General features: G+C 69.9%; 38 protein-coding genes. 10 read left to right on the top strand and 28 right to left on the bottom strand.

Features of this window, described 5'->3' with window-relative positions; all coding sequences use genetic code 11:
• Window positions 1–138: 138 nt before the first annotated feature.
• Entirely contained in the window at window positions 139–867 is a 729-nt protein-coding gene (locus tag D7X99_RS30175; protein ID WP_233597415.1) for an AraC family transcriptional regulator, read from the bottom strand.
• A 163-nt stretch (window positions 868–1,030) separates the two neighbouring features.
• Between D7X99_RS30175 and D7X99_RS30170 the strand changes: the two genes are divergently transcribed.
• Window positions 1,031–1,792 carry an SDR family oxidoreductase gene (locus tag D7X99_RS30170; RefSeq protein WP_121780799.1) on the top strand — a complete coding sequence of 254 codons (762 nt, stop codon included), beginning with the start codon at window positions 1,031–1,033 and terminating at the stop codon, window positions 1,790–1,792.
• 33 nt (window positions 1,793–1,825) lie between these two features.
• Here the strand turns inward: D7X99_RS30170 and D7X99_RS30165 are convergent, their stop codons facing one another.
• From D7X99_RS30165 to D7X99_RS30135, 7 genes are all read right to left on the bottom strand, one after another.
• Window positions 1,826–2,272 (bottom strand): hypothetical protein, encoded by a 447-nt coding sequence (locus D7X99_RS30165; RefSeq protein WP_121780798.1) that lies wholly within the window; start codon window positions 2,270–2,272, stop codon window positions 1,826–1,828.
• An 11-nt stretch (window positions 2,273–2,283) separates the two neighbouring features.
• Window positions 2,284–2,778 carry a hypothetical protein gene (locus D7X99_RS30160; protein ID WP_120580554.1) on the bottom strand — a complete coding sequence of 165 codons (495 nt, stop codon included), beginning with the start codon at window positions 2,776–2,778 and terminating at the stop codon, window positions 2,284–2,286.
• Between the two features lie 51 nt (window positions 2,779–2,829).
• Window positions 2,830–3,261 carry a DUF1801 domain-containing protein gene (locus D7X99_RS30155; protein ID WP_121752476.1) on the bottom strand — a complete coding sequence of 144 codons (432 nt, stop codon included), beginning with the start codon at window positions 3,259–3,261 and terminating at the stop codon, window positions 2,830–2,832.
• Window positions 3,258–3,674: a DoxX family protein gene (locus tag D7X99_RS30150; protein ID WP_121780804.1), complete on the bottom strand. Its 417-nt coding sequence runs from the start codon at window positions 3,672–3,674 to the stop codon at window positions 3,258–3,260. Before D7X99_RS30150 ends, D7X99_RS30155 begins: the two co-directional genes overlap by 4 nt.
• 11 nt (window positions 3,675–3,685) lie before the next feature.
• Window positions 3,686–4,252, bottom strand: a complete 567-nt coding sequence (locus tag D7X99_RS30145; RefSeq protein WP_121780797.1) for an SRPBCC family protein — start codon at window positions 4,250–4,252, stop codon at window positions 3,686–3,688.
• Window positions 4,249–4,587 carry a helix-turn-helix transcriptional regulator gene (locus D7X99_RS30140; RefSeq protein WP_121780796.1) on the bottom strand — a complete coding sequence of 113 codons (339 nt, stop codon included), beginning with the start codon at window positions 4,585–4,587 and terminating at the stop codon, window positions 4,249–4,251. Before D7X99_RS30140 ends, D7X99_RS30145 begins: the two co-directional genes overlap by 4 nt.
• 186 nt (window positions 4,588–4,773) lie before the next feature.
• Window positions 4,774–5,379 carry a glutathione S-transferase family protein gene (locus tag D7X99_RS30135; protein ID WP_121780795.1) on the bottom strand — a complete coding sequence of 202 codons (606 nt, stop codon included), beginning with the start codon at window positions 5,377–5,379 and terminating at the stop codon, window positions 4,774–4,776.
• A gap of 104 nt (window positions 5,380–5,483) precedes the next feature.
• Here D7X99_RS30135 and D7X99_RS30130 point away from each other — a divergent pair, with 104 nt between their 5' ends.
• Entirely contained in the window at window positions 5,484–6,377 is an 894-nt protein-coding gene (locus tag D7X99_RS30130; RefSeq protein ID WP_169824472.1) for a LysR family transcriptional regulator, read from the top strand.
• A 3-nt stretch (window positions 6,378–6,380) separates the two neighbouring features.
• Here D7X99_RS30130 and D7X99_RS30125 read toward each other — a convergent pair whose 3' ends face one another.
• From D7X99_RS30125 to D7X99_RS30115, 3 genes are all read right to left on the bottom strand, one after another.
• Window positions 6,381–7,541, bottom strand: a complete 1,161-nt coding sequence (locus D7X99_RS30125; RefSeq protein WP_121780793.1) for a serine hydrolase — start codon at window positions 7,539–7,541, stop codon at window positions 6,381–6,383.
• Between the two features lie 132 nt (window positions 7,542–7,673).
• A complete protein-coding gene (locus D7X99_RS30120) occupies window positions 7,674–8,468 on the bottom strand; it encodes a LytTR family DNA-binding domain-containing protein (RefSeq protein ID WP_121780792.1) in 795 nt (264 codons plus the stop codon).
• Window positions 8,465–9,598 carry a sensor histidine kinase gene (locus tag D7X99_RS30115; RefSeq protein WP_121780791.1) on the bottom strand — a complete coding sequence of 378 codons (1,134 nt, stop codon included), beginning with the start codon at window positions 9,596–9,598 and terminating at the stop codon, window positions 8,465–8,467. Before D7X99_RS30115 ends, D7X99_RS30120 begins: the two co-directional genes overlap by 4 nt.
• A 129-nt stretch (window positions 9,599–9,727) precedes the next feature.
• Between D7X99_RS30115 and D7X99_RS30110 the strand changes: the two genes are divergently transcribed.
• Window positions 9,728–10,972, top strand: coding sequence for a hypothetical protein (locus D7X99_RS30110; protein WP_121780790.1), 1,245 nt, complete (start codon window positions 9,728–9,730; stop codon window positions 10,970–10,972).
• Here the strand turns inward: D7X99_RS30110 and D7X99_RS30105 are convergent.
• From D7X99_RS30105 to D7X99_RS30075, 7 genes are all read right to left on the bottom strand, one after another.
• Window positions 10,969–13,104, bottom strand: coding sequence for a WD40 repeat domain-containing protein (locus tag D7X99_RS30105; RefSeq protein WP_171805264.1), 2,136 nt, complete (start codon window positions 13,102–13,104; stop codon window positions 10,969–10,971). The two genes, D7X99_RS30110 and D7X99_RS30105, sit on opposite strands and share 4 nt — an antisense overlap.
• 42 nt (window positions 13,105–13,146) lie before the next feature.
• Window positions 13,147–13,302, bottom strand: a complete 156-nt coding sequence (locus D7X99_RS42940) for a hypothetical protein (RefSeq protein ID WP_158624398.1) — start codon at window positions 13,300–13,302, stop codon at window positions 13,147–13,149.
• 354 nt (window positions 13,303–13,656) lie between these two features.
• Window positions 13,657–15,024 (bottom strand): TolC family protein, encoded by a 1,368-nt coding sequence (locus D7X99_RS30095; protein ID WP_121780787.1) that lies wholly within the window; start codon window positions 15,022–15,024, stop codon window positions 13,657–13,659.
• A 39-nt stretch (window positions 15,025–15,063) separates the two neighbouring features.
• A complete protein-coding gene (locus tag D7X99_RS30090) occupies window positions 15,064–18,156 on the bottom strand; it encodes an efflux RND transporter permease subunit (RefSeq protein WP_121780786.1) in 3,093 nt (1,030 codons plus the stop codon).
• Window positions 18,157–18,201: 45 nt separating this feature from the next.
• Window positions 18,202–19,317, bottom strand: coding sequence for an efflux RND transporter periplasmic adaptor subunit (locus tag D7X99_RS30085; protein WP_121780785.1), 1,116 nt, complete (start codon window positions 19,315–19,317; stop codon window positions 18,202–18,204).
• Window positions 19,318–19,443: 126 nt separating this feature from the next.
• The gene (locus tag D7X99_RS30080) at window positions 19,444–20,028 is read right to left on the bottom strand and encodes a TetR/AcrR family transcriptional regulator (RefSeq protein WP_120576732.1); all 585 of its coding nucleotides are present in this window, start codon (window positions 20,026–20,028) and stop codon (window positions 19,444–19,446) included.
• Between the two features lie 57 nt (window positions 20,029–20,085).
• Window positions 20,086–22,569: an RCC1 domain-containing protein gene (locus tag D7X99_RS30075; RefSeq protein WP_216671888.1), complete on the bottom strand. Its 2,484-nt coding sequence runs from the start codon at window positions 22,567–22,569 to the stop codon at window positions 20,086–20,088.
• Between the two features lie 200 nt (window positions 22,570–22,769).
• Here D7X99_RS30075 and D7X99_RS30070 point away from each other — a divergent pair, with 200 nt between their 5' ends.
• The 3 genes from D7X99_RS30070 (at window position 22,770) to D7X99_RS30060 (ending at window position 26,510) form a co-directional block, all read left to right on the top strand.
• Entirely contained in the window at window positions 22,770–23,861 is a 1,092-nt protein-coding gene (locus D7X99_RS30070) for an SGNH/GDSL hydrolase family protein (protein ID WP_121780784.1), read from the top strand.
• A gap of 203 nt (window positions 23,862–24,064) precedes the next feature.
• Entirely contained in the window at window positions 24,065–24,895 is an 831-nt protein-coding gene (locus D7X99_RS30065; RefSeq protein ID WP_121780783.1) for a YdiY family protein, read from the top strand.
• A gap of 25 nt (window positions 24,896–24,920) precedes the next feature.
• Window positions 24,921–26,510 carry an AbgT family transporter gene (locus D7X99_RS30060; RefSeq protein ID WP_121780782.1) on the top strand — a complete coding sequence of 530 codons (1,590 nt, stop codon included), beginning with the start codon at window positions 24,921–24,923 and terminating at the stop codon, window positions 26,508–26,510.
• A 25-nt stretch (window positions 26,511–26,535) separates the two neighbouring features.
• Here D7X99_RS30060 and D7X99_RS30055 read toward each other — a convergent pair whose 3' ends face one another.
• Window positions 26,536–27,096, bottom strand: coding sequence for a hypothetical protein (locus D7X99_RS30055; protein WP_121780781.1), 561 nt, complete (start codon window positions 27,094–27,096; stop codon window positions 26,536–26,538).
• Window positions 27,097–27,240: 144 nt separating this feature from the next.
• Between D7X99_RS30055 and D7X99_RS30050 the strand changes: the two genes are divergently transcribed.
• The gene (locus tag D7X99_RS30050; protein WP_121780780.1) at window positions 27,241–28,797 is read left to right on the top strand and encodes a leucyl aminopeptidase; all 1,557 of its coding nucleotides are present in this window, start codon (window positions 27,241–27,243) and stop codon (window positions 28,795–28,797) included.
• A 10-nt stretch (window positions 28,798–28,807) separates the two neighbouring features.
• Here the strand turns inward: D7X99_RS30050 and D7X99_RS30045 are convergent, their stop codons facing one another.
• The 5 genes from D7X99_RS30045 to D7X99_RS30025 form a co-directional block, all read right to left on the bottom strand.
• On the bottom strand, window positions 28,808–30,151 hold the full coding sequence (locus D7X99_RS30045; RefSeq protein WP_121780779.1) for a DUF2254 domain-containing protein: 1,344 nt from the start codon (window positions 30,149–30,151) through the stop codon (window positions 28,808–28,810).
• Window positions 30,152–30,184: 33 nt separating this feature from the next.
• Window positions 30,185–31,672: an aspartate ammonia-lyase gene (locus tag D7X99_RS30040; protein ID WP_199756383.1), complete on the bottom strand. Its 1,488-nt coding sequence runs from the start codon at window positions 31,670–31,672 to the stop codon at window positions 30,185–30,187.
• 88 nt (window positions 31,673–31,760) lie between these two features.
• On the bottom strand, window positions 31,761–33,638 hold the full coding sequence (locus D7X99_RS30035) for a bifunctional UDP-sugar hydrolase/5'-nucleotidase (RefSeq protein ID WP_121780778.1): 1,878 nt from the start codon (window positions 33,636–33,638) through the stop codon (window positions 31,761–31,763).
• 69 nt (window positions 33,639–33,707) lie between these two features.
• Window positions 33,708–34,166: a MarR family winged helix-turn-helix transcriptional regulator gene (locus tag D7X99_RS30030; protein WP_121780777.1), complete on the bottom strand. Its 459-nt coding sequence runs from the start codon at window positions 34,164–34,166 to the stop codon at window positions 33,708–33,710.
• Window positions 34,163–34,594: a hypothetical protein gene (locus D7X99_RS30025; RefSeq protein ID WP_121780776.1), complete on the bottom strand. Its 432-nt coding sequence runs from the start codon at window positions 34,592–34,594 to the stop codon at window positions 34,163–34,165. The genes D7X99_RS30030 and D7X99_RS30025 overlap by 4 nt, the downstream gene beginning before the upstream one ends.
• 212 nt (window positions 34,595–34,806) lie before the next feature.
• Between D7X99_RS30025 and D7X99_RS30020 the strand changes: the two genes are divergently transcribed.
• On the top strand, window positions 34,807–36,231 hold the full coding sequence (locus D7X99_RS30020; RefSeq protein ID WP_121780775.1) for an RtcB family protein: 1,425 nt from the start codon (window positions 34,807–34,809) through the stop codon (window positions 36,229–36,231).
• A 100-nt stretch (window positions 36,232–36,331) separates the two neighbouring features.
• Window positions 36,332–36,838 (top strand): DUF1993 family protein, encoded by a 507-nt coding sequence (locus D7X99_RS30015; protein ID WP_121780774.1) that lies wholly within the window; start codon window positions 36,332–36,334, stop codon window positions 36,836–36,838.
• Here D7X99_RS30015 and D7X99_RS30010 read toward each other — a convergent pair.
• Together D7X99_RS30010 and D7X99_RS30005 are read right to left on the bottom strand one after the other, a co-directional pair.
• A complete protein-coding gene (locus tag D7X99_RS30010; protein WP_121780773.1) occupies window positions 36,786–38,747 on the bottom strand; it encodes a 2,3-oxidosqualene cyclase in 1,962 nt (653 codons plus the stop codon). The genes D7X99_RS30015 and D7X99_RS30010 overlap by 53 nt on opposite strands.
• Window positions 38,747–39,793 (bottom strand): phytoene/squalene synthase family protein, encoded by a 1,047-nt coding sequence (locus D7X99_RS30005; protein WP_121780772.1) that lies wholly within the window; start codon window positions 39,791–39,793, stop codon window positions 38,747–38,749. Before D7X99_RS30005 ends, D7X99_RS30010 begins: the two co-directional genes overlap by 1 nt.
• 86 nt (window positions 39,794–39,879) lie before the next feature.
• Between D7X99_RS30005 and D7X99_RS30000 the strand changes: the two genes are divergently transcribed.
• The gene (locus D7X99_RS30000; RefSeq protein ID WP_121780771.1) at window positions 39,880–41,289 is read left to right on the top strand and encodes an NAD(P)/FAD-dependent oxidoreductase; all 1,410 of its coding nucleotides are present in this window, start codon (window positions 39,880–39,882) and stop codon (window positions 41,287–41,289) included.
• On the opposite strand, the gene D7X99_RS29995 is transcribed toward D7X99_RS30000, so the two are convergent.
• Both D7X99_RS29995 and D7X99_RS29990 read right to left on the bottom strand, forming a co-directional pair.
• Window positions 41,229–42,419, bottom strand: a complete 1,191-nt coding sequence (locus D7X99_RS29995; protein ID WP_147476299.1) for a glycosyltransferase family 2 protein — start codon at window positions 42,417–42,419, stop codon at window positions 41,229–41,231. The two genes, D7X99_RS30000 and D7X99_RS29995, sit on opposite strands and share 61 nt — an antisense overlap.
• On the bottom strand, window positions 42,416–44,682 hold a 2,267-nt coding region (locus D7X99_RS29990; protein WP_233613840.1), incomplete at its 5' end, for an MMPL family transporter. The genes D7X99_RS29995 and D7X99_RS29990, both read right to left, overlap by 4 nt.

Genomic DNA, 44,682 nt, shown 5'->3' with positions numbered 1-44,682 from the left:
CATGTCGGTGCACTCACCAGGGGTGCTCAGCTCTTCCTTTCCCTGCAAGCTCAACCCTGCCCACGGGGCTGGCGGCCGCTCGGCCTCCAGCACCTTTCTTCAGATAATTAGGGACACCCCCTAGGGCTCATCGAGCGGCTACGCCTGGATGCGCCACTCCGGCCTCGTGCTCGCGTATCGCGCTGGAGTCGTTCCGACGATGCGCCGGAAGTGGCGGTTCAGCTGACTCTGGTCGTAGAAGCCGACGCGCGTCGCGACCTCCGACGCCCGGAGGCCGCTTTCGAGCAACACCTTCGCCCATGCGATGCGCAGGTGCGTGAGGTACGCGTGCGGCGGCATCCCGACCTGGGCGCGGAACGCGCGGCAGAGATGGAACTTGTCGTAGCCAGCATGGTCCGCGAGGTCATCCAGCGTGATGGCGTCCCCCACGCGCTCGCGGAGGTACTCCATCGCCCGTCGCACCGGCCGCGTGTGGTCCGGCGTGGCGCCCCTCAAGACCGTGAACGCCTCCACGGCTTCGACCACCGCGACCTCCAGCGTAAGGCGATCCGCGCCCGCGGCGACCGCGTCGTGGAGACGCTGGAAGGCAAGGCCCCGCTCGTCGCCGGGCTTGAAGTGGGGATGCGCGACGACCTTCCCCTCATGGCGGATGCGCTCGATGTCGCGCTCGGGCAGCACGACGGCCTGGTAGGTCATCGTCCCGTCGTGCGCGACGTCTCGGTGCACGTCGCCCGGCTGCTTCAGGTGGATCTCACCGGGCCCGCCAGTCCAGACCCGGCCACGCCCCCACCACTCGCTGCGCCCGCGCTCAATGCGCATGGACGCGTGGAATTCCTTCATGCCGACGCGAAGCAGGTCGGTCGTCATGCGCACGGCCCGCAGGCCAGGGACCGAGACCGGGATCGCGTCGAGGGTGAACATCCCCTCAGTGTAAGGAGCTCCGGCGGCCCTGGCTTGGCGTTTCTTGGCACGAAATCTCCGCCAAGAAGCGCCAAGCGCGCGTGGCACCTGCCCCCGTATCTCCCCGGGCATGAACGACAAACAAGTCGCCCTCGTCACCGGGGCAAACAAGGGCATCGGATTGCAGATCGCCAAGGACCTCGTCGCGCACGGCTTCACGGTGCTCGTCGGCTCACGTGACCTCGCCCGTGGCGAGGCGGCGGCGAAGACCGTCGCCGGTGATGCCCGTGCGCTCGCGCTCGACGTCACGGACGCGAAGTCGATCTCGGCCGCGGCGGAGCGCATCCGCCAGGAGCTGGGTCGCCTGGACGTGCTCGTGAACAACGCGGGCATCGCCCGTTCGGGCAGGCAGGCGCCCAAGCCGGGCCAGCCGCTGGCGGAGCGCGCGAAGGCGGGCCGTGCGGCCGTCGCGCCGCTCGACGAGTTCCGCACCGTGTTCGAGACGAACGTGTTCGGCGTGATCGCCGTCACGCAAGCGATGCTCCCGCTCCTTCGGGAAGCGCCGGCGGGGCGCATCGTCAACGTCTCGAGCGGGGTCGGCTCGCTCACGAACAACTCGGACCCGGCGAACCCGTACCGCGCGATGTACGGGGTCTACTCGTCGTCGAAGTCAGCCCTCAACGCCATCACGCTCGCCTTCGCCCTGGACCTGGAGTCGACCCGCATCAAGGTGAACGCGGTGTGCCCGGGCTTCACTGCCACGGACCTCAACAACTTCCAGGGTACCCGCACCGTCGAGCAGGCCGCGCGCGCGCCCGTGCGCATGGCGCTCCTCGGACCGGACGGCCCCACGGGCACCTACTCGGACGACCAGGGCGTCATCCCCTGGTGACGCGGGCTCACCAACCCGGTCCACCCGCGCCCACTACAGGGGGCGCAGGGAGGCCCGGTCGATATCGACGGAGTCCTCGTCGTCCTCGTCATGACCGGAAGAGGCTTCACTGGCCCGGAAGCGCTTGCCTTCGGGCGTGACGAGGAACCAGGAGGTGGCGACCGCCGGGTCGTCCGCGGGAGGAGAGACAAGGAGCTCCTCGCCAAGCAGTTCGGCGACCCGGGTGGCCACCTCCACCGACGTGAGCCCCGAGGACTCCCGAGTGCGGGAGACATCGACGTAGAGGGTCACATCCGTGCGGAAGCCTTTGGACCGGAGCGCGGTCTCGACGAGCACCGCCGCATCCGAGGGGCCGTCCACGTCGAAGCGCGCCACACCTTCGGGAGGGAGACCGAGCGCGCGGCCGATGCTGTCGAAGAGGCGTCCTTCCTCCACGGCGCCCCGCGCGATGAATCCGACAACCTGTCTTTCCGGCTGCATGGCTCTCCCTCTCAACCCGCTTTGTGCGCCTTGAGCGCGGCGTTCCTGTCGCCCTGGGACGTGCCCATCTTGTCCAGGATCTCCTTGGCGCGCGGGGTGTCGTCAAACTTGTTGTAGACCCCCAATGCCTTGAAGGCCGAGCGGTTCAGCTCATGGAACCCGGTGCCACGGATGGGATACAGCGTACCATTGTCGTGGGCCCCATAGGTCCGCCCGCCAAGCGTCCAGGTCACGGTCCCCGAATCGCTGCCCTTCTTGGCCTTGCCGTCGTTGATGTCCTTCACATCCCGGCTGACATCGACCCGCGACTCGATGACGGTGTTCTTGTCCTTGGCGACGGAGGACTGGTCGACCTTGCGGATGTAGTGCCGGTCCGCGGGCCGGGACGTGGGCTTCGCGGGCTTCTCCGCCCAGGCGGGCGGCGCGATGAGCAGGACACCGAGCGCCATCAGCACGGTGGCCAGGGTCAACGGGATGAAAGGCTTCCGGACAGCGGGACGAAGCATCGGAGGCTCTCCTGCGGAGGGGGATGCGGCCGTCCGGTAAGCCTCTCACAGTTACTTCGGAGTTGGCTTGCGCTTCGCGCGCGAGGCCTTCGGCTTGCTCTTGCCTTCGAGGTTGAGCACCACCGCGGCGCGGATGAGCGCCTTGAAGGCTGCTTCGTTGATCTTGTCGCCTTCGTGGATGTCGATGGCGCGCCGGACGTTCCCGTCGAGGCTGGAGTTGAAGAGCCCTGAAGCGTCATTCAACGCGGCCCCCTTGATGAACGTCAGCTTGACGGCGGCCTTGTACGACTCGCCCGTGCAGATGATGCCGTCGTGGGACCAGACAGGGGTCCCCATCCACTTCCACTCCTCGACGACCTCGGGGTCCGCTGCGTGGATGAGCGCGCGCACCTTCGCGAGCGTCTTCCCACGCCAGTCCCCCAGGTCCTGGATCCGCTGGTCGATCAACTTGGACGCGGACTCCGTCGCGACGGCCTTCTTCATGCCCGCCCCGCCTGCAAGCTGCGCCAGGAGCCGTACGAGAGCACCCAGAGCACGCCGGTGACCGCAGCGAAGGCCCACGCCTCCGGGCCATCTCCCATCGCGAAGTGGGCGATGAGCGCCGAGACCAGATTGATGGCGAAGCCGGCGTAGGCCCACTCCTTGAGGCGCGTCGGCACCGGTGCGAGCAGCACCAGGATTCCGAGCAACTTGGCCCACGCCAGCTCCACCCGGAAGTAGCTGGGGAAGCCGAGCCGGGTGAACCCTTCCGCCGCGTCCCGCAGGTTCAACTGCGCGTAGGCGGTGAAGCCCATCTCCAGGCAGAAGAGCGCGGTGGCGATCCAGAAGGTGATGGTCACGGCTTTGGGGGACGTCCTGGCGGCGACGAGCGCCGGCTTCGGCAGGGTCGATTCCATGGTGTGTTCCTTCACTCCTTCGAGTTGCTGGCCTTCCAGGTGGGACTCTGGACCCCGAACTGCGCCGCGTACTCGGAATTCAAGCGCTGCCAGTCGTACTGCATCGCATCGGGCCCCACGATGCGGCCCATCGGGTCGCCCGAGAGGAGCTGATCGAGCACGTCGAAGCAGATGTGCCAGCCCGCGGCGCCCCACGAGATGAAGCCCCTGTCGATGTTGTGCCAGAGCGTGAGCCGGGTACCGCCGACGCCCGTCGCCTCCAGCTCCCAGCGCAGGTCCTGCTGCCCCCAGCTGTACTCGAGCAGCTTCGGCTCTTCCGCCCGCCTCACGGTGGTCTCGGCGACCATGGGCGTCGGCGCACCGACCGTGGAGAGCTTCACCGGCCCCACGCTGGACATGTTCCGGTCCGCGTCGAACGGCGCCCATTCAGACAGGTGCGCGGGGTCGGTCAGCGCCTTCCACACCTTCGCCGGGGGATGACGCAGGTCCCGGACGAGGACGAGCGTCCACTTGTCGCCTGCCTTCTGGACACTGGCTCCGGCCGCGGGGCCGGGCGTGTACTTCGCACGGTGGCTCATCGTTTCTTTCCCTTCTTGGGTTCGGGTTCCTGGTCCATCCGGTCGAGATGGCGTTCGAGCGCGTCCACGTGGGCCGCCCAGAAGCGCCGGAATGGCGCGAGCCACTCATCGACCTCCATGAGCGGCTCCGGCCGGATGCGATAGACGCGCCGCTGGGCATCGATGCGCGACTCCACGAAGCCGGCATCGCGCAGCACGCGCAGGTGCTTGGACACCGACGTCTGGGGCATCCGCAGCTGGTGCTCGATTTCGCCGACGGAGTGCTCCGACGCCGCCAGCAGGCTGAGGATGGCCCGGCGGTTCGGCTCCGCGATGATCGCGAACGTTGAATCCATGGGTCGTATATACCCATCAAGTCATATGCCTGTCAATTCATACGACACCGCCTGGGAAGCAGGCGTGCGGTCGTGGCCCCACCGCTCACCGCGCCTCGCCACCGCTCACCAACTGGCTCGCGGTGATGCGGGTCAACGGCCTGGACTTCAACGAGGCGCTCGCCGCGGCGAAGACCTGGTAGCGGATCACCCAGAGACCGCCCTGCGCACCGCCGGGCGTTGAGAGTGGCGCCTGACGTACGCCACCAGTTCCGGATACCCGTCGAGCAGCATCAGCGTGTTCGCCAGGTGGAGGATGGAAGCCATCACCACATCGGCGGCGGTGAAGGCCTCACCCACGAGGAACTCACGGCCGCCGAGTCCCCCTTGGATGAGGTCGAGGGCGGCCGTGAGCCGGGTCCTGAGCTTCGCGGCCTCCCCCTCTGGGACTTCGCGCGCCACCGGCGACTGCGCGTCCCGGTAGAACTCCATCACCAGGGGGTCGAGGCTCAGCTCGGCGAAGGCCATCCAGCCGTAATATGGACCGCGCTCCGCGCTCCCCACCGGCGGCGCCAGATGCTTCTCCGGGAACCGGTCGGCCAGGTGCAGACAGATGGACAGGGACTCGAGCAGCGTGACGTCCCCATCCACCAGGGCGGGGAGGTCTCCCAGCGGATGCACCGCCAGGTATTCAGGAGTGGTGTTCTCCTGCCGGGCCAGGTCGAGCCTGACCAACTCATAGGGCACGCCGAGTTCCTCCAACAGCCAGCGGGGACGGACCGCTCGGGTCCTGAGGGCGAAGTAGAGCTTCATGGGTGGCACTCCTGTGGGTTGCGTGAGGCCACACCATGCGTCCGCCGGAGTGCCCGGACAATGCAGCCCCAGACGAACTCATTGTCAGGTTAATCTTGACGACCATGATTCCACCGGCCGACATGCTCCTCTTCGCGACAGTCGTCCGCGAGGAGAGCTTCACCCGCGCGGCGCTCAAGCTCGGCATCACCAAGCAGACCGTCAGCGAGCGCATCCGCCACCTGGAGGAGCGGCTGGGCGTGCGGCTCCTGGAGCGGACCACGCGGCGACTGCGCGTGACGGGGGCAGGTGTGACGTACTCCGAGCGCTGCGCCGCCATCGCCGCGCTCATCGAGGAAGCGAACAGCGAGGTGCAGCAGGGCAAGGCGGATCCCACCGGCCTGATCCGGGTCTCCTCGCCGGTGCTCTACGGCCGGCGCTACCTCACGCCTGTCATCTCGAAGTTCCTCGGTCGCTATCCCCAGGCGCGGGTGGAGCTGGTGCTGGCGGACCGCCGTGTCCACCTCATCGAAGAGGGGTTCGACGTCGCCATCCACATCGGCCCGCTCAATGATTCGTCGCTCGTGGCGCGAAAGCTGGGAGAGGGCGCGGTCCGCTTCGTGGCGAGCCCCCGCTTCCTGTCGAAGCACGGCATCCCGGCCGCCAGGGAGCTTGGGGCCGCGCGCTGCATTGGATTCAGTGCGTTCGAGACCTGGGAGGCCGAGGGCGTGAAGTCCCGGATCGATCCGGTCCTGATGGTGAACGACAGCGAGCTCGCGTGCGACGCGGCCATCGCCGGGGTCGGCATCGCGCGGGTGCCGGACATCCTCTGCCAGGAGGCCATCCGGGACGGCCGGCTGAAGGTCCTCTTCGGCCCCCGGCCCGCGTCGATGCGGCCCATCCACGTCGTCTATCCCAGCCGGCTGAACCTTCCCCCCAAGGTCCGGCTCTTCGTGGATGCCCTGGCCACGCTGGCCGAGCCGGCGCCGTCGAAATCTCGTGGCCGGAAGCGGAAGTGAGGCTCACCGGGGCGCGGTCATGAAGATCTCCCCCAGCTGCGCGGCCTGCTCCTCCGCGAAGTCCGCGTAGGTGTTGCCCAGCAGGGCCACGACGAGCTGGGAGTCCGGGAAGAGCATCAGCATCGCGCGGCCGCCTTCAATAGCGCCCCGGTGGTGGAGGATGCGCCGTCCCTGCGCGGAGACACCGATGCGCCAGCCGAGGCCCACGCCTGTCTCCTTGCCTGACTTGAGCTTCTGCGAGGTGAAGAGGAGGGCCAGCGTCTCCTTGCGCAGGAAGCCGGGCTGGAGGTGCGCGGAGCCGAAGACGACGAGGTCCTCGGCGGTGGAGAGGAAGCCGCCGCCGGGCCACTTGTAGCTGTTGTCCACGTGGGCGGCGTGCTGGTGGCTGCCCTCCGGGCCGTTCGCATAGAAGCGCGTACGGTGGGGAATCAGCTGGTGGGGATGATCCGCCCCGGTGTGGCGCATGCCCAGCGGCTCGAAGACGGCGCGCTGCATGTAGCGGAGGAACTCCTCGTGCGCGGCGCCCTCCACCACGGCGCCCACCAGGTTGAAGCCATAGCTGGAATACGCATAGGCCGTTCCGGGCTCGGACAGCAGCGCGTCGTCCTGGAAGAGGCCCAGTGCCTGGGTGAGGCTGCTGAAGTGCCTCGCCTCCTGGAAGATGGCTTCATCCCGGTCCAGGTAGTGACGGATGCCCGCCAGGTGCCCGGTGAGCTGGCGCGGGGTGATGGGCCATGGCTTCACGGGAAAGGCCGGCACGTACTTCTGGATGGGGGCATCCAGGTTCAAGCTCCCCTCCTCCACCAGACGGGCCACGGCGGCGGCGGTGAGCACCTTGGACACGCTGCCCACGCGGAAGCGGGTCAGCGGGGTGACGGGGATGCACTGCTCCAGGTCCGCGTAGCCAAAGCCTTCGGACCAGAGGACCTGACCGCGATGCGCGACGGCCACGGAGAGTCCCGGCAATTGAAAGTCCTTGAGCAGCTTCTGGGCGAAGGCCCGCGCCTGCGGGACCTGTGCTTCATGGCGCGAGGAAGCAGGCGGGAGCGGATACGACGCGTTCGGCGCGGCGCTCGCGGGTGCCACCGCGAGCAGCGTGCACACGACGAGGGCGGACAACCTCAGGGCGCGCTGGCGCGGGGCCAGGGCGGATGACGCGGGCATGGAAGTGCCTCCGTGGGGAGTGAGCGGACGGCACCGTGCCCGCGCTAATGGCTCGCGGGGAAAGTGTTCAGCCGGTGGGGACTGCCTCGCGGCGAGCCGGTCCGCCCGTGCGGCGAACGGGGCGCGCGACGTTCAGCGCAGGTGCTGGAACTTCTCGCGGTGGCTGCGGGCGACTCGCAGCTCCGCGCCGGAGGTGAGCACCACGACCAGGTCCCTGCGGCCCTCGCTGCGCAGCTCGCGGATTCGGCGCGCGTTCACGATGGCCGACCGGTGGATGCGCATGAAGCGCTCCGGCTCCAGGCGCTCCTCCAGGCTCTGCATCGTCTCGCGGTGGAGGTAGGCCTTCCCGCCCGCGTGGATCTGCACGTAGTAGTCAGCGGCCTCGATGTATTCGATTTCGTCCACGTCGAGGAACACCACCCGGCCCGCGTCGCGGATGGCCAGCCGGCGCATCCACGGCTCGGGCGGCGCCGGAGCGGGCGTGCTGTCTCGCTCGCCGTAGGTGGAGAGCACGGACATCAACCGCTGGCTGAGGTCGGACATCCGCGCCATGCGGACCTGCGCCTTGGCACGGCCGATGGCGTCGTGGAAGCGGTCGTCGCGGAAGGGCTTGAGCAGGTAGTCGAGCGCGTGGATGTCGAAAGCGCGCAGCGCGTACTGGTCATACGCGGTGACGAAGATGACGGCGGGCACTTCGCCAGGTCCCAGCCGCGCAAGCACCTCGAAGCCGTTGAGCTCCGGCATCTGCACGTCCAGCAGGACCAGGTCCGGCCGATGCTCGCGGATGAGGCGCACCGCCTCCGGTCCATTGCCGGCCTCGCCCACCACGCGGACCTCCGGATCCGCGGCCAGCAGCAGGCGCAGGCCCTCGCGAGCCAGGGGCTCGTCATCCACGACGAGCGTGCGGATGGCTGCGGCCGCGTTCATGCCCCGAGCGCCTCCGGCACAGCGGACTGGAAGGGCAGCTCCAGGCGGGCGCGCACGCCGCCCCCGGCGCGGTTCTCCAGCGTGAAGACGTGGCGGTCGCCGTAGAGCTGTCGCAGGCGGTCGCGCACGTTGGCCACGCCAATGCGTCCGTCCTGGCGGTCCCAGCCGGGTGCGAGCCCGGGGCCATCGTCGAGCACCTCCAGCACCAGCCGGGCTCCTTCGCGCGCGGCGCGCAGCTCCACGCGTCCCGGACCGGAGCGGGTGGCGATGCCGTGCTTGATGGCGTTCTCCACCAGGGGCTGGAGGATGAGGCTGGGCACGAGCGCGCCCAGCGTTGCCGGGTCGATGGCGCGCACCACCTGGAGCCGGTCCTGGAAGCGGGTCTGCTCGATGTCGAGGTAGCGCTCCAGGAAGTCCACGTCTTCGTGGAAGGGGACCTGCTGGCGGCCCGTGGTGTGGAGGGCCATGCGCAGGAGCTCGCTGACGCCGGTGAGCATGCGGATGGAGCCGGCGGTGTCCTGCTTGCGCACGAGCACGGAGATGGCGTTGAGCGTGTTGAAGAGGAAGTGCGGGTGGAGCTGCGCGCGCAGGGCGTCCAGCTGCGCGTGCGCGAGGCGCGTCTCCAGGTGGGCCTGGGCCAGCTCTCCCTCGCGGAAGCGGCGGTGGTAGTCCACGGCGTAACCGATGGCGAGGATGCCGCCGTAGATGAGCAGGGACAGGACGCTGTACTTGGCCATCATCAAGGGCAGCATCCGCGCCCAGGTGCTCTCCAGCAGCCACGTCTCTCCCGTGGCCCGAGCGGCGAAGTAGATGATGCTCACGTAGGGGACCATGACCGCGACGAGCGCGGCCAGGAGGACCGCGAGGCTCCGGGGCCAGACGCCGCGCTCCAGGCGGAAGCGCTGTCCGAGCGCGAGGATGAAGGGCGTGGCGAACGCCCAGTACTGCCATTGCGGCACCTGCACCAGCAGCGCCCGGCTGAGCGGGTAGCCCGGCTCCCGGGCCTGGGCATAGACCCAGGTGTGGAGCGCGGTGACGACGCCCGGCACCGCGCAGACGAGCATCAGCAGCGGCACGCGGCGCAGCAGTGGCAGCAGCACGGACGGCGCGGCGGGAGAGGTGGATTCCACGGCCGGTGGAGTCTACGCCCGAAGCGGGTCCACTTCCGGACGGGTGCAGCCAAAGGGCTCCGGGTTGCAGCGAACGGGACGACGGCGCCTCGCCAGGGGCCATGTATTCTCGCGGGAGCTCGCTCCGCCATGGCCTCGCCCCGTCCCTCCTCCCTCGCCCGGCTCGCGGCCGTGGCCGTCCTGCTCTCCAGCAGTGTGGCGCTCGCGGACAACCCGCCGCTCACCAGCTCGAACTACGCCATCGACGTGTACCAGGGCCCGGTGCTGGCGCCGGTGCGGGTGTCCGGCCTTGCCGGCGCGTATGCCCCCATCGCCGAGGGCGTCGAGGGCATCAGCGTCAACACGGCGGCTCCGGCCGTGCGCTCGCTCTATTCGTCCAAGCACGTCGACTACGACCTGTCGCTGGCCTTCACGTTTCCCAGCTCGCTGCGCGACAGCGACTTCGACAACAACGGCTCGGTGGGCTTCGCCAATGACGACTTCATCTTCACCCAGATTGGCGGACTGATTCAGTGGGGCCCCTGGGGACTGGGCGGCGCCGCGTCACTGCAGACCTATGCCTTGGGACAGGACGCGAACGGACGGCTCCTCAACCTGAGCATGACCCGCTTCCAGTTCCAGCTCGCACGCGGCTTCCTGGATGGCGAACTGACGGTGGGCGTGGGGCTGCGCGCGGTCACCCTGGAGATCAACACCGCCGAGGACGCGAACAACAAGCTCGCCAGCATGTTCGGCGGCAACGTGGAGGCCGGTGCCCTGTGGACGCCCATGGGGCTGCCGCTGCGTGCCGCGCTGACCCTCCGGGCTCCCGTCCAGGGAGGGCTCACCCCAGGCGGTCCGACCACCGCGGACGAGGCCGGCAACGTGAAGGTCGCCGGCCTCTACCTGCCCGCCTCCGTCCGGCTCCCCTGGGAGATTGAAGCGGGCGTCGCCTGGCAGTTCGGTGACCGCCCGCTCCAGATGCCGTGGGGCCCGGACCGCGCGGAACGCTACAGGGCCCTGCCACGCTCGAAGCTGCTGCTGACCGGATCCGTGCTCATCAGCGGCTCCGTGCCGAATGCCATCGGCTTCGACTCCTTCCTGTCGCAGCAGTTGGAGCGCTCCGGGCGGCACCTCTCGATTTCACCCCGCGTCGGCGCCGAGCTGGAGCCCCTCGAGAACCGGCTGCAGCTGCGCGCGGGCAGCTACCTGGAACCCAGCCGCTTCGACACCGTCGGGCCTCGTCTGCATGGCACCGCCAGCGCGGAGTTGCGGCTTTTCCAATGGTCCGTCTTCGGCTTGTTCTCGCCCGACACCTCGTGGCGCATCAGCGGCTTCGCCGACGTGTCCCGCCGCTACTTCGGCTGGGGCTTCGGCGTGGGCACCTGGCACTAACCCTCCGGCGTGTCGAGCGGCACCGCCGGTCCAATCCAGAGGATGTCCCGGAAGGACAGGAGCCGCTCGCGATACGAGCCGATGGGAGCGCGCGGGTGGAGGAGGATTCCCTCGTCGGAGACCTCGAGCAGGGCCCCGAGGGCGTACCACGTCCCATATTGCGTCTGGCGCAGCATCACCCCCTTGCCGAGATACGGCGTGAGGTTGGCGCGGCTGATGGCGGGACCGTGCGTGAACACCGGGTCGGCCCTGTAATGATCCAAGGGCCGCGTGGGGGCCTCGTATTGCTTCAGGAATCCCCACGTCCCGTGCCGGGCGTCTCTCGCTGCCAGCGTCTCGCCTTCGGGCACGGGGACGCGCCGCTCCTCGAACGCGGCCTCCGCCTGGGGCTCGACGAGCGAAAGTGCCCCGGAATCCCAGCGCGCATGCGGGGTCCCCTCGGCCCAGCGCCAGGGCCAGGCATGGCGTCCCCCCACCGAGAACATCAGCCGGGGCTCGAGCTTCTCCCGCGAACCCGGAGGACACTCCACGGTGCCGTCCGGCTGCGCTCGCGTGAAGTCCCAGCCGCGCTCGGTCGGAATGAACCGTGCGACCTCGTCCGGCCAGGGGTTCCAGTCGCTCGGGGGCGGCACGCGGCCCGGCTCCAACTCCAACGAGGAGCGGGAGCGCTGCTCTCCGGTGTTCACGTCCCAGAAGGCGATGGCATGGGGCCCCGCTCCCACGAGCATGCCGTCCGCGCCCCAGGCCAGTCCGTCGATGCCGTTGGCGCCCTCGAGCCGCCGGAGCATCTTGGGCGAGGACCCCACCTTCCATAGCTCGACCTTGAGTCCTTCACGCTTCCACAGCTCGGCCATGCCTCCCTCGCGCAGCAGGCATGCGCCCATGGAGCCATCCGGCGACCAGGCCCAACGGCCCAGGTCGCCGCTCTTCATGGACAGCCCGAACGAACGGCGCTTCAGGTCCAGCTGGCACAGGAACTTGCCGTTCTCGAAGATGAGGACCTGCGGGAACTCGTAACCGTTGAGGAGCACGGCCAGACGCCGGCCGTCGCGGGACCAGACGTATTCCGCGACCGAGAGAATGCGCGCGCCGAAGTCCTTGCTCAGGTCGGACACCGTGCGGCCGGTGTGTCCGTTGGCGAGCCGGGACGGCTCTTCACCGTAGGCCAGGCGGGCGCCGTCCGGCGAGAACGCCACCGGCAGCTTCAGCTCATCGAAGCGGTACTGGAGGTCGCCGCTCCCCACGTCGATGACGGAGGCGGACGGATGGGCGTCCTGGCCCGAGTCGGGGTGCGGCTCGGACACGTACTCGTATTTGCAATAGCCATGGATGCGGGAGCCATCCGGGCTCCACCGCACCCAGGCATGCGGCTGCGATTTCGAAGGCCGTCCGTCCAACCGGGCCGGGCACCAGCGAAGCCCTTCACCGTCCTCGTTGACCCGGGCCCCCTCCCTGAACGGGATGATGCAGCCCAGCGCGCCGTCCGGGCCGGGGGTGGAGAGGAACAGCTGGGTTTCATCCGGAGACCAGCACCATGCGGGCAGGTGCCCCTTGTTCTCCACGGTCTTGGGATTGATGACAGCCGCCCCCGGCGGCGAGCCCCAGCGCCGGGTGACGTCGGCGGTGAACGAAGGCGGGGTTCCGGCGAAGGCCCTCAGCACGCCCACGACGACATCGTCCAGGTTGACGCCGAGCCACTCCCCTGACGGCGACCACTGGAGGCAGGAGGGATCCCCCGTGGAGCCGACCTGCGTCGTCTCGAACCCGACGGCGTCGACCACGCGCCCCGTCGCCAGCTCCCAGATGCGTACGTCTCCGCCGGGCAATTTGTCGAGGCGGCCGCTCGCGATGGCGAGATGGCGCCCATCCGGACTGAGCGCGAAGCTGTGTTGCACGCCGATGTAGCGCGGGGTCTCCACGAGCCGTGCCCCCGCGGCCAGGACCTTTTCGGAGACGCGCCGGTGGACCTCCGTGAGGCCGCGCTCGCGCTCCAGCCGGAGCAGCCGTTCGCGCAGCGGCGGAAGGTCCCGGCCGGGCTCGAAGTTTCCGAAGTCGGCCTGCTCCAGCAGCGCTTCGAGCTCGGCGTCGGAGCATTGGCCCAGCTGGGTGAGGTTCACGAGGGGTCCTGGCATAGGGATGGAATCACTCCTTCCCGCGAGGATACCGCACGTCGCTCATGGACGGATGAGCGCTCCCGGGGGCAGGCCGACGCGCAGCAGCGTGCACTCGACGTGCTGGAACCCCAGCGCCAGCGCTCGTGCGGCAGCCCGGGTGTCGCGGACCTCGAAGGTGCCCTGTTCCCTGCCCTCCTCGAAGATGGCCGTCAGCATCGCGACCTCGCGAGCCCGGGGGACGCGCGAGCCGCGGTTCCACGAGCGGCATGAGCTCCCGCAGCGCCCGGGGCGTCACGCGCAGCTGCTGGACCAGCCGCTCCGACAGCCGCGCGCGGTACGCGATGTCTCCCAGGGAGACCTCCAGGAAGCTTCTGCGTGCGAAGATTTCGCGCGCTGCCTCGATGACGGCCGCCTGCTGCCTGGGGATGAGTGACAAGACCGTCATCTTGAAAGCCCGTGCCCCGAAGGGCAGCTAGAAACCGAACCCCACCGGGGAGGATTGCGCCAGGGCCAGGTCAGGAAGCCCCACGACGTGCAGCATGGACAGCAGGAGGAACCTGTCCGCCATGGCTACGGCTGAACCAGGGAGTGGCCCGTGGGGTCGAAGAGGCCCATGGCCCGCATCAGTGCCAGGCGGGACAGCCGCACGTTGAGCGACTCGGCCACGGCCGACAGCTGGGCGTTCGCGAGCGCCGCGTTGACGTCCGTCACCTGGAGGTACGTCGTGGCCCCGGCGTCGAAGTTCTGCTTCGCCAGCCGCGCGCTCTCCCAAGCCAGCTTCACCCGCTCATCGGCCGTGCTGAGGTTGACCTCCGCGCTCTCCAGCTCGCTGCGGGACTTGCGCACCTCATCGCGAATCTTCTCTTCCAGGCCGCGCAGGTTGGCGTTCGCCTCGGCGATCTTCCCGGAGGACTCGCGCAGGTTGGCCTCGCGCAGGCCGCCGTCGAACAGCGTCCACGACAGGGACAGCCCCGCCGTCCAGGTGGTGCTCTGGCCGGTGAGCCCGGCGGTGTTCGCCGCCGAGTAGTTGCCGTTGGCGTACAGGTTGGGCAGGTACTCGAAGAGGATCTGCTTCCGGCCGCCGCGCGCGACGTCCACGTTGAGGCGCGCCGCCGCCGCGTCCGGCCGCCGGTCCAGCGCGGTCTTCTCCGCGCCCGCCGCGTCACCGGCCTCGGTGGGGACGGTGACCGCATTGCCCTGCGGTGGCGCCACGTCGAAGTCCACCGGCCGCGCGAGCAGTGCGGCCAGGGCGCTCCTCGCGATGGCGTAGGCGTTGCGGCTGCGCACCACCGCCTGCTCCGCCTCCTTGCGGTCCAGCGTCGCGCGCAGGACGGCCAGCTTCTCCGCGTCGCCGGCCTGGAAGCGCGCCTCGGCATCGCGCTCGAAGCCCCGGCGGACGTCGAGGAGCTGCTCATTCACCGCCAGGGCCTCCCGCAGGCTCGCGGCGCCGAGGTAGGACTGGGCCACCGCGAAGAGGATCTCCCGCCGGGTGTTCTCCGCCGTCAGCGCCGCCGCCTTCTCGCCCAGGTAGGCGTTCTGGATGGCGGGCCACAGCGTGGGGACGATCAACGCCTGCCGCGCGGTGAGCTGTCCGCCCAGCTGATCCTTCTTCTGCAAGGTGATGGGGTCCGGCGCTCCGGGGAGCGCGAACGACACGTCCCTCGGGTACCGGGTGTACGAACCGCTCGCGGTGACGTTGGGCAGGTAGCCCGACCAGGCCTTGTTGCCCAGCTCCCGGGACTGCTGGAGCCGCGCGCGGGCGGCGTCGAGGCTGGGGCTCTGCTTCTCCGCGAGGGCGATGGCCTCCTCGAGGGAGAGCAGCGGGAACGCGGTGGCCGGAGCCACCTTCGGCTCGGGGATGGGGGACTGAACGGGCCGGTCGGACACGCCGGGGGCCTGCGTCAGCAGAACGCTGGAGAGAAGCACTGGGATGATCATGATGGAGGTCGAGCTGAAAGGGTTTGGGGATGGCCGCGCTCAGTGCGCGCCTTCTTCCGTGAGTTGGACCGCCACCGGAGCGTCCGCCTCGCGGCGCTTGAAGCGCGCGGAGACTCCGTCCAGCAGCGAGTAGACGACGGGCACCACCACCAGCGTCAGCACCGTGGAGCTGATGAGGCCGCCGATGATGACCAGCGCCATGGGCACGCGCATCTCCGCGCCATCCCCCTTGGCGAGCGCCACCGGCACCATGCCGGCCACCATCGCGATGGTCGTCATGAGGATGGGGCGCAGGCGCATGGGGGCGGCCTCCAGCAGTGCATCACGCGCGCTCCGGCCCGCCTCACGCAGCTGCTGGGTGAAGTCCACGAGCAGGATGCCGTTCTTCACCACCAGGCCCATCAGCATGATGACGCCGATGAGCGCGAAGATGGACAGCGCGTGGCCCGACAGCAGCAGCGCGCCAATGGCACCGATGAGCGCGAAGGGCAGCGACAGCATGATGGTGAACGGGTGGATGTAGCTGCCGAACTGCGCCGCCAGGATCATGTAGAGCAGCAGGATGCCCAGCCCCAGCGCGGTGGCGAAGGCAGCGGTCGTCTTGCCCAGCTCCTTCGCGTTGCCGGCGAAGCTGCCCACCACGCCCTGGGGCAGGTCCTGCTGGGCCTGCGCCGTGAGGTACGCCATGCCCTCGCCCAGCGTGTAGCCCGGGGCCAGGTTGGCGAGCAGGGTGATCTGCCGCCGCTGGTTCTGCCGGTCGATCTGCACCGGGCCTTCCGAAGGCGTGATGTTGGCCACGTTGCGCAGCTCCACCAGCTGTCCGCTCGTGGAGCGCACGGTGAGCTGTCCCAGCGCCTCCTCGGAGGCGAGCGTGGCGTCCGGCAGGCGCAGCTTCACGTCGTACGTCTCACCGCCCTCGCGGTAGGTCATGAACTCGTCGCGGCCCAGGTAGGCACGGAGCGAGAGCCCCACCTGCGCGGCCGGCACGCCCAGCTTCGCGGCCCGCTCACGGTCGATGCGCACGTCGTACTGCGGCTTGCCGCTGCGGAACGTGGTGTCCACGTCGGTGAGGCCCGGGTTGGACTTCATCGCGGCGAGCAGCTTCTCGCTGCCGGCGACGACCTGGGACCAGTCCGTGCCGCGCAGCACGTACTGGACCTGCTGGTTGCGGCCACCGCCAATGCCCGCCGCGTCCTGCACGGTGAGCAGCACGCCCGGCTGCTGCGCCAGCGCGGCGCGCAGCTGGACCTTGAAGGTCTCCTGGTCGAAGGAGCGCTCCTTGCGTGGCACCAGGTTCACCAGCACCTCGCCCTTGTGCACCTCCTCCAGCGTGCCGCCGCCCGCGGTGCTGAACGTCTCCTTCACGCCCTCCAGGGTGCGCGCCTGCTGGGCCACGGTGGCCAGCTCACGCTCGGTGTCCTCCAGCGTGGAGCCCACGGGCAGCTCCAGCGTCACACGCACCGCGCCATTGTCCGAGGGCGGGATGAAGGTGAACTTGAGGAAGCGGGCCATGCCCAGCGTCAGCACCAGCACGCCCACCGCCGCGGCCACCGCCAGCCCCCGCCGGTTGAGCACTGCGCCCAGCACGCGGCGATACCCGTTCTCCACCCAGACGAGCGCGCGCTCGATGGCCGCGCTCACGCGATTGGTGGGAGCGCCATGCCCGTGCCCCTTGAGCAGGCGGCTGGAGAGCATGGGCGTGAGCGTCATCGACACCGCGTAGGAGATGAGCACCGCCACGGCCACCGTGACGCCGAACTGGAAGAAGAACTGGCCAATCATGCCCTCCATGAAGGCCACGGGGACGAACACCGCCACGATGGCCAGCGTCACCGCGAGCACCGCGATGACAATCTGCTTCGTGCCCTCCAGCGCCGCCTGCATGGGCGTCTTCCCCTCCTCCAGGTGACGGACGATGTTCTCGATGACCACGATGGCGTCGTCGATGAGCAGGCCGATGGAGAGCGTCAGCGCCAGCATGGTGATGATGTTGAAGGTGAAACCCAAGAGCGCCATCACCGCGAAGGTGCCGATGACGCTCACCGGCAGCGCGATGGCGGAGACGAGCGTCGAGCGCAGGTTGCGCAGGAACAGCAGCACGATGAGCACGGACAGCACGCCGCCCAGCAGCATGTCCTCCTGCACCGCGTGGATGGACGCGCGGATGTTGGTGGAGTTGTCGCTGATGGTGCTGACCGTCACGCCCTCGGGCAGCTGAGCGTTGAGCTCCGCCAGGGACTCCTTGACGGCCTCGGCCACCTGCACCGTGTTGGCGCCGGACTGCTTGCGCACCACGAGCGCGATGGCGGCGCCCGTGTCCGAGCGGGCCAGGCCGCGCGCCTCCTGCGCACCGTCCACCACCGCCGCCACGTCCCGCACGCGCACCGGGGTGCCGTTGGGGCTGGCGACGATGATGTCGCCAATCTCTCCCACGCTGCGCGCCTCCGCCGTCAGCCGGACGATGCGCTCACGTCCGCCCTGCGTGGTGCGCCCGCCAGGCAGGTCCACGCTCTGCGACTGGAGCGCCTGGCTCACGTCGCCAACGGCCAGCCCGTAGCCGCGCAGCCGCTGCGGGTCCACCACCAGCTGCACCTCGCGCTTCCGGCCACCCACCACGCCGATGCTGCCCACGCCCGGCTGGCTCTGGAGGGCGGGCTTCACCACGTCCTCCGCCACGCGCGTCAGCTCGTCCACGGGCAGGGAGCCGGAGAGCGACAGCGTGAGGATGGGCGCCGCGCCGATGTCGAACTTCTCCACGACGGGCGTCTCGATGTCGTCCGGCAGTGAGCGCAGCGTGGCCTGCACGCGGTCGCGCACGTCCTGGGCCGCGGTGTTCACGTCGGTGCCCAGCTTGAAGGCGATGGTCACCTGGCTCACGTTCTCCAGGTTGATGGAGTTGAGCTCATCCACGCCGTTGACCGTGTTGAGCGCCTCCTCCAGCGGGTCGGTGACGTTCTTCTCGATGGACTCGGGGTCCGCGCCCGGCAGGAGCGTGGTGACCGAGACGTAGGGGATGTCGACGTTCGGGTACTGGTCCACGCCGATGCGCGGATAGGCGTACAGGCCGAAGACGACGACCGCCGCCATCAGCATGACTGTGAAGACAGAGTGTTTGATGAAGGTCTGGAGCATGGGGATGGCGTGACGGTGAAAGGGGTTGGGAAGGAAGGCGCCCGGCTACTGGACGACCTGGAGCGCGGTGCCGTCCTGGAGCGGCAGGCTGGCGTCGGCCACGACGCGGTCGGCGGAGCCCAGTCCCTGCACCACGCGCACGAAGCCGGGCAGCACGCGCTCCACCTTGACGTCCCGGCGCTGCGCCTTGCCGTCCTGCACCACCCAGACGAAGCCCTGCTGGCCCCGGGCGTTGACGGCCTGCGTGGGCAGGAAGAGGCCCGCCTGCTCCGGTGCGTTGTCGGAGGCCGCCACGCTGGAGAAGTCCAGCTCCACCAGGGCGCCCGCGCGCAGCCGCGCACCGGCGTCCTTCGCCGGCAGCACCTCCGCGAGCACCTCCACGGTGCGCGTCTGCTCGTCGATGGTGGCGCCCAGGCTCTTCACCTTCGCCTCGAAGGGCGCGCCGGAGGGATTGAGCGTGCCCTTCACGACGGTGCCCACCGACACGCGGTCCACGAGTGACTCGGGCACCGGGGCGCGCACCTCCAGCGCCTGCGTGTTGACCAGTCCGAAGATGGCCGTGCCCGGCGACACGTAGTCGCCCGCGTTGCGGCTCTTGCTGGTGATGACGCCGTCGAAGGGGGCCGTGAGCGTCGCGTCGCGCACGGACTCCTGCGCGCTGTCCAGGGCGGCGGCGGCCTGCTGCGCCTGGGCCTGCGCCTGACGGAAGCCCACCTCCGCCTTGTCGAGCGAGGCGCGCGGGAGGCTGCCCGACTGCGCGAGCACACGCGTCCGCTCCACCTCCGACGTCGCGCCATCCAGCGCCGCGTCCGCCGCCGCCTTGGAGGCACGCGCCTGGTTGACGGCGATGCGCGAGTTGGAGGTATCCAGCTGTGCCAGCACCTGGCCCCGCTTCACCGTGTCGCCCACGTCCACGCTGACGCGCGTGAGCGTGCCGGATGCCTGCGCGCTCAATGTCGCGGACTGCTTGGAGCGCACGCTGCCGGTGGCCTTGAGGACGCTCGACTCCAGCTGCGTGGCGGGTGTGACGGCACGCACGCCCACCGGCTTCTGCGCGACCTGCGCGGCGGAGGCCTGCGGGACGACTGCCTTGTCACCACCACCGCACCCCGTCACCACCACCGCCACCGCCACCGCTGCTGCCTTCATGAACGTCTTCATTGCTTCGTTCCTCGTGCTGCGGCCGGAGACTCCGGCACTGGATGACTGAATCGGTTTTCTGGTCAGTCCCGGCCAAACGAAAGCCCCACCGCGCCCGGGCGCGAAGTGGGGCCAGGAAAGGAGGGGTCAGTTGGGAGGTTGCTTCAGGAGGCCACGGATGAAGATGTCGAAGCAGCGCTCCACCGACTGCATCAGCGCGACGTCCGCCCCCTCCGGCATCAACTTGACGGCGAACTGCATGAGCAACGCCACGAAGCCACGGGCCGCGGACCTGGGCTCGGCCACGGTGAAGACTCCCTGCTCCACGCCTTCCTCGAGGATGCCCGCCAGCACAGCGGCGTCACTCTCCATCATCCTGGGTACGAGGTGCGCAGCCTGGAGTCCCAGCTCGAAGATGGTGCTCAGCTCGATGCGCTGCCCCTCGGGTGCACGGGACTGCTGCTCCAGCTTGCATTGGATGTAGGCCCGGACCTGGGCCTCGGGCGTCTTCGCCCGGCGCACCCTCGCATTGAGCTCGGCCAGGCCCTCCCCGTACGCCCGCTCCACGCAGGCCTCGAAGAGCGCTTCCTTGCTCTCGAAGTGCAGGTAGATGCTGCCCTTGCCCACGCCTGCCCGCCTGGCGATGTCTTCGACCGAGGCCTTCTTGAAGCCAAAGCGGGCGAAGACCTCGCCGGCGGCGCCCATGATGGCGGTGCGTGGGTCGGAACTCATGACCAGATTTATAAATCGGTCACTGAGTCAGCGCAAGTCCCTCTTTCGTTTGAGCCCCTAGGGGAGCGTCACCGGGATGGGCCGGGGGCTGTTCGCCGCCTCGCCATTGCCGAGCTGGCCCGCGACATTGGCGCCCCAGGCCCAGACCGTCCCGGCGCGCGTGACAGCCAGGGAGTAGGCGCTGCCCGCCGCGATGGCGCGGGCATCGCGAAGCGAGGCGATCTCTCCGCGCGACAGTTTCCCGGTTCCCTCGCCCAGCCCCAGCTGCCCGGAGGCATTGCTCCCAAAGGTGACGAGGGGGCCTCCGTTCGTCACGGCCAGCGAGTGGCCGTCACCCGCGGCGATGCGCTGGGCTCCCGCCAGGCCGGGAACCCGCACCGGGGACCACTGGCTGAGAGTCGTCCCGTCGCCGAACTGGCCCTGGCCGTTGTACCCCCACGCCCAGAGGGTGCCGTCCTCGCGCAGGGCCAGGGAGTGGTATTTCCCCGCGGCCACGGCGACGACTCCCGTCAGGCCCGGCACCTGCGCCGGCATGGCGTGTGAGGTGTTCGTTCCATCCCCCAGGGCCCCGAAGTCGTTGTCCCCCCATGCCCAGACGGTGCCGTCCTCACGCAGCGCCAGCGCGTGGATTGCGCCCGTGGCGATGGCGACGACTCCCGTCAGTCCCGCCACCTGCCCCGGCGTGGAGCGTCCGGCGGTCGTCCCGTCGCCGAGCTGGCCCTGGCTGTTGTACCCCCACGACCAGACGGTGCCGTCCTCACGCAGGGCCAGCGCATACCAGCGACCCGCGGACACGGCCGTGACGCCGCTCAGCCCGGTGATGGGTTCGGGGGAAGAACCGTATGACGAGGACTCGACCCCCAGTTGCCCGAAGCTACTGGCCCCCCACGACATGACGGTGCCATCGGAGAGCACCGCCAGTGAGAGGCCCCAGCCCGCGGCAATGCCCCTGGCGCCGGAGAGGTTTGGCACCTGGGCGGGCGTCGTGCTGCCGCCGTGCGCGGCGCCAATCCCCAGGCTGCCTTCGCGGTTGTCGCCCCAGGCCCAGACCGTGCCATCCGCGCGCAGGGCCAGGGAATGGGCTTCACCCGCGGCCACGCTATTCGCCTCCGTCAGCCCCGGCACCTGCACGGGTCCGCCGCGATTCACGGTCTCCGGCTGGATGCCGAGCTGCATGTACCGGTTGTCGCCCCAGGCCCGCAGGCTCCCGTCGGAGAGCACGGCCAGGACATGCTCGTCACCCGCCGCCACGGCCGCGACGCCCGCGAGGCCCGACACCTGCCTGGGAGCATGGCGGGTGTACGTCCCATCCCCGAGCTGGCCGGAGTCGTTGGTTCCCCAGCCCCGGACGGTGCCATCCCCCATCAGGGCCACCGCGTAGAAGGTGCCCGCGGAGAGGGTGGTCACGTCGGTCATTCCCGGCACCTTGCCCGGAATGTGTCCGTTCCTCCGGGAATCACCGCCCAGGGCCCCATCCACGTTGGTGCCCCACGACGACACGGTGCCGTCCGAGTGCACGGCGAACGAGAGCCCATAACTCGCGGCGACGGAGACCACGTCCGTCAGCTTGAGCACCGCGACCGGGCGGAGGCTGCCGACCTCCCAGTTGAACTCTCCATTGCCAAGCTGACCCGAGGAGTTGTTACCCCATGCCCGGACCGTCCCATCCGCGAGCACGGCCAGCGAGTGATCCCTGGAAGCGGCGATGCCGGTGACCCGTGCCAGCCCCGGCACCTGCACGGGGGTGAGACGTCCCTCCGTCGTTCCATCGCCGAGCTGGCCGTCGCTGTTATCCCCCCACGCCCAGACCGTACCGTCCTTGCACAGGGCCAGCGAGGAGTAGCCAGTCGCGGCGACGGCAAGGACCTCCGTCAGCCCCACCACCCGCACCGGCGTGGAGCGGTAGTTCTCCGTTCCATCCCCAAGTTGTCCATAGGTGTTGCCCCCCCACGCCCAGACGGTGCCGTCCCTGCGCAAGGCCAGGGAATGCTCGCCTCCCGCCGCCACGGCCCTGACGTCGGTCAGTCCGGGCACCGGGCGGGCGGCGCCGTCGAGGCGGAGATAGGAGGCGCCCCATTCCACGACCGTGCCGTCAGGGCGGAGCACCAGCGAATGGTAGCGGCCCGCGGCGATGGCCTGCGCCGCGGGACACGCGACGACGGAGAGCGCGAAGCTCCGCGTGATGGCGGGCGCCACATGATTGGTGATGGTCACCGTCACCCTGGCGCGCGTTCCAGCGGGCAGACATTCCGGGCCCTTCCAGCGCACGTCGCTGGTCGTCGCGGTGCTTTGCGGCTGCTCCAGGACACCCGTGCTGGCCTCCCAGCTGAAGCCCAGGGCACGCTGGGCGTCATCCTTCGCGGCGACGTGGAACGTCACCGCCTCGTTGGCCCTCAGGTTGACGGCGGACTGCGTGCTCTCGACGAGCGTGGGGGATTTCGGCTGGGACTGCGGCTCCGGGTCGGAACCACAGCCGGTGCCCAGGAGCGTCAGCACGGCCAGCAATGCCAGTTGGAAACGAAAGCCAATCAGTCGGTTCATGGGGGCCCCCCTGGAGATGACAGCAAACGCGAGTCATCTAGCATGGGCTGTTCACTGCTGGCATCTGGTGGGCCGCCGCCGTCTTGCGTGTACGCTGGGAGTGCGTGCCCGACCGCTCCCGCATCGCTGGCGTCTGCCTTGGCATGGGCCTGTCGCTGGCCGCGTGCAGGGCCCCCTCCACTCCACCGGAAGGCCCTTCCATGCCCTGGGTGAGCATTCCCGCCACTGACGCGCGCGTGCGGTACGTGGGCCGGACGTACCGCTCAGCGACAGGGGTCGTCTTCTCGCATCCGGGCGTCACGGTGCGCGCGCGCTTCTGGGGAGACGCCGTCCGGGTGCGGCTCGATGACGCGGGCGCGGGCGGCGACGTGGGGACCAACCACTTCGACGTCGTGGTGGACGGGGCACCTCCCAAGCTGCTCGCGGTGAAGCCCGGTCAGGGCAGCTACCTGCTCGCCAGCGACCTCCCCGTGGGCCTGCACACGGTGGAGCTCTTCAAGCGCACCGAGTCCCTGGTGGGCGCCAGCACGCTCCTGGCGCTGGAGGTCCATGGTGAGCTCCGGGAGCCGCCCCAGCAGCACACGGGGCTCAAGTTGGAGTTCGTCGGGGACTCCATCACCTGCGGCTACGGCACGGACGTCACCTTCGTCCCTGAGTCATCCTCGTCGAGGGTGCCCACCTTCACGTCGAAGCACCAGAATCCCAGACGCGGCTACGGATGGCTCACGGCCCAACGCCTGGGCGCGGAGGCCGTGTTCGTCTGCTATTCGGGCCACGGCGTGTACCGCAACCTGGACCTGTCCACGTCCGGCTTGATTCCAGCCATCTACGAGCGCGCCGTCCCGGACCACCCCGCCGCCTGGGACTTCTCCAACGACTCGCCGGACGTGATTGTCCTCAACGCCGGCACCAACGACACGTTCGCGGGCGCGGGCACCGCCGCGTTCCTTCCGGATGAAGCGGCGTTCAAGTCCGCCTACCGGACCTTCCTCGAACGGCTCCGCACGCTGCATCCGCGCGCGCACATCGTCTGCACGCTGGGCAGCATGACGGATGGCTTCAAGCGGAAGGAACAGCAGGGCGTGGTGACGTCCGTGCACGTGGGCGATTGGATTTCCGACCTGGTGGCGGAGCGCCAGCGCCTGGGCGACGCCCGGATCCACCGCCACGTGATGGCCATGCAGAACCCCTTCGCTGACGGCGTCGGCGAGGACTGGCATCCCTCCGCCGCCACGCACCAGAAGATGGCGGAGTCGCTGAGCCGGTTCATCCAGGACGTCGTGCGCCCCTGAACCAGGGTCTGTAGAACAAATCCCTCATCACGTTCTGACGGGCAAAGGCACGAGGGTGCCTTCCCTGGCATGCCGGCCTGTGATTGCAGGACGCGCGGTGCGTGTCGAAGGTTGCGTGGGCCGCGAGAAGGCCTTCGAGCACCACCGAGGCCGCCCCTCCCCGAGCACCGGGACAGGCAGGCTCCTCCTTCCCCAGGGCACGTATGAGTCCACTCCTCATCCTCTTCGCGGCCATGGCCCAGACACCCACGCCTCCTCCCGAAGCGGCGGATGCCTCCGCACCGGCTTCCGTCGAAGCCGAAGCAGACGAGGACGAGGACGAGGACGAAGACGAAGGGCCCTGGACGGGCTCGGCCGGGCTCGGCGCCTCCTTCTTCACCGGCAACGCCCGCTCCTTCACCATCACGGGTGATGCCCTGGCGGAGTACGAGTCCCCGGTGTGGGCGCTCACCCTGGAGATGGATGGCGCCTACGGCAACGCGGCCACGGAGGACGAGGAGGAGCGGGCGGTCACGGCCCTGACGCTCGGCGGCTGGGCGCGCGCTGACTACCGCTTCACGCGCCTGCTCAGCGTCTACACCTTCCTGGGCGCGGAGACAGACCACCCCGCCAGCCTGGAGCTGCGCACCGAGGTGGAGCTGGGCCTCGGCTTCACGTTCCTGGAGCGGACGAAGAAATCGAAGGACCTCCTCCTGCGCATGTACCTGGGCGCGGGCTACGCGAGGGACCGCCGGTTCCAGTACACCCCCACGCGCGAGGACCTGCCGAACGTGACCCTGTGGTCACCCGCGGTGGGACTGGCCTTCCGCTACGACATCAACGAGCACGTGTACCTGCGCGAGGACGCCGTGCTGCTCCCGGACATCTTCGGCGACACACGTGTCCTCCTGGACTCCACCACGAAGCTGTCCGTGGACCTGACGGACCGCTTCGCGCTCACCACCTACTTCGAAGTGCAACACGACAGCGCACCCGCGGCGGGCAAGGTCAAGACGGATACCTCGCTCTCGGTGGGTGGCGAGCTGGAGATCTGAGGGATTGGAAAGGAGCAGCACTCCCATGGCCAAAGCGGCTCATTTCGACGACGTCCAGGTCCCAGGCGAGACCAAGAACAAACAGCGCACGCCTCCGAAGAAGAAGGGCATGGAGCGGGTGCTCGACGCCATCGAGCGGGTGGGCAACAAGGTCCCCCACCCCGCCATCATCTTCGTCGCGCTGATTGCCATCGTGATGGTGCTCTCCCACATCTTCTACAGGATGGGGGCCAGCGTCACCTACGAGACCATCAACCCGGACACCCACCAGGTGGAGCAGACGACCTCCGCCGCGAAGAGCCTGCTGACGGGCGAGGGCCTGCGCTTCATGTTCGCGGGCGTCGTCCAGCACTTCATGGACTTCAACGCGGTGGGCGTCATCATCGTCGCCATGCTGGGCGTGGGCGTCGCGGACGCGGCGGGCCTGGTGGGCGCGCTCATCCGCAAGCTGGTGGCGGTCGCTCCGGCCCGGCTCCTCACGTACATCCTGGTGTTCGTGGGCATCCTGTCGAGCATCGCCGCGGATGCTGGCTACCTGGTGCTGATTCCCCTGGCGGCGGCGGCCTACCTCACCGTGGGCAGGCATCCCCTCGCGGGCCTGGCGGCCTCCTTCGCCGGTGTCGCGGCGGTCTTCACCGTCAACATCCTGATCAAGCCGCTGGACGGCATCCTGACGGAGATCACCAACGACGCCATCCACATCATGGCGCCGGACCGCTCCATCGACCTGACGGCGAACTTCTGGTTCTCCGCCGCGTCGGTGGTGATGCTGACCATCGTGGTGTCGCTCATCAGCGACAAGCTCATCGAACCCCGGCTGGGTGAGTACAAGGGAGAGAAGCCGGCCACGACGGGCGCGAAGCTGTCGCCGGAGGAGTCGCGAGGGCTGAAGTTCGCGTTCTGGGGGCTCGTGGGCGTGCTGGTGTTCTTCGGCCTGCTGGCGCTGCCCCCGGGGGCTCCGCTGCGCAATCCGGAGACGGGCGCGCTCATCGGTGACTCGCCGTTCATGAACGGCCTCATCGTCGCCATCACCGTGCTGTTCCTGGTGACGGGGGCCGCCTATGGCGTCGGCGCCGGGACGATGAAGAACAGCGTGGACGTCATCAAGGCCATGGAGAAGGCGGTCGCCGGGCTGGGCGGCCTCATCTTCCTGCTGTTCATCATCAGCCAGTTCATCGCCCTCTTCACCTACACGAACATGGCGACCATCGCGGCCGTGAAGGTGGGGGATGCCCTGGAGCACGCGGGCCTGGGCGCGCTGCCGCTGCTCGTCGGGTTCGTGCTGGTGGTCGCCGTCCTGGACCTCATCATGACGGGCGCCATCCCGAAGTGGGCCATCTTCGCGCCGGTGTTCGTGCCGCTCTTGATGCGGCTGAACGTGGACCCGGAGGCCGTGCTCGCCGCGTACCGCGTGGGCGACGGTCCGTTCAATGCCATCTCACCGCTGAACGCCTACTTCGCGCTCATCGTCACCTTCGCCCAGAAGTACCAGAAGGACGCGGGCGTGGGGACCGTGGTGGCCTTGATGCTGCCGTACGTCATCGTGGTCTTCGCCGTGTGGATTGCCCTGTTGGTCGCGTGGCAGGTGCTGGGGCTGCCCTGGGGGCTCGGGTAGGGACACCCACCAGGGCGTCCCACCCTCAGCGCCGCGAGTCGCGCCGGCTCTGGGTCCGGCGGCCCCGGCCAGAGGCATGGGCCTGCCGCTTGAGGGCGGGGAAGCGCTGCTGCTTCAGGGCCCCTCCCCGCTTCTTGCCGGACGCCTGCTTCAAGGCTGCGGCCTTCGCGGTGCGGCCGGCGGCGCGCGTCCGGCGCGCGGGCTTTCGTCCTCCCGTGGCCGCGCGCGTCGTCCTCCGGGGGGCCGGACGGCTCGCGGCGCGGGCCCGGACCTGGGCCTTGCGCTCCAGCAGGGCGAGCCGCTTCTCGAAGCGCTCCAGGGTGAGGGCGAAGTACTCGGCCTTGCGGAGGGTGTTGCGGTTGCCCTCGGCGCGGCGGGAGCGGGAGGGCACCTCCTTGCGGAGTGCCTCCCTGCGCTGCCGCTGCGCCGCGTCCTGGTACTTCTCCATCAGGCGGCGCGCTCGCAGGATGCGTCCGCGCAGTTCCCGTGGTGAGAGCTCCGCCAGGTTGCGTGGGGCGCTGGACAGGACGAGCTGGGCTTCGCGTTCGGTGAGCAGTGACATCCGCTTCGACGGCAGTGTGCGCATGGGCTTCCTCCCTCAAGGGCTTGAGTGGCGGAACATCCACACCTTGCATCCGCCGGAAAACCGCTCCCGGAGGCAGGGGCGAGTAGCCTTCTGGATGTTGCACCCCCCTGGCGCCGTGCCCAGTTCCTCCATCAGGAGGCTTCCATGTTGACCTCGTTTCATTCACGCGCGCAGGCCGAGTTCCACCCCGCTCCTTCCATCGAACCCCCGGAGGAGACGAAGCTCGCCGTAGCGGCCACCGTCCCCACCGACGCCGGTTGCGTCGGCACGTTCGTGGGAGCGGACGAAGAGGTGAAGGCCCCCGGCCTCGACCGCGCGTTCCTGAAGGCGGCGGGCTTCGAGGGCAAGGCCGGTCAGACGCTGCTCATTCCCCGCTCGGGAGGCCCGCCCCTGGTCGCCGTCGGCGTGGGGGCGCGGGCACAGCTGGATGCAGGCAAGCTCCGGGATGCCGCCGCCGCGTTCGCGCGGACCGTGGGCCAACAGAAGCGCGTCGCGCTCCAGGTCCCGGACACCGGGAGCGTCCCGGCGGACCTCGCCGCGCAGGCCCTGACCGAAGGCGTCCTGCTCGCCCGCTACCGCTACCGGCCCTACAAGCGGAACTCGGAGCAGGAGCCGCCGCTCGAATCGCTGACGCTCGTCTCGGGTTCGAAGAACACCGAGGACGTTGAACAGGGAATGATGCGCGGAGGCATCCACTCCCGCGCCACGGCGTTCGCGCGTGACCTCGCCAATTCCCCCGCCACCCTGCTGACCGCCGCACGGCTGGCGGAGGTGGCCGAGTCGCTGGCCAAACGCTGCGGCCTGGAGGTCGAGATCTTCGACGGCGAGGCATTGGCCAGGCTGGGCTGCGGAGGCCTGCTGGGCGTCAACGCCGGCAGCGCGGAGCCGCCGCGGATGATCAAGCTGACGTACACGCCCAGGGGCAGCAAGGGCGAAGCCATCCAGCCCCTGGGCCGCGTCTCACTGGTGGGCAAGGGCATCATGTTCGACTCGGGCGGACTGGGCCTGAAGCCGAACGACCTGGTCCACGCCACCATGAAGGGCGACATGTCCGGCGCGGGCGCCATCCTCGCGGCGATGACGGCGCTGAAGCAGCTGGGCTGCAGGACGGCGGTGACGGCCTACCTGATGTGCACCGACAACATGCCCTCGGGCACCGCCATGAAGCTGGGGGACGTGCTGACGGTGCGCGGCGGCAAGACGGTGGAGGTCATCAACACCGACGCGGAGGGCCGCCTGGTGATGTCGGACGCGCTCGTCCTGGCCACCGAGCAGTCGCCGAGGCCCGACGCCATCGTGGACGTCGCCACGCTCACCGGGGCGTGTCAGCGCGCGCTGGGCCTCCTCACCGCGGGCGTCATGGGCAACGACCCGTCCCTGGTGGAGCAGGTGAAGGACTCGGGCGAGCGCACCGGCGACACCGTGTGGCAGCTCCCGCTGGACCGGCGCCTGCGGCAGGAACTGGAGTCGGAGGTGGCGGACATGAAGAACGTGGGCGGCGACAACGCCGGAGCCATCACCGCGGGCCTCTTCCTGGAGGAGTTCGTGGACGGGCTGCCCTGGGCGCACATCGACATGGCGGGGACCGCGCGGGCCGAGCGCGACAACGCGTGGCGCAGCAAGGGCGCCACGGGCTACGGCACCCGCCTGCTCATCGACTTCCTCATGGGCTTCAAGCCCACCCGCGAAACCCGCCACTGAAGCCGGCGCTTCAGTCCGGAAGCCAGTCCGCGCGCCCCCGCTCGACGCGCGTCCGGCGCTCGCCCTGGAAGGAGGCCCGGACGCGCTCCGCCTGGGCGAGCAGGCGGTGGAAGCGGTCCTTCTCCGTGGAGCCCTGGACGTCCGCGAGCACGCGTGCGAGCAGCGCTTGCGCCGCGGCGCGGTCCTGCGCGTCGCGCGCGAGCAGGCCCACGGTGAGGGCGATTTGAAGCACCTCCTCCAGCACCTCCGGGTCGCCCCCCGCGTAATGGAGGGGGCCATCCACGGCGAGGAAGAGGTAGTCGCGCAGCCGCAGGGCCACCAGTGACACGCGCGCCCTGCCATCCGGGTCGACGACGTTCCAGTCCCCCTGCGGCAGGGCCGCCAGCCGGCGCATCACCGAGCGGATCTGCTGGAGCGCCTGCCGGGCCGTGTACGGGTCATTCGCGGACGAGGACAGGGCCCGGTTCGCGACGTCGACGAGGATGCGGAGCCCCAGGGAGGGGTCGCAGTCGGGCTCGCGCGCCGACGTGATGCTCAACGTGGCGGCGAGGCCGTGGAGCACGTGGGCATCCACGGCGCCCCCTCCGTCCGCCACCACCCAGCCGGCGACCTCGTCCTGGTCGATGTACTCGCCCACGGTGATGCAAATGCGGACCCGCACGCCCCACTTCCGGGCGAGCCGCGTGAGGTCCTGGAGGTCGACGTCCGCGAGGTAGCCCGACGAAGCAGCGAGCAGCGAGGTGGCATCCGCCGGCAACCGCAGGGTCACCGCCGGATCCAGCGGCAGGCGCTTCAGACGGGCCTGGATGCGGCGCTCCGTCGCGGACACGATCAGGTGCTGGACGAGCCCGAGGACGCGCTCCACCCGCAGGAAGCGGAAGGTGCGGGCCAGGACGAGGATGAGCACGAAGAGCGCCACCAGCACCAGGATGATGGCTCCCGACAGGACGGGCCGGGGCCTGACGCCAGCGTCCTCGATGACGCCCAGCTCCCGGACCGCCGTGAGGATGTAGCTGGTGGAGAGGGCGAAGAAGGGAATGGCGCGGCGGAGCGGCGCGCTCTTCAGGTAGATGGGGACCAGCCGTGGCGAGTACTGGTTCGCGGCGGACTGGATGACCGGCGCGTTCAGGGACAGGGCGATGGTGAGGACGGTGATCTGCAACCCGAGCAACGCCCCCAGGGCGCCCCGGGTGTCGTCGACGTCCCCGGGCCAGGCATGCCCGAACAGGGCCGGTGCGGTGTCCGTCTGCACGCGGGCGACTGCGATGCCCAGCGCGCCCCCGACGACGACCAGGGCGGCCAGGACCAGCCAGTAGGGCTCTCGGAGGAACCTGCGCAGGCGACGGATGAACATGCGGACCTCGCGCTGAAGGCGAAAAGGGACCGCCTAGTGCGTGCCCTCTTCGTCCCGGGCCTCCACCGCCTGGCCCCGGGTCAACCGCTCCGGCGAGAGCAGCTCGGCCAGCTGCTCGCGCGTCAGCAGGCCGGCGGACACCACCAGGTCCGCGATGCTGGCGTTCGTGGCCAGGGCCTCCCTCGCCAGCCGTGCCGCGGGCGCGTAGCCGATGTGCGGCATGAGGGCGGTGATGACGCCCACGAAGGACTCCACCTGGCGCGCGAGCCGCTCCTTGTTGGCGGTGATGCCCCGCACGCAGTTCACACGCAGGGTCGCCATGGCGGCGGTCATGTACTTGAGGTTCTCGAACAGCACGTGGGCCATGACCGGCCCGAAGGCGTTGAGCTGGAGCTGCCCCGCCTCGGCGGCCATGGTCAGCGTCACGTCTCCCCCGGCGACCACGAACGCCACTTCGTTCACGACCTCCGGAATGACCGGGTTCACCTTGCCCGGCATGATGCTGGAGCCCGCCTGCATGGGCGGGAGGTTGATTTCGTTGAAGCCCGCCTGCGGGCCGGAGCCGAGCAGCCGCAGGTCGTTGCAGATCTTCGACAGCTTCATCGCGGTGCGCTTGAGGGTGCCGGACACCTCCATGAAGACGCCCACGTCGGTGGTCGCTTCAATCAGGTCCGGCGCGGTGACGATGGGGCGCCCGGTGATGTCCGCCAGGTGCGCTCGCGCGGCCTCCGCGAAGCGTGGGTCCGCGGCGATGCCCGTCCCAATCGCCGTCGCCCCCAGGTTGATCTCCCCCAGGCGGCGGGTGACCTCCGTCAGGCTCGCGTGCTCCTCGGCCAGCGTGACGGCGAAGCCTTCGAACTCCTGCTGGAGCGTCATGGGCACGGCGTCCTGGAGCTGCGTCCGGCCAATCTTCACGATGCCCGCGAACTCCTGTCCCTTGTCGCGGAACGCCTGCTCCAGCAGATGCAGCTGGGCCAGCAGGCGTTCGACGGACAACATCAACCCGACCTTGAGCGCCGTCGGGTAGGTGTCGTTCGTGCTCTGGCTCCGGTTGACGTGGTCATTCGGGTCCAGGTGCGCGTAGTGGCCCTTGGGGTGGCCGGCCAGCTCCAGGCCGCGGTTGGCGATGACCTCGTTGAAGTTCATGTTCGTGGAGGTGCCGGCCCCGCCCTGCATGACGTCCACGACGAACTGCTCGTGCAGCCTGCCGGCCTTGATGTCCTCGCAGGCCTGGTCGATGAGCGAGGCCCGCGTCGCATCCAGCACGCCCAGATCCGCGTTCGCGCGTGCGGCGGCCTGCTTCACGCAGGCGTAGCCGAAGAGCAGGTCGGGATAGACGGAGATGGGGCGCCCGCTGATGGCGAAGTTGTCCAGCGCGCGGCTGACGTTGATGCCCCAGTAGGCCTCCGCCGGGAGCCGCCGCGAGCCCAGGTCGTCGGTCTCCGTCCGGGGCGATGCGCCGTCCTGGTTCAGCGTGTGGATGCTCTTCTGGAACGTCTCTTCCGCGCGTGGGTCGGCCATCGCGGGCAACGTAGGAACGCGGGAGGCCCGGTGGGACGTGCCCTCCGGGGAAGAGGGCTGTCCACCGGGCGTCCCTCGGTTCCTTACGTCACTGCACGACGGGCGCGCACTTCGCCGGGCCGAGCGTGGCCTGGAAGTACGGCGTGTAGAGGTCCGGCGTGAGCGTGAAGTTGCAGGTGTTCACAGTGTCCGGAGACAGGTTCTGGTGCTCCTGCATGTAGCGCGCGACGTAGTCACGCACCCCGTCCGCGGAGGACCACAGCATGCGGCCTTCCTTGAACATGCTGTACCCGCCGCCGCCACCGCCGCGGTAGTTGTTGACGGCGATGCGGAAGACCTGGTCGTCCTTCACGTCCTGGCCCTGGAAGCGCAGGTGCGTGAGCCGCGAGCCCGCGGGCTTCGTCAAGTCATAGCCGTACTCGATGTGCGAGTAGAGGTCCCAGTTGTAGTCCGCGACGACGGGCGTGGTGGCCTTCGCGTCCGCGGGCTTCGCGGGCAGGTTGGCCGCGTCCAGCTGCTTGAAGTACAGCGTGTTCATCTCCAGCGCGCGCCGGAGGATGGAGCCGTTGATCTCCATCACGTACAGCGTGTTGTCGTAGATGTAGACACTGTAGGCGTCCCGCAGGGTGACGTCCCCCGCCGGCAGCGCGACGTCATTGGAGAACAGGGCGGTCGCGGACAGGTCCACGGGGAAGCCGGCCTCCGCCGCGGCCTCCTCCTGCACGATGTTGAGCAGGTCCCCGAGCGCGCTGTCCACGTAGCGTCCGGCGAAGCCGCCCGTGAAGGCCGCGGTGGTGCTGCCAATCTTCTGGTTCACGTAGGCCACCGTGGTGTCGTGGGCGGCCTGGGTGAGCTGCTTGACGGTGGCATCCTCCGCCACCGTTTCGTCCACCGCGTGGAGCTGCGAGTCATGCGCGTCCACGCCCCAGCGCTCGCCGTTCCAGGTGACGTTGAGCTGCACGTCCGCCAGGTGGCTGCCCCAGCGGTTGGGCTGCGTGAGGAGGACTTCACGGCCGTTCTGCTGCTTCAGCAGCATCTTCGGGATGGGCTGGTGGGTGTGGCCGGTGAGGAGCACGTCCACGTCCGCCACCTGCTGGGCAATCTGCACGGCCTGGTTCTCAGCGGTGAGGTTGCCGCGGTCGGTCCACTTCGTGGCGTCCGCGTAGTCCGCGAGCCACGACTCCGGGCTGGTCGCGCTGCCCGTCGGCTGCTTGTCCGGGCCACCGTGGATGGCCACCACCACCACGTCCGCGCCAGCCTGCTTCATCTTCGGCACGTACGTCTTCGCGGTCTCCAGCGGTTCATCGAAGCGCAGCCCGGTGATGTTGTCCTTGCGCTCCCACGTGGCCACGCCCGGCGTCACCAGGCCGAGGATGCCGACCTTCACGCCGCACACCGTGGTCATCACGTACGGGGTGAAGGCCTCGGAGCCGTCCGAGCTCTTGCGCACGTTGGCGCCGAGGAGGGGGAAGTTCGCCTCGCCCTTGAACTTGTTGAGGACGTCCTGGCCGTAGTTGAACTCGTGGTTGCCCATGGCCATGGCGGCGTAGCCCAGCTCGTTCATGGCGGCGGCCATGGGGTGCTTGGGCGCGTTGTCCACCTGGGCGTAGTAGGTGCCGAGCGGCGAGCCCTGGATGGTGTCGCCCGTGTCGACGAGCAGCGTGCAGTCCGGGTTCTTCGCGCGCTCCTGCTTGATGAGCGTGGCCACCTTGGCGAGGCCGCGCTTCGCGTCAGCCTTCCCGGAGAAATAGTCCCACGGGAAGATGTTGGTGTGCAGGTCGCTCGTCTGCAGCAGCGTCAGCTTGCGCGGCGACCTGTCCACCGGAGTCGGGTCGACAGGTGAATCATCATCGTTGGAATCACAGGCGGTCATCAGCGAGCAGGCGCCCACGAGACAGAACGTGCCGGTGCGCAGCGCGCGCATCAGGAAGGAGGAGCGGTTCAAGAGGCCTCGACCTTGTGTCATGCCGGAAGGGAATCTTCCGGAGGGGCGCGCACCCTACAAGACCCCTCTGACGTTCAGGGAATGGATGGCTCAATCCCCGGACGCCGGCTCCAGATTGTCCACCACGCGGCGCAGGAGCGACATGAACGTGGCGCGCTCGCGGTCGCTGAAGCCCGCGGTCGCCTGATCCGCGACCTCCTCCAGCTGCTCCTTCGCCTGGGGCAGGCGCTCCCGGGCCTTGGCCGAGAGCGATATCCGGGTCGCGCGCTTGTCGTCCGGGTGCGGCTGACGCTGGATGAGCCCGTCGCGCTCCATGCGCGTGAGGAGCGCGGCCATGGTGGGTTGCTCGACGTGGGCGTACTCCGCGAGCTGCTTCTGTAAGAGTGGCCCGTGCTCCTCCAGCGCGATGACCACCGGCAGGTAGGCCATCCCGAACTCGAGCGGCCGCAACCGCTGCTCGAAGTGGCGCATCAGCAACCGGGACGCATGGTTGATCCAGAAGGTCGGTACGGCTCCGGGGTCCCAGCGGGGGGCGGTCTTCGTGCTCATTGGAGGTTGCCCGAGGAGTCCTCCGACTCCTCCTCGGCCGTCGGATAGGCGGAGACGGCCAGGGCGATTCCCTGGTCCGCGAACCACCGGACGTCGTCGGGTGGGAAGTGGACGGAGCTGGTGAAGTGCCGCGAGGTGCCGACGAACAGCCCGAAATCCACGACGCAGGGGACGGCCTGCTGGCGCAGCTCCGCGAGCAGGGGGGCCAGCACCTCCAGTTGCCTGCGGGCGGCGGCGACGGGGCCGTGCAGCGTGCCCTCCCCGTCCTCCACCAGGGTGAGGTTGAAGCCCGAGGTCGAGTGCCTTCCCTGGCGCTGCAGCTGCTCGCCCTGGAGCCAGACGGCATCCGGGCGGCATTCCGGGAAGCGGTCCAGGACGGACGCCACATCGAACTCCGGGGCCTGGGCCCGTAGGACCGCCACCGTCATGACGCCGCTCCATTCCCCTGCTTCGACACGTCCATGGGCCCATCCTCGACTGGAGCGGATCTTTTCGCGAGCCCGTCAGGTGCGGTGTGTTGGATCGTCCAGGGGGTCGCGGACGCTCCGGCGTCCCGACCGCGGCTGCTGACCCGAGGTCTCGAATCCATCGCTCACGTCCCCCGGGCTGAAATCCGCCCGGGTCAGATTCCGAGAAGGTCATGCAGCCGAAACTGAACCGGCTCCTGCGGGCGCTTGCCCGCGAGGGGCTCGACGTTGCTTACGACGGTCGTGTCTACACGGTCCGCCTCCAGGCGGATCCCCATGCTCCCCCCGCCGAAGTCCTCCTTCCGCCGGACCTGCCGGTGGAGGGCAAGGCGCTCCAGCAGCTCGCGGCGCTCGCCGCGCTCCATCATCCTGACGGCGGCCGCGTGAAGCAGGTGCGCGCGACGCCGGACTTCCATCCGGGCGACTCCGGGGTGGCCATCGGGTCGGTGGTCCACACGGAGGGCCTGGTGGTCCCCGGCGCGGTGGGCACGGACATCAACTGCGGCATGCGCCTGCATGTCGCGGACATCCCCGTGGACGCCTTCCTCGCCCGCCGCGACGCCTTCGTCGAGCGGATGAAGGGGCACTACTTCTTCGGCACGCGGGACGTCGCCCAGGGCTCGCGCGCCCTGGAGGCGCTGCTGCGGGACGGCCTGCCCGGCTGGCTCCTGGAGACGGAAGGCCAGCCCCTGGGCATGGCGGCCCGGATGGAGCTGGGCCAGCTTCACCGTGAGTCCGACCGCGTCTATCTGGGCGGGGCGCTGGAGGGGGACCCGGCCTGGGCGCCCACCGGGCTGCGGCGGGAGGGCGTGGTGCGCGACCCTGGCCTCGCCACCATTGGCGGAGGCAACCACTTCGTGGAGGTGCAGCGGGTGGAGGCCGTGGTGGACCGCGCGCGGGCGTGGGCCTGGGGCGTGCGGGAGGGGCAGCTCGCGTTCATGGTGCACTCCGGTTCGCGGGACATGGGCAAGCACGTGGGGCGCACCTGGCAGGAGCGGGCGCGCGCCGCGTGGCCCACGGGGGCGCCGCACCCGGGGAGCGGCATCTTCCCGCTCGCGGATCCAGTGAAGGTGCGCGAGTACCTGAAGGCGGAGGCCACGGCGGCCAACTACGCCTTCCTCAACCGGCTGCTGCTCGCGGAGCTGGTGCGGCAGACGCTGCGGGAGCTGTTCGGGGACGTGGAGGCGCCGCTCGTCTACGACGTGCCCCACAACATCACCCTGCCCTGGGAAGGCGGCTGGCTGGCGCGCAAGGGGGCCTGCCCTGCCGAGGAGGACCAGCCGGTCATCATCCCCGGCTCCATGGGCGCCACGTCCTACCTGATGAGGGGCCTGGGCAACGCGAAGGCCCTGGCGTCGGCCTCGCATGGGGCGGGGCGGGCGCACTCGCGCTTCTCCATGTCACGGGGAGGCGCGAAGCACCGGGAGGAGGACCTGGGCCTGACGGGGGTGGACTGCATCGCGCTCAGGGCCGAGCGCCGCATCGAGGAGGCCCCCGCCGCCTACAAGCCCATTGGCCCGGTGGTGGCCTCCCAGGTGGACGCCGACATCGTCCGGGAGGTGGCCCGGCTGCGGCCCTTGATGACGTTCAAGGCCTGAGCTCAAGGCCGGGGGTGACGCAGGGCGTCCGGACGATTTGCTCCGGACGCCCTTGCGATTGGCTCGCGCGCCCATGGCTGTCCCGTTAGCTTGCGCGCCCATGTACTTCGAGACCTTTTCGCAGATGAAGAAGCAGCTGGGGCAGTTGAGCAAGTGGTTGGAGACGGCCGAGGCCCACGCCAAGGCGAAGTCCTTCGACCCGAACCTCTACCTGAACTTCCGGCTGGCGCCGGACCAGCTCCCGTTCGTGCGCCAGGTGCAGATCGCCTGTGACGCCGTGAAGCTCGCGGCCTCGCGATTGTCAGGCAAGGCCGCGCCGTCCAACCCGGACACGGAGCAGACGCTGGAGGAGCTCAGCGCGCGCGTCCGCTCCACCATCGCGTACCTGGACACGTTCACGGGGAAGGACTTCGAGGGCGCCGCCAGTCGCGTCGTCACCCACCCCCGGTGGGAGGGGCAGGTGATGAGCGGCGCGGACTACTTCCTGGAGAACGCGGTCCCCAACTTCTTCTTCCACGTCACCCACGCGTACGCGCTGCTGCGTCACAATGGCGTCAACCTGGGCAAGGCGGACTACCTGGGGTCGCAGAGCCTTCGCGCGCCTTGAAGCCTCCGGCCTGTCGCTCCGCGAGCGACAGCGCCCACAGCGGGAAGATGCGCAGGTAGGCGTCGTAGTGGATGGCGCAGGTGCGGCTGAAGACGCCGGCCAGGGGCTCTCGGGGCCACTGGCCGTCCGCCGCCTGCCTCTCGCGCAGCCACGCCATGCCCCGGCGCGTGGCCTCCGCGTGCGCCTCGCCCGCGGCCACCAGTGACAGCACGGCCCAGGACGTCGTCACCGCGTGGCCCGAGTGCCCCTCCACCCAGCGGCGCTCGCGGCAGGCCTGGATGGTTTCGCTCCAGGAGCCGTCCTCGCGCTGGTGGGCCTTCAGGAACGTGACGGCCTTGCGCAGGGCAGGGTCTCCGGTCCCCGCTCCCGAGGCCACCAACCCGGTGACGCCGAACCACGTGCCATAGCTGAAGCACACGCCCCAGGAACCCTCCCAGCCGCCGTCCGGACGCTGCTGGCGTCGCAGGAAGTCCGCGCCCCGCGCGATGGCCTGGCCCACCGGTGCGTGCGGCCATGCGCCGCGCCAGGCCGCCAGCGCCTGGACACAGGCCGACGTGCACTCCACGTAGCTGGGGTCCACCATGATGCCGGCGAAGACGTCCGAGGGATTGAACCGCTCCAGCCAGCGCGGTCCCCGCTGCCGCTCGTAGGTGGCCCAGCCGCCGTCCCGGTTCTGCAGGGACAGGATGAACGCCACGGCCTGCTCCAGGCGCTCGCGTGGCACGCGATTGAGCCCGAGCGGCTCCAACAACAGACACGCCTTCAGCGCCTCCGCCGTGCAATCGCTGATGGGCCAGCCGTGCGCGCGGGTGCTGAAGGGCCACCCTCCCCGGCTGGGATGCCGGTGGTGCCTGGCGGCGTCTGGCGAATCCTCCAGCACCTGCTGCGCCTCCAGGAAGCGGCCCGCGCGCTCCAGCGTGTCCCGCGCCCAGACGGACTCTCCGGAGGCCACCAGCGCCTGCACCGCGAAGGCGGTGTCCCAGAGCTGGGAGGAGTTGTAGCCGTTGACCGTGATGCCCTTCCGCGTCCGCTGGAGGTAGTCCGGCAGGCGCTCCAGGTGGGCCCGCACCTCCGGACCGTCCGGCCGCGCCACGTGACACACCACCATGTCGAGCACCTTGCTGATGGGCCCGATGCAGACGAAGTGCGTCGCCGCGTCCTCGCCGTGAATCAACGCCAGGGACTCCTCCAGCGCGCGTTCCCGCAGCCGCTTCGGATGGAACCGTTCATACAAACCCAGCACGCGGTGCACGGCGCGCAATCCCAGACCGTGGGGGCTGTAGGCGTCCGTGCGGGCCACGCGTCCGCGCGCCGCCTTCCAATCCACATCCGCGTAGGGCTGGGCGTACAGCTCTCGTCGCAGCTCGGCCAACAGCGGTGTCTCCGCGGCGCGGATCCGGCGGCCATAGAGCCAGCCCATGGGCAGGTACACCATGCGGCAGTGGCACCAGAGCCGGGAGGGGTGGAATGGCAACCCTCGCGGCAACAGCCAGAGCTCCGGAGGCACGGGCGCGAGGCCCTCGTATTCGTAGAGCCCCAGCAGGGCGAGGACGAACTTCCCCCAGGACGCGCTGCCCAGCGGGCCGCCTTGGGGAAGGAACCACGCCCTCGCGCGGACGAGCCCCGGGTCGTCCGCGCCAACGCCCAGCAGCCGCTGCGCGACGTAGTTGAGCACCGACGTGAAGACGAGGCTGGGCGACTCCACGTCCAGCCCCCATCCCCCATCCGGGTTCTGGTGCGCACGCATGTGGGCGACCATCCCGTCGCGGACGGGCGCATCCGGCGTGCGCCCCATCACGTACAGCCCGGCCACGTACACCGGGCCCAGGAACAGCGGACCGCTGTAGTCCCCCTTCCAGGAACCATCCGCCGCCTGCGCTCCGGCCAGCATGTCTCGGGCCCGCCGCATCAACTCCAGGCCTCCACGCCGCTCCGGGACGCCCGCGAGCAGTTGGCGTAGAGCGCCCGCAGCGCTTCATCCGAACCCACCCGTTCCTGCGTGAGCCGCATCAGCGTCGCCACCGTTTCCCGGGGAATCTTCACGGGCTCGGGTTCGAACACCGCCGGGTTGCCCTCCACCGCGTCGAGCGTCGCGGCCGCGAAGAAGAGCGGGTAGAGGCAGAACAGCCGCAGACCGGGCTCTTCCACGGGCAGCGCCAGCGAGTACTCCAGCGCGACGTCCAGCTCCCTGCGCGCCACCGACACCAGCTCATCCATCAGCGCCACGGCGTTCGCACGGAGCGAAGGCAGGGCCAGCGTGGAGGACGTGAGGCCATGCGCGGCCATGCGGTCCCTGGGCAGCCAGCAGCTTCCCCGGTCCAGGTCCTCCCGCACGTCCTTGAGGATGTTGGTGAGCTGCAGGGCCCGGCCAAAGGCAGGCGCCCGCGTCACGAGCCGCTGCTCGCGCCAGGCGACCCGGGGTGAGCTGGCGACGAAGAGGCCGGTCAACATCTCGCCGACAACGCCCGCCACGTAATAGCAATACATGAACGTCGCCTGGAGGTCGGGCAGCCCCATGACCTGCCCGCTTCCTCCATGCATCCGCTGTATCTGGTTCATGCCGCCGGTCATCGTGCGCACGCATCGCGCGATGGGCGGGTGGACCCAGGAGGGAAGCGAGGCCAGGGTTTCGAGCACGGTCGGTGTCTCCGAAACCAGCTCGGCCTCCGCCGGTGGCACCTCGTCTCGCAGGGCGCGCCGAGCCCTTCGCGCGAAGGAGCGGGCACGGGCCTCCCAGCCCGGCTCCAGCGACACCAGGGCCCCCAGTTCGTCGAGCAATGCACCGTGCAGTGCCCCGGGGGACTCGTCCTCCAGGGTGTCCGCGATGCGGCACAGGAGGTAGGCCACCGTCACCGCCAGGTCCAGGGGCTCCGGCAAGAGCGGGATGTTGAGCGCGAAGGTCCGGGAGACCCGGGGCAATTGTGTGCGACAGAATGATGCAACCTGCACTTTCATGCCTGCCTCCTTCGCGTGCGGCGCCGCGCATCAATGGATAAGTCGTCAATGCCAGACATGGTGTCTGCGAACCGAGCGGGGGCGACGTGGGGGACACCGAGGTGGTGATAGCCGGGGGAGGGCCCGCGGGCTGCGCGGTGGCGGCGGCGCTCTCCGACCTGGGGTGGTCCGTCCTGCTGCTGGACGCGGGTGTGGACCGGCACAAGCAGCTCGCGGGCGAACTGCTCCACCCGCCCGGGGTGCGGGACTTGCGTGCGCTGGGCTTCGGGGACGTCGTGGATGGCTGGGCGGCCCATCCCGTGAGGGGCTTCGCGGTGTGCTTCCATGCCCCCGAACGCACGCTCGTCCTGCCCTACGGTCGCGGTGTCACGGGTCTGTCGCTCGAACACGCCGCCCTCACCCTGCCCCTGCTGGAGTCGGTGTCGCGGCGGCGCGGCGTCACCGTGCGCATCCGGGCCCGCGTGACGGCCGTGGAGCACAACTGCGAGCGCGGCGTGCGCCTGCGCTACTCGCACGCGGGCACCGAGCACACCGTGCACGCCCGGCTGCTGGTGGCCGCGGACGGACGCGCGTCGCCCGTGCGGCGGATGCTGGGTATCGCCGAGCACCACCAGCGCCTGTCCACCATGCTGGGCGTGACGGTGGACAGCGCCTGCCTCACCCACCCTGAATACGGGCACCAGTTCGTGGGCGGCGCCGTGCACGCGCTGGCGTACACCATCCAGCCCGGCGTGGCGCGCGTGATGGTGGACCTGCCCCTGGGCAGCACGGCCCAGACGCTGAAGGAACACCCGGAGTTGCTGCTCGCCCTGCCCTCGAGGCTGAGGGAGGCCGTCTTGCAGGCGCTGGAGCAGCGGCCCGCGGTGCGAATGGCCTCCAACGACGACTGGCTGGCGGAGACCGTCTGGATGGGGAGCGCCGTGCTCGTGGGGGACGCCTCCGCGTGCTGCCACCCGCTCACGGCCAGCGGCATGGCGTCGTGCTTTCACGACGCCCGCGCCCTCCAGGAGTCGCTGCACCGCTACCCGGACCACGTCGCCCGCGCGCTGGAGCACTACGCGCACGCGCGGCGGCCCGCGCAGCGCACCCGCGTCGCGCTCGCCTCCGCGCTCTACAGCGCCTTCGCCAGGCAGGACGAGGGCATGCACGCGCTGCGCATGGGCCTGTTGCACTACTGGGAGCACAGCCCCGGCGGCGCGCGCGCCTCCATGGCCCTGCTCTCTTCCGAGGAGCCCCGCATGCGGGTGATGGCCCGCGAGTACCTGCGCGTCGTCGCCCATGCCTTCGCCGCGATGCTCTCCCCGAACGGACAGGGGGGCAGCCTGCGGTCCGCCGCGCCGCTGTTGCGCTCGGCCGGGCCACCCTTGCGTGGCACCATGGCGAGCGCGGTGGAACAGATGGTGAGCTGGCTGCATCGTCGCGTCCGCCGTCCCGTCTACACGCTGGCCCGGGCGGGCTGGGCTTCACCCAGGCGCGCCTTCGCATCCAACCGGTAGCCGCGGCCGCGCCAGTCCACCTCGCGAGACAGCCGCGTGGACAGCGCCACGCCTGCCCCCAGGAGCGGAAGGACCGCCGGCACCCAGTAGTGCCGGGGCGCGACCTCCGGACCGTGACAGGCCCGCTGGAGCCGCAGCTGGCTCCACACGGAGAAGCCGATGGGCGCCGCGGACAGGAGCGCTGGGCCCCAGGCCCTTCGCGCCACCGCCGTCGCCAGCGCGCCCCATGACAGCCAGCTCACCGCGCCACGCACCCAGTGGGGCCGCGCGAAGCTCCCGGGGAGGCCCGCCTCCGAGAAGAGGATCCACCGCCGGAAGATGCGCAGGAAGGCGCCCAACTCCAGTTGGCCCGTGACGACGCGCAGGGGCGCGTGGACGACGCGGTTCTTCCACCCGGCTTCGTGCAGCCGGCGCCCCAGGTACATGTCATCCACGAACTGCCCGGCGGCGCAGCCCACGCCCCCGATGGCCTCCAGCGCCTGGCGCCGGAACACCATCAACTGCCCCATGATGAAGGGCAGCGCGCCATCCGGCGCCGCGGTGCACGCGACCGATGCGCCGTACCACGCGTTCACCAGCAGCCCGTAGCCCACGTCGCCCGCCAGGGGCGCGTCCGCCGCCGCGTAGATGGGCGCGAACGTGGCGCCCGTCCCGCCATCCTCCAGCAGCGCTCCCACCAGCGCCGTGAGCACCTCGGGCGAGGGCCTCGTGTCCGAATCGCTGAAGGCCAGCAACTGACACCGCGAGCAGGCCACGCCCACCTGCATCGCGTTGAGCTTGCCCGTCATCCCCGCTGGTGGCTCGCCCGCGACAATCAACTCCACCCGCTTCGCGCGCGTCGGACGGGCAGCCACCTCGTCACGGGTGGGGAGGAACGCAGGGTCGTCCTCGCTGTCGAAGACGAAGAGCACCTCCCACTCGCCGGGATAGTCCAGGTCCAGCAGCGCACGCACGTTCTCGCGCGCGTCCACGTCCAGGCCCCGAATGGGCCGGATGACAGTCACCGAGGGTGGCTCGAAGCGTCTCATGGGCGGAGCCGCACGCCGCCGCAGACCGGCCATCAGCTCGCGGTGCCCGTGCACGAGCACACCCAGCGCCGCCGCCGTCCATGCGAGGTTCCGCGCGTTCATGGCCGCGCCTCCGTCCCCTGCGCCCGTGGATGCGAGCGCCTCCAGTGGCCGGGCCCCCACCAATTGAAGTCCCCCATCAGGCGCATCATCGCGGGGACGATGAGCACCCGGACCAGCGTCGCATCCAGCGCGACCGCGATGGCCATGCCCAACCCCATCGCCTTCACCACGACCACCGACGCCAGCGTGAAGGCCGCGAACACGGCCACCATGATGGCCGCCGCGCTGGTGATGAGGCCGCCGGTCCGCTCCAGGCCTTCGGCCACCGCGTGGGTGTTGTCGCCCGTGCGCAGATACTCCTCGCGGATGCGGCTGAGCAGCAGCACCTCGTAGTCCATGGACAGGCCGAACAGCGCGCAGAACAACAGGATGGGCAGCGACGGTTCGATGGGCCCGGGTTCGAAGCGCAGCAGCCGGTGCAGGTGCCCCTCCTGGAAGATGAACACCAGGGCGCCGAACGAACCGGCCAGCGACAAGAGGTTCATCAGGAGCGCCTTCAAGGGCAGCACCACGGAGCGCAGGAGCACGAAGAGGACGATGCACGTCATCCCCATCACGAACCCCACCGCCGCGGGCGTGTGGTGCTTCACGAAGGCCGCCGCGTCCACGTCCGTCGCGGTCTGTCCTCCCACCAGCCACCGGCCGTCGCCCACCGTGCGGTCCTCGCGCAGCGCGCGGACCAGGTCGCGCGCCTCCAGGCTGCTGGGCGCCGCGGACGTCAGCACCTGCATCACCGCCACGTTGCCGGTGACGTACGCGGCCCGCGCGGCCTGGAGCTCCGGTGGGAGCATTCGGGGGGGCGCGGCGGCCATGCGCAGGACGGTCGCCCGGTCCATGCCGGGGCCCAGGTCCACCGCGCTCTCCACGCCGACCACGCCGGGCATGGAAGCCACCCGGCGGCTGGCGTCGTAGAGGGCGCCCGCGCGCTCCGGTGTGAGGGGATTGCCGCTTGGAAACTCCACCGCGACGAGGACGCGGGTGGCTGCCTCGCGGGGGAACAGGCGGGCCAGGGTCTCCGCGCCGTGGCGTGCTTCGGTGCCCTCGGGCAGCGCGGTGATGTCCGTGGCCGCCAGTTGCAGCCTGCGGAACGGCAGCCCCATGGCCAGGAGCAGCGTCAGCGTGGGCAACAGCACCCACCAGGGATGCCGCATCACCCAGGTGGCCAGCGCGTGCCAGGCGCCGCCGCGCCCTTCCTTCCGAGCGAAGGGCAACCGTCCCCGGTCCACCCGAGGCCCCAGCCAGGCGAGGAGCGCGGGCAGCACGGTGAGCGCGAAGAGGACCGCGAAGGCCACCACCAGGGCGCCGCCCAGTCCCATGGCGCTCAGGTACGAGCCCCGGAAGAAGAGCAGGCCTCCCAACCCCACCGTGACGGCCAGCCCCGAGAACGCCACCGCCCGCCCCGCGGTGTCCAGCGTGCGCGTCAGTGCGTGCTCCGTGCTGAGTCCCAGCGCGAGCTCGGAGCGGAAGCGGCTCACGATGAAGAGCGAGTAGTCGATGGCCACGCCCAGCCCGATGAGCGACACGACGTTGAGCGTGTACTGGGCCATGTTCGTGGCGTGCGACAGCAGCATCACGCCCGCCACGCCGCAGAGCACCGCCAGGCCGCCCACCACCAGCGGCAGCATCGCCGCCACCACCGTCCGGAACACCCAGAGCAGGACCAACAGCGCCAGCGGGAATGACAGCAACTCCGCGCGCAGCAGGTCGTGTTCCAGCAATTCATTGAGCGCGGCCAGGAAGGCCACCTTGCCGGTGAGCGTCGTCCGGAGGTTCGGGTCCTCCAGCGCCGAGCGCACGGCGGGGAACGCGGCGGTGGCCTCGCGCTCACCGCCCTTGAGCCGCACCAGCGCCAGCAGGTCGTGTCCCGTCCTCGCCACGAAGCGGGCGCGGAAGGCTTCGGGCGCGCCGATGGGCGACACCACCGACGCGACCTCGGGCAGCCGCTCCACGCGCGACAACACGGACGTCACCGCCTGGGTGAAGCGCGGCTCGTCCGCGGTCCATTCGTCGTGATGGAAGATGACCGCCAGGGTCTGATCATTCGACCCCGCGGCGGCACCGCGCGCGAGCGCCTCGGCCTTCGCGGATTCAATGCCCTCGATGGTGCCGGTGGTGAGATGCCCGCCCCGGAGCAGCGCCCACACCGCCGCGGCGAGGAGCACCAGCGTGCCCACCAGCACCCGGCCCCGATGCCGGAACACGCCCACCGCCAACCGGGCGAACAGGGATGGCTCGCCCCCCGCCGGTGAGTCATCCCCCCGTC

Origin of the sequence: Corallococcus sp. AB032C, from assembly GCF_003668935.1 — a bacterium.
Lineage (GTDB): Bacteria > Myxococcota > Myxococcia > Myxococcales > Myxococcaceae > Corallococcus > Corallococcus exiguus.
This window is presented reverse-complemented; position numbering and strand designations above follow the sequence as displayed.

Coding starts and splice junctions, on each gene's coding strand:
- D7X99_RS30085 (WP_121780785.1), bottom strand. CDS start 19,317: ATGAAGACGTTCATGAAGGCAGCAGCGGTGGCGGTGGCGGTGGTGGTG.
- D7X99_RS30110 (WP_121780790.1), top strand. CDS start 9,728: ATGGCCTCGCCCCGTCCCTCCTCCCTCGCCCGGCTCGCGGCCGTGGCC.
- D7X99_RS30005 (WP_121780772.1), bottom strand. CDS start 39,793: ATGAAAGTGCAGGTTGCATCATTCTGTCGCACACAATTGCCCCGGGTC.
- D7X99_RS29995 (WP_147476299.1), bottom strand. CDS start 42,419: ATGAACGCGCGGAACCTCGCATGGACGGCGGCGGCGCTGGGTGTGCTC.
- D7X99_RS30015 (WP_121780774.1), top strand. CDS start 36,332: ATGTACTTCGAGACCTTTTCGCAGATGAAGAAGCAGCTGGGGCAGTTG.
- D7X99_RS30090 (WP_121780786.1), bottom strand. CDS start 18,156: ATGCTCCAGACCTTCATCAAACACTCTGTCTTCACAGTCATGCTGATG.
- D7X99_RS42940 (WP_158624398.1), bottom strand. CDS start 13,302: ATGCTGACGGCCATCTTCGAGGAGGGCAGGGAACAGGGCACCTTCGAG.
- D7X99_RS30025 (WP_121780776.1), bottom strand. CDS start 34,594: ATGACGGTGGCGGTCCTACGGGCCCAGGCCCCGGAGTTCGATGTGGCG.
- D7X99_RS30150 (WP_121780804.1), bottom strand. CDS start 3,674: ATGGAATCGACCCTGCCGAAGCCGGCGCTCGTCGCCGCCAGGACGTCC.
- D7X99_RS30010 (WP_121780773.1), bottom strand. CDS start 38,747: ATGCGGCGGGCCCGAGACATGCTGGCCGGAGCGCAGGCGGCGGATGGT.
- D7X99_RS30055 (WP_121780781.1), bottom strand. CDS start 27,096: ATGCGCACACTGCCGTCGAAGCGGATGTCACTGCTCACCGAACGCGAA.
- D7X99_RS30120 (WP_121780792.1), bottom strand. CDS start 8,468: ATGAACGCGGCCGCAGCCATCCGCACGCTCGTCGTGGATGACGAGCCC.
- D7X99_RS30065 (WP_121780783.1), top strand. CDS start 24,065: ATGAGTCCACTCCTCATCCTCTTCGCGGCCATGGCCCAGACACCCACG.
- D7X99_RS30070 (WP_121780784.1), top strand. CDS start 22,770: ATGCCCTGGGTGAGCATTCCCGCCACTGACGCGCGCGTGCGGTACGTG.
- D7X99_RS30035 (WP_121780778.1), bottom strand. CDS start 33,638: ATGACACAAGGTCGAGGCCTCTTGAACCGCTCCTCCTTCCTGATGCGC.
- D7X99_RS30030 (WP_121780777.1), bottom strand. CDS start 34,166: ATGAGCACGAAGACCGCCCCCCGCTGGGACCCCGGAGCCGTACCGACC.
- D7X99_RS30095 (WP_121780787.1), bottom strand. CDS start 15,024: ATGATCATCCCAGTGCTTCTCTCCAGCGTTCTGCTGACGCAGGCCCCC.
- D7X99_RS30020 (WP_121780775.1), top strand. CDS start 34,807: ATGCAGCCGAAACTGAACCGGCTCCTGCGGGCGCTTGCCCGCGAGGGG.
- D7X99_RS30075 (WP_216671888.1), bottom strand. CDS start 22,569: ATGAACCGACTGATTGGCTTTCGTTTCCAACTGGCATTGCTGGCCGTG.
- D7X99_RS30135 (WP_121780795.1), bottom strand. CDS start 5,379: ATGAAGCTCTACTTCGCCCTCAGGACCCGAGCGGTCCGTCCCCGCTGG.
- D7X99_RS30105 (WP_171805264.1), bottom strand. CDS start 13,104: ATGCCAGGACCCCTCGTGAACCTCACCCAGCTGGGCCAATGCTCCGAC.
- D7X99_RS30080 (WP_120576732.1), bottom strand. CDS start 20,028: ATGAGTTCCGACCCACGCACCGCCATCATGGGCGCCGCCGGCGAGGTC.
- D7X99_RS30145 (WP_121780797.1), bottom strand. CDS start 4,252: ATGAGCCACCGTGCGAAGTACACGCCCGGCCCCGCGGCCGGAGCCAGT.
- D7X99_RS30160 (WP_120580554.1), bottom strand. CDS start 2,778: ATGCTTCGTCCCGCTGTCCGGAAGCCTTTCATCCCGTTGACCCTGGCC.
- D7X99_RS30155 (WP_121752476.1), bottom strand. CDS start 3,261: ATGAAGAAGGCCGTCGCGACGGAGTCCGCGTCCAAGTTGATCGACCAG.
- D7X99_RS30040 (WP_199756383.1), bottom strand. CDS start 31,672: ATGGCCGACCCACGCGCGGAAGAGACGTTCCAGAAGAGCATCCACACG.
- D7X99_RS30140 (WP_121780796.1), bottom strand. CDS start 4,587: ATGGATTCAACGTTCGCGATCATCGCGGAGCCGAACCGCCGGGCCATC.
- D7X99_RS30130 (WP_169824472.1), top strand. CDS start 5,484: ATGATTCCACCGGCCGACATGCTCCTCTTCGCGACAGTCGTCCGCGAG.
- D7X99_RS30050 (WP_121780780.1), top strand. CDS start 27,241: ATGTTGACCTCGTTTCATTCACGCGCGCAGGCCGAGTTCCACCCCGCT.
- D7X99_RS30060 (WP_121780782.1), top strand. CDS start 24,921: ATGGCCAAAGCGGCTCATTTCGACGACGTCCAGGTCCCAGGCGAGACC.
- D7X99_RS30045 (WP_121780779.1), bottom strand. CDS start 30,151: ATGTTCATCCGTCGCCTGCGCAGGTTCCTCCGAGAGCCCTACTGGCTG.
- D7X99_RS30125 (WP_121780793.1), bottom strand. CDS start 7,541: ATGCCCGCGTCATCCGCCCTGGCCCCGCGCCAGCGCGCCCTGAGGTTG.
- D7X99_RS30170 (WP_121780799.1), top strand. CDS start 1,031: ATGAACGACAAACAAGTCGCCCTCGTCACCGGGGCAAACAAGGGCATC.
- D7X99_RS30165 (WP_121780798.1), bottom strand. CDS start 2,272: ATGCAGCCGGAAAGACAGGTTGTCGGATTCATCGCGCGGGGCGCCGTG.
- D7X99_RS30175 (WP_233597415.1), bottom strand. CDS start 867: ATGACGACCGACCTGCTTCGCGTCGGCATGAAGGAATTCCACGCGTCC.